We start from the raw sequence: 57,671 nt of genomic DNA, 5'->3' as shown, positions 1-57,671 counted from the left end.
ATCAAAGGGGGCCATACAAACTTCATGCAAAACCACACGAAGATGATAAAGGCGACCGTCTGACCGATTAGGGTAGCGTTGAAATTCACAACAGCCTCCTATTTAGAGTTAAGACAGAAGCGTTTTTTACAGCATTGCACCCAGTGGGTTGGTAAATAGCATAAATAATGCGATACCAACACCGATCATAGTTACGGCGTCAAGAAGACCCGCTACGATGAACATTTTAACTTGTAGCATAGGAGCCATTTCTGGTTGACGCGCAGCGCCTTCCAAGAACTTACCGCCTAATAAGCCGAAACCGATTGCAGTACCAAGAGCACCCATACCAATCAGCAGAGCAACAGCGATAGCTGTCATGCCTAAAATCGTTTCCATCTGTATCTCCAGTATCTAAATCTATATTAGTTGATGATTTAGTTTAAAATTTCTTCAGCAATCCTTAATGATCTTCATGCGCCATGCTTAAATAAACAATGGTCAACATCATGAAGATAAACGCCTGCAGCGTGATAACCAAAATGTGGAATATTAACCAGCCCAGTTGCAGAGTCACACCTAGGGTAGATAATAACAAGTTGGTACCATACATCAGCGCAATAAGGATGAAGATCAACTCACCTGCGTACAAGTTACCAAAGAGTCGCAATGCCAATGAAATTGGCTTAGCAATCAAAGTAACAGTCTCTAATAGGAGGTTGACGGGTATCATTGCCTTATGGTTAAAGGGCTGTAGTGTCAATTCTTTAACAAACCCAGACACACCTTTGACCTTAATGCTGTAAAAAATAATCAGCACGAACACACCAATAGCTAAGCTAAAAGTAATGTTAACGTCAGTCGTCGGAACCGCTTTTAGATAGGGAATACCCATTAAACTTGCTGCGTGAGGCAGCCAATCTACAGGGATCATATCCATGAAGTTCATCATGAATACCCATACAAAAATGGTCAGAGCTAAAGGCGCGATCAGAGCATTGCGACCATGAAAACTTTCTTTCACGCTGTTATTTACGAACTCGACGATAATCTCAACAAAACATTGCAGTTTGCCAGGAACACCGGAAGTCGCTTTTTTACCAACGCTGCGGAAAATCCACAGGAACAGAACACCAAGACCAACCGAAAAGAACAACGAATCAATGTGCCATGTCCAAAAGCCTTCACCAACACTTAAGTTGGTAAGGTGATGTTGGATATAGCCCTGCGGTGTTAACGCTTCACCAGTTGCAGCCATGATTCATCCCACTTAACTTTGCTTGAAGTATAAAGGAGCTGTCCAATGCACGATTAGCGTCAGCACATAACAAACAAAAAGCGGCATAAAAGCGACCTTAAGATTGATAAACACAAACGAAAACATTGCGATGGTTAACAGCAACTTTACCGCTTCCCCCCAGTAAAAAGTCTTTATGACTTTTGCAGCTGAACTTGCTCCCGTGTGGGAGAAAGCGAGGGTTGCGAATACAAAATTAGGGAGCACAGCGATTGAACCACCTGCTAATGCAGAATAGCCAAACTGAACTCCCCACACGGCGAAAAAGAGAATTGAAGCACCCCCAGCGACCGCCGCCTGCATCATCACCAATTTATAGGCTGACCACCGGCCACGACGCGCTAAAACCTTACTCAATTCATCCTCTCCGCATTCATACTTTTTGTTTCGATGACCGGATGACAAATACCCGTATTTATGTCGATGCACAAAAAGCTTGCGAAAGTATACCTTTTCACGCCTTCATTGCAACTTTGAGATAAGGAAAAACAACACTTTTAACGTGATCTCGCGCCAAACGAGTTAAAATGTAAGATTAGCATCTGTCACAAATTTACATTAAAAACTGTTAATCTACAGACATTAATGAATTTTACTAAGAATTCCGTCTAATTCAGCCAGATTCTGATAGTTAATTACAATTTTACCCGTGCCCTTACTGCTATGAGCGATCGAAACCTTGGCACCTAATCTTTCAATTAACTGCTGCTCTAAACGACAAACATCTTGATCTTTAGTCGTAGTTTCGGCTTGTTTAGGCGGATTTAAGGTTTGATTAATTAATCGTTCAGTTTCGCGAACGGTTAATTCCTTAGCGGCCACTAATCTCGCAAGATTTGTTTGTTCTTCTCCCTCAATTGCCAACAAAGCGCGAGCATGACCCATATCAATGTCGCCATACTCGAGTAGACGCTTAACCGGCTCATTTAAGCCGTTTAAACGTAACAAGTTAGATACACTCGCTCTGGATTTTCCCACAACATCGGCAACCTGTTGGTGAGTAAGTTCAAACTCTTGCATTAAACGTTGCAATGCAATGGCTTCTTCCATGGTATTTAAGTCTTCACGCTGGATGTTTTCAATCAAAGCAATAGCAACAGCGGCTTCATCAGGTACTTGCTTTACTATGCAGGGGATTTTATTCAAGCCAGCAAGTTGCGCAGCACGCCAACGACGTTCACCCGCAATGATCTCATACATATTATTCGTCACTTGTCTCACAACGATAGGCTGAATAATGCCTTGGTTGCGGATAGAGTGTGCCAGTTCTTCCAACGCTTCGGGGGACATGTCTTTACGAGGTTGATACTTACCTGGCTGTAATAAGTCTAAATCGAGATGGATAAGCTCTTCTTTTTTATCGACAACATCAGCTTCGTCAGTGTGCTTTTTACTGGCGGCATGACTGTTACTCAGTAGGGCATCTAACCCTTTGCCTAATCCTCTTTTTTTCAACGTCATGGTGATCCTTTACGCTTGCTTAGCCTGAGTTTGTTGTTCTGAACGACGGATCATTTCACCCGCAAGCGCTAGATACGCCTTAGCGCCAGCACTCGATTTATCGTAATACATAGCAGGCGCTCCAAAACTTGGTGCTTCTGCTAGCCTCACATTACGTGGGATAACGGTACGATAGACTTTGTCACCAAAATGTTGTTTTAGCTGATCGGACACATCATTAGACAAACGATTACGCGGATCATACATAGTACGTAAAATGCCTTCGATGCCAAGTCCAGGATTAACCATAGCTGCAAGCTTAGTGATGGTATCAATCAGCGCAGTTAAGCCTTCAAGGGCGTAATATTCACACTGCATAGGCACGAGTACAGAGTCGGCCGCTGACATAGCGTTTACGGTCAACATGTTCAATGAAGGAGGGCAGTCGATAAAGATATAATCGTATTGATCTTTGATCGGTGCGAGCGCGTTACGCAAACGGATCTCTCGGGCAAAAAACTCCATCAATTTGATTTCTGCCGCAGTGACATCGCCATTACTGGCGATCAGATCATACTTACCCGCAGTGTTTTTAATGACGATCTCGTCGAAGGATTTTTCTTCAACCAATAATTCATAGGCTGTATTAGCTACGTCATACTTATCGACACCGCTCCCCATGGTGGCATTACCTTGAGGATCGAGATCGATCAATAATACTTTACGTTTTGTTGCTGCTAACGAAGCGGCGAGGTTAACGCAAGTAGTTGTTTTTCCTACGCCACCTTTCTGGTTAGCCACGGCAATCACTTTACCCACAATATCACCCTGTATGTAAATGCTGGTTTATTGCCCTTGCTTATAAATGATTTATTTATCACTTTTAAGCCTGTTATTCTTTGATTATCTTCAATAAATGTCTTTTTTCATCGAGTTTAGGCACCTTAAGCTCGATAACTTCTTTCACCACAAATCCACTTGGAATATGTTGCATCTCTTCATCATTCAACTGGCCTTTAAGTGCATAAAACTGTCCATGTTCGGCGGGGAGATGATGGCACCAAGTCAGCATATCTTGGATTGAGGCAAATGCACGACTTAATACGCCGTCGAATTTATCCTCCGGTTGATAAGCTTCTACGCGGCTTTCAACTGAGCTGATGTTATGTATGCCTAATTCAAAGGACACTTGTTTTTGAAAACGAATACGTTTACCTAAGCTGTCCAATAACACAAATTGTTTATCGGGGTTCATAATGGCTAACGGGATCCCAGGTAAACCCGGTCCAGTGCCTACATCGATAAAACGTTTACCTTGCAGGTGTTTTGAAACCACTAAACTGTCCATGATATGACGGATCAGCATAGCTTCGGGATCTCTCACCGATGTCAGGTTATAGGCTTTATTCCATTTGTTGAGCATACCAACAAAATCAATTAGTTGTTTTTTCTGCTCGACGGTTGCGGGCAAATTAATTTCGGCTAAATAAGCCTCTAACTGGGCAGATAACACTGAGCAACCTCAACAAAGATACGATTATGAACGCGAAGGCTATTATGAAGCCCGAAAACGATGAAGGGAAGCCTGAATGCTTCCCTTCTATGACCTAAGCAGCGATTAAGCTAGCTTTTACGCACTCTTACGTAATAAGCCACGCTTTTTGAGGTGAACTAACAAAATTGAAATAGCCGCAGGGGTAATGCCAGAGATCCGTGACGCTTGACCTATGGTTTCTGGTTTGTGGTTATTTAACTTAGCAATCACTTCATTCGATAAGCCTGGTACTTCTTTGTAATCGAGCGTCAAAGGTAAACCTGTGTTCTCATTACGCACAGCTTTGTTGATCTCTTCCTGCTGACGTTGAATATAACCAGAATACTTAACTTGGATCTGAACTTGCTCAGCCGCCTGTGGATCTTCAAGCCCTGGACCAAAACCTTCGATCTGCATCAACTTGCTGTAATCCATTTCTGGACGACGCAGTAATTCTTCAAATGATGCTTCGCGAGAGATCGGCGTATTCAAGTGTGGGTTTAACGCATGGATCAAAGGTGAATTTGGATGCACCCATTGAGCGCGCAAACGTTGTAACTCAAGTTCGATCGATTCTAACTTCTCACTAAATGCCGCCCAGCGAGTGTCGTCAACTAAACCTAATTCGCGGCCTTTTGCCGTTAAGCGAATATCAGCGTTATCTTCACGGAGTAACAAACGGTATTCGGCACGGCTAGTAAACATGCGGTACGGTTCTTTGGTACCCAGAGTTGATAAATCGTCAACTAGTACTCCAAGATATGCTTCGTCACGGCGTGGACACCAGGCTTCTTTGCCTTGTACTTGCAGTGAGGCATTCATGCCTGCTAATAAACCTTGAGCACCAGCTTCTTCATAACCTGTAGTGCCGTTTATTTGGCCTGCGAAGAATAAACCGTTGATCGCTTTGGTTTCTAATGAGTTTTTCAGATCTCTTGGATCGAAGTAATCGTATTCGATCGCATAACCTGGACGCATGATTTCTGCGTTTTCCATGCCTTTGATCGAACGTACTAAATTCAACTGTACATCGAAAGGTAAACTAGTAGAGATCCCGTTAGGATAGATCTCATTGGTATTTAAACCTTCTGGTTCGATGAAGATCTGATGCGAAGATTTATCCGCAAAGCGGTGGATCTTGTCTTCAATCGATGGGCAATAACGTGGACCAATACCTTCGATGACGCCTGAATACATAGGGCTTCTGTCTAAACCACCACGAATAATTTCATGGGTTTTTTCATTGGTGTGAGTGATCCAGCAAGAAATCTGTTTTGGATGATGACTGATATCCCCCATAAATGACATGACAGGTAACGGAGAATCGCCTTTCTGTTCAGCCATTTGAGAAAAATCGATCGTGTTTGCATCGATACGTGGCGGTGTACCTGTTTTTAAACGGCCGACTCGGATCGGTAATTCACGTAATCGATTTGCTAAAGCAATCGCTGGTGGATCGCCTGCACGGCCACCGCTGTAGTTTTCTAAGCCTATATGAATTTTGCCGCTTAAGAATGTACCTGTTGTTAATACAACAGCTGGAGATTCAAAAGCTAAACCCATTTGGGTAACTACACCAACTACTTGATGATTTTCAACAATTAAGTCATCTACTGCTTGTTGGAAAATATGTAAGTTAGGTTGGTTTTGTAATATATTTTGGATTTTTTGACGATACAGTGCACGGTCAGCCTGTGCTCGTGTTGCTCGTACTGCTGGGCCTTTACTTGAATTTAAGGTTCTAAATTGGATCCCTGCATAATCGGTTGCGATTGCCATTGCACCACCTAAGGCGTCAATTTCTTTCACTAAATGGCCTTTGCCTATGCCACCGATCGCTGGATTACATGACATTTGTCCTAACGTATCGATATTGTGCGTTAGTAATAATGTTTTTGATCCCATTCTTGCTGCTGCCAACGCGGCTTCAGTTCCGGCATGACCACCACCAACAACAATAACATCAAACCGTTCATGAAAATGCATGCCACTACCTTCAATTGCTAAGAGACTCAGTACGAGCCGAGCATTTTAGCATTTGCTTCGTCTTAGGTGAATGATCATTTTACGCTGTTCGATCGAGATGATCCGGACTAATAGATCTTAAGATCTTTATATAGATCTTTTTATTATGTTTACTATTAGGATCGCGTTTTTCTGTGCATAACCCAAATTCATTATATAAATCATTAATTAGCGCGATCTTGATCCTGTGATCTGATCGCGATCTAATGTCATTAAACATGGGGATAGATCGCCTACTTATCCACAAGGCGGATCATTAAGCAGATCGGACTGTGAATAGTACAGAGGTTGATCAGATCTAAATAATAGCTTATCCACATGTTTATACTTTAAATAAGTAAATTGTGGATAAATAGGATCTAAACTGTACATAGATCGGGACCTTATCCAATAAGCGATCTTAAATGTCCTGTTGCCATTGTGCTAACCATGCAAGGGCTGGGTCTTCCGGCACAGGATCAAGCTGTACATCGATCTGGATCTTATCCACAAAGGCTTTTGCATCGCAGTCTTGAATGGCCGAAATTAATTTTTCTGGGCCTTGGCAAAAGGTATCGTAACTTGAGTCACCAATTGCACATAAGGCAAAGTTTACTTGGCTGAGATCCGGTTTTTGCTCGGTAATTTCGTTGAAAAAAGGCTGAATATTATCTGGAAGATCACCAGCTCCATGAGTTGATGACACGATAATCCACAGTGCATGGGTGTCTATTTCGCACAATGTTGGGGTTAAATGAACTTGAACTTGGTGTCCTTGCTCCGTTAATTGGGCCATCATTTCGTCGGCAACATACTCTGCACTGCCCAATGTTGTACCAACGATTACTTCAATCTTTGCCATTATGATTTCTCAGTGTGTTGTTGTTTTTAAAACTAATTTCAATTAAATAGATAGCTGAATGGCTATTATTATGTTCATCATAAAGGAAATGTGGATAGGACCACAGAAGCAATACGTGATTTTTGCAGTTTTTGCATCCTTTATATAAGGTTGGTTTCGCTTACATGTTACCTTTAGCTTCTTGATACATAATTAATATATTTAAAAAGTTAATTTCATTTAAAATCAAATAATTATAATAGGATGATCCATGACAACACCCGTAAATGCGCCCCAGTGGCCACGGCAAATTCCTTACATCATAGCCAGTGAAGCTTGTGAACGTTTTAGCTTTTACGGTATGCGGAATATTCTTACCCCATTCTTGATGACAGCACTTTTGTTGTCTATTCCAGAAGAACTGCGCGGAACTATGGCTAAGGATGTGTTCCATTCCTTTGTCATTGGAGTGTACTTTTTTCCGTTACTCGGGGGTTGGATTGCCGATCGTTTTTTCGGTAAATACAATACTATCTTATGGTTAAGTTTAATTTACTGTGTTGGCCATGCGTTTCTCGCTATTTTTGAACACAGTATTCAAGGGTTTTATACGGGATTATTTTTAATTGCGCTCGGATCGGGTGGGATTAAGCCCTTGGTTTCTTCCTTTATGGGGGATCAATTTGATCAAACCAATAAAACATTGGCGCAGAAAGCGTTTGATCTGTTTTATTTTACGATTAACTTTGGCTCCTTCTTCGCCTCGTTATCTATGCCATTACTATTGAAATATTATGGTGCTGCGGTCGCATTTGGGATTCCTGGTGTCTTAATGTTTATTGCAACTGTGTTCTTCTGGTTAGGCCGCAAACGTTATGTGCATATGCCACCCGAACCGAAAAATCCCCATGGTTTTTTACCCGTTATTCGTACCGCATTGCTCACTAAAATCGCTGGTCAAGCCAACATAGGTTTAGTGTTAGCTTTAGTTGGGATAATTTCTGCAGCGTATGCTTTAGTGAATATTCCAACCTTAGGTATCGTTGCTGGTTTGTGTTGTGCGTTAGTGCTAGTAATGGGATTTGTTGGCGCAGGGGCTTCATTGCAACTCGAACGCGCTAGGGGGATCCATCCGGATATCGCCGTTGATGGGGTGCGTTCAGTACTACGGATCTTAATCTTATTTGCGTTAGTGACTCCCTTTTGGTCTTTGTTCGATCAGAAAGCGTCCACTTGGATATTGCAAGCCAATGACATGTCTAAACCGGAATGGTTTGAACCCGCCATGATGCAAGCTTTAAACCCATTATTAGTTATGTTACTGATCCCACTTAATAACTTTGTGTTATATCCGGCGATTGAGCGCATGGGTATAAAGTTAACTGCTTTGCGTAAAATGGGGGCTGGGATTGCCGTCACGGGCGTGAGTTGGATAGTCGTTGGTAGCATTCAATTGGTGATGGATGGCGGCTCGGTATTATCAATATTTTGGCAGATTGTGCCCTATGCTTTGCTCACCTTTGGTGAAGTATTAGTCTCTGCCACTGGGCTAGAGTTTGCCTACAGCCAAGCGCCTAAAGCCATGAAAGGCACTATTATGAGTTTTTGGACCTTATCGGTGACCGTCGGTAACTTATGGGTGCTACTAGCGAACGTCAGTGTTAAAAGTCCGGCAGTGACGGAACAAATTGCCCAGACGGGGATCAGTATTACCGCATTTCAGATGTTTTTCTTTGCTGGTTTTGCCATCTTGGCGGCATTGATGTTTGCGCTTTATGCAAGATCCTATCAAATGCAAGATCATTACCGCCACGTCGAATCATGAGTTAGTCGATGAGTGGAAATATTCAGTTGTAGATAAAAAATCAGCCCATATTGTATGGGCTGATTTATATGGAAATAATATTAAGGTTAGTTATTTTCCGATACAGAAAGAGCTAAAAATTTTGCCTAGTAAATCGTCAGAAGTGAAGCGGCCAGTGATTTCTGATAATGCTAATTGGCACATGCGTAACTCTTCTGCCAGCAGTTCTCCTGCTAGATACACTTCTAATTGTTCTTTACCTAATTGCAGATGGCTTGCGGCGAGTTCAAGGGCTTCTAAGTGACGACGCCGAGCGATAAAGCCACCTTCGAGGTTACTCTGGTAGCCCATGAGTGATTTTAAATGCAGCTTTAACTGTTCAACACCTAAGCCTGTTTTCGCCGAGATCCGGTAAACACTATAACCTTGTTCCTCTGTCATCATTAAGTCTTCGCCAGTGAGATCGGCTTTATTGCGGATCACTGTCACACCTAAATTTGAGGGCAGGCGATCGACAAAGTCAGGCCAAATATCATGGGGATTAACGGCGGCTGTGGTGGTGCCATCAACCATAAATAACACCCGATCGGCACTGTTTATTTCATTCCAAGCGCGTTCTATACCAATTTGTTCAACGGTATCTGTCGTATCACGTAGGCCTGCGGTATCGATAATGTGCAGTGGCATGCCATCTAAGTGGATGTGCTCGCGTAATACATCTCGTGTTGTACCAGCAATTTCGGTAACAATAGCCGATTCTTTACCGGCTAAGGCGTTTAATAAGCTGGATTTTCCGGCGTTAGGACGACCCGCAATCACGACTTTCATGCCTTCGCGGATGATAGAACCTTGTTTAGCACTGGCTTGCACTAGGTCGAGTTTGTCGATGATTTTATAGAGTGCATTGGCAATTTTGCCATCACTTAAAAAGTCGACTTCTTCATCGGGGAAATCAATCGCAGCTTCTACATATAAACGTAGGTTAGTGACTTGATCCACCAGCTCATGGACTTCCTTAGAAAATTCACCCTGGAGTGATTGCAGCGCACTTTTAGCCGCTTGCTCACTGGTGGCATCGATAAGATCGGCAATCGCTTCGGCTTGGGTTAAGTCTAGCTTGTCGTTCATAAAGGCTTGTTCGCTGAACTCACCGGGTTTGGCGATACGAATGCCACCGACTTCCATTACACGTTTGATCAGCATGTCTAGAACGATTTGGCCGCCGTGGCCTTGAAGTTCCAATACATCTTCGCCAGTAAAGGAATTGGGGCCTTTAAAAAACAGCGCTATGCCTTGGTCGATTACTTGGCCTGTTGCACTTTTAAAGTCGCAATAATCGGCATATCTTGTTTTAGGAAGATGACCTAATACGGCCATAGCGACATCACTGGCCTTGTTGCCTGAAATTCGGATGATGCCAACGCCGCCACGTCCAGGCGCGGTGGCTTGAGCCACGATAGTGTCAGTTGTCACGGAAATACCCACCAAACTAATATCTACCAAATCATGTAAAGGAAAAGGCGGCTAATTAAGCCGCCTTTAGTATTATTTTCACTTTATGCTTTGCTAAAGGTAGGGCTTATTTTAAGCCTTTTTTCTCAAGACCTGCATAAATAATCTTCTGCTGCGTGATGGCAACTATGTTACCTACTAACCAGTACAGTACTAGACCTGATGGGAACCACAGGAAGAATACGGTAAAGATTACTGGCATCCATTGCATCATTTTCACTTGCATTGGATCCATTGTCGGCGCAATTGGTTGCATCTTCTGCATTACAAACATAGAGACGCCCATCAGCAAGGGCAGTATGTAGTAAGGATCTTGTACCGATAAATCGTGGATCCACAGCATAAATGGTGCATGACGTAATTCGAAGCTTTCTAGCAATACCCAGTATAAGGCAATGAAGATTGGCATCTGTAAAATAATAGGTAAACAGCCACCCATAGGGTTAACTTTTTCTTTCTTATACAGTTCCATCATGGCTTGACCCATCTTTTGACGGTCATCACCAAAGCGTTCTTTCAAATCTGTTAGCTTAGGTTGCAGATTACGCATCTTCGCCATTGAGGTGTACTGCGCTTTTGTCAGCGGGAACAGTAAACCACGAACGGTTAATGTGATCAGAATAATTGCCACACCCCAGTTACCGACGAATGATTGATAGAACATCAATAACCAGTGAATAGGAACCGCTAACCACCATAAGAAACCGTAATCGACCACGAGATTTAAGGTTTCAGAAATCGCTGACAGTGCCGCTTGATCCTTAGGACCAACATAGAACTGTGAGCTAATTTCTTGGCTGGCACCAGGTGCAATATCGTATACCGCGCCGCGGAAACCAATATTAGCTAGACCGCCAGCACTGACACTAGAAAAAATTGTGTTACTGTCAGTTGCAGGAGGCACCCAAGCTGAAACGAAATAGTGTTGTAACATGGCTGCCCAACCGCCTAAAGTGGCTTGGTTCAGGTTACTTTTGGCCATGTCGTCAAAGTTGTATTTTTCATAGCGCACATCATTCGTTGAGAACGCACCACCACGATAGGTAGGCATCATCATGCTGCTTTCAGATGGCTTGATCGTTTGTTTAATCTGACCGTACATCTGAACTTGCAGCGGTGCTGCTGAAGTGTTGTTGATTTTATAGTCAACATCTATGTTGAACTTACCGCGATGGAATACGAACACTTTAGTGTAAGTCACACCATTGTCAGCGATATAAGTTAACGGTACTTCTAAGGTATCTTGGCCTTCGGCTAAGGTATATTCAGTTGCCGTTGTGCTAAATGCGGCACGGCCTTTTGCGCTGCTATCGATACCATCGCGACCAATTAGGCCGCTTTGAGCGATATAAGTGAAATCATTCGTTTGCTCAAGCAATACGAACGGTTGATCTTTCTCTAGTTCTTTTTTGTGCGAAACTAACGCAGCAAAAACGATGTCACCACCCACTGGATTGATCTGAATGTCTAACTGATCTGTTTTTACCGTAATCAGTTTGCTGTTTGCAGTAACTGCTGCAGCAGGAACACCTGTATCAGCTTCTGGAACATCGGCACTGTGCGAGCTTGCCGCGTTCGCCACTAAGGACGATTCGGTTGCAACGGGTTTAGGAGCTTTGTCTGCTTGCCACTGTTGCCACAGCAAAAAGCTGACAAACAGTAGTCCTATGAGCAATATATTGCGTTGAGATTCCATAGCCTATTTATTACACCTATCATTTTTAGGGGGGACGGGATCACTACCGCCGGGATGTAAAGGGTGACATTTTAATATGCGTTTCAATGCAAACCAACAACCTTTCGCGGTTCCATGCACTTTTATTGCTTCAATAGCGTAGTGAGAGCAGGTGGGATTGAAACGGCATCGAGGGCCCAGTATAGGGCTTATGAATACTTGATAGCCACGAATTAACGTGGTCGCTAGCCATTGTAGCGGCGACTGAGTTTGCGCCATAGCTTTTCTATCAATTTGTTGATTTCAGCGTTTTCCATTTCCATCACGCCATTTCTGACAAGCACAACAATATCAAGATGAGGAATGTCGTGTTGATTTAAGCGAAAACTATCTCTGATCACGCGCTTAATACGGTTACGTTGATTGGCGCGTTTTACATAGCGTTTAGCAACAGTAAGGCCCATACGCGGATGTTGTTCCGTGTTAGGAATAGCGAGCAAGGTAATTTCAGCAGAAGATGCTTTGATGGGATTGGAAAATACAGATTTAAATTGCGCGGGAGTTAACAAACGTAACTCCCGCGAAAAGGTATAGCTAGTCAACTAGTTACCCACTTATTAAGCAGATAAACGAGCGCGACCTTTCGCACGACGACGTGCAAGCACCTTACGGCCGCCTACAGTAGCCATACGAGCGCGGAAGCCGTGAGAACGCTTGCGCTTCAGGTTGCTAGGTTGAAAAGTACGTTTACTCATGATGGCAATCCGTCTTTGTTATTAGTGAACATATCCTTATCTCTAGGATAGAGGTAAGGGCAAAAAAGAGGCCGAATTGTAATCACAATACTTAGTCACGTCAACAACGAAAGTAAGTAAGTGCTTTATTTCTGCCAGCGTATCCTTAGATCAATCCCCAGAATACACCATAAGATGTGGATAACTCTGTGTACGGACACTACATGTAGTAGTGTAGGGGATCTTCGAGCCGATCGAAGGGGCGCCATTATAGATCAATGTGGATCGCTTAATAAAGCAGGATTTGCGGTTAGTGCTGAATAAAAGGATCGTTTTGGATCTTTGATGATCGAGGATATTCACATAGAATGATCTCGCTGGGGATAAATATTTTTTAAGGATAGCGATCCTTGAGATCTCGCTATAGAATACACCTCTTTTTTGATGATCTTTTGGGGATAACTAAGTGGCTGTTTCACTTTGGCAACAATGTATCGGACGACTGCAAGATGAGCTTTCTGCTCAGCAGTTCAGTATGTGGATCAGACCGTTACAAGCCGAAATGGATGGAGATACTCTGGTGCTTTATGCGCCCAACCGCTTCGTGCTTGATTGGGTCAGAGATAAGTACATCAATATCATTAATCAGTTCTTTACTGAGCAAATGGGTAGTGACGCGCCTAAATTGCGTTTCGATATAGGTAGTCGTCCTTCGGCGAAAAAGCCAAGTGTACCGGCACCGATTGCGCCAACGCGAGCACCTAATACTCAAACGAAAGCGACTGTGGGCACGACGTTTAATGTCCAAGCCGAGCCTATGGCGAACGCGAATCACCGCAGTAACATCAATCCTAGCTACCAGTTTGATAACTTCGTAGAAGGTAAGTCGAACCAATTAGGTAAGGCTGCGGCGTTACAAGTGGCTGAAAATCCGGGTGGTGCTTATAACCCACTATTTTTATATGGCGGAACAGGTCTAGGTAAGACTCACTTGTTGCACGCTGTCGGTAACGGGATCATTAAAAATAATCCGAATGCCAAAGTGGTTTACATGCATTCCGAGCGTTTTGTCCAGGACATGGTTAAAGCGCTGCAAAACAATGCGATCGAAGAATTTAAACGTTACTACCGTAGCGTCGATGCCTTGTTTATTGATGATATTCAATTTTTTGCCAATAAAGACAGATCCCAAGAAGAATTCTTCCATACCTTCAATGCGTTGCTTGAAGGGAATCACCAAATTATTTTGACTTCAGATCGTTATCCAAAAGAGATCGACGGTGTTGAAGACAGATTGAAATCGCGTTTCGGTTGGGGTTTAACTGTGGCCATTGAGCCACCAGAGTTAGAAACCCGCGTAGCGATCTTGATGCGTAAAGCTCAAGAGAGCGGCATTAACTTGCCCGATGAAGTGGCTTTCTTTATTGCTAAGCGTTTACGTTCAAACGTGCGCGAGCTAGAAGGGGCGTTAAACCGCGTTATCGCCAACGCTAACTTCACGGGTCGGCCAATTACTATTGATTTTGTTCGTGAAGCCTTACGTGACCTCTTGGCACTTCAAGAAAAATTAGTCACTATAGACAATATTCAGAAAACCGTAGCTGAATACTACAAGATCAAGATGGCTGATATGTTGTCTAAGCGTCGTTCACGCAGTGTCGCGCGCCCAAGGCAAGTGGCAATGGCGTTATCCAAAGAATTAACTAACCAAAGCTTGCCGGAAATTGGTGATGCTTTTGGTGGTAGAGATCACACCACAGTGTTGCATGCCTGTCGTAAGATTGCTCAGCTACGGGAAGAGAGCCACGACATTAAAGAAGATTATGCTAATTTGATTAGAACCTTATCTTCTTAAAACAAGGAATTTGGACACGATGAAATTCTCAATTGATAGGGATGCCCTATTAAAGCCGTTGCAATTGGTGTGTGGTGCGGTAGAAAGACGCCATAACTTGCCCATTTTGTCTAACCTCCTTGTAGAAGTAAGTGGTCACTCACTTAAGTTGACTGGTACAGATTTAGAAGTCGAACTCGTGGGCCAAGCTGTGGTTCACGGTGATATCGAAGAAGGTCGTACTACGGTTCCGGCGAAGAAACTGCTCGATATTGTTAAGTCTTTGCCAGAACAAAGCGAACTGAAAGTCGAACAACAAGATAATAAATGGTTGCTGCGTTCAGGCCGTAGCCGTTTTTCCTTAGCGACTTTGCCCGCAGAAGAATACCCTAACGTTGAAGCCTTCCAAGCTGAGATTGAATTTAGCTTGAAGCAGGGCGTGTTGAAGTCGATTATCGACTCGACGCAGTTTTCGATGGCTAACCAAGATGTACGCTATTACCTCAACGGATTATTGTTTGAAACTGAAGGTAATGTGTTGCGTGCGATAGCGACCGACGGTCATCGTTTAGCCTTAAGTCATCGTACGATTGAAGCACAATTACCGGAAAAACAAGTCATTGTGCCCCGTAAAGGCGTAATTGAAATGGCGCGCTTATTGGAGTCTGACGATCTCGATATCACTATTGCTATTGGTGATAATGCTATTCGTGCCACCACGGCTAACACAGTATTTACCAGTAAATTAGTCGATGGTCGCTTCCCTGATTATCGCCGTGTATTGCCAAAGGGCGGTGATAAAATTGTGATTGCGAGTCGTAATCACTTGAAGCAAGCGCTGACGCGGGCTTCTATTTTATCCAATGAAAAATTCCGTGGTGTGCGTATTCAACTCGAAAATGGTCTGCTCAAGATCACCGCTAATAATCCTGAACAGGAAGAAGCGGAAGAAATCATTGATGTGGAATACAACAATCAGGCCTTAGAAATTGGTTTTAACGTCAGTTACTTACTGGACGTGCTCAACAACCTTAAGTCCGATGATGTGCGTATCACGCTCATTGATGGTAACTCCAGCGCCCTAATCGAAAACCATTTGGAAGAAGATTCCATGTATGTGGTTATGCCGATGCGCTTATAAACCATCGATTTTTACGTTACCCGTGTCTGTACCTCTGTCTTCGATGTCTATGCCGCTTAACGGCGGCATAGTGTTTAATACGCAGCATTGGCCATTCCTTCACTCATTTACCGATAGTCTTAGCCTGTGGCAGCGATTGAGTTGCTCGTTAAGTGCTATGAATCCTTGCCTACGCCGTTTACGCGGCTTAATGAGTAATGCATGAGCCTGACCCGTCTCAATATCGAAGCATTTCGCAACATTCAGTCCGCACAGTTAATCCCCGCACCTGGGATTAACGTGATTTATGGTCAAAATGGCAGCGGAAAAACCAGTATTTTAGAAGCCATTTATTTCCTCGGTATGGGGCGCTCGTTTCGCAGTCATTTATCCCAACGAGTGATTAATCACGATGACGATAAGTTAACGCTATTTGCGACTTTAAATTTAGCGCGCGGTGACAGTAAAATTGGTTTACGCCGATTTCGCAATGGTGAGACGGAAGTGAAAATCGACGGCGAAAAAGTCAAACGTCTGTCGACCTTAGCCGAAGCTTTACCTATTCAAGTGATCACACCTGAAAGCTTTTCTTTACTGTTTGAAGGCCCAAAATCCCGTCGACAATTTATTGATTGGGGCGCATTTCATGCTGACCCACAGTTTTATGGCGCTTGGACGAATGTTCGTCGCGTTCTTAAGCAAAGAAATCAATTGCTTAGGAACGGTTCAGCTTACAGTCATATTCAATTTTGGGACCAAGAGTTTGTGCGCTATGCCGAGCAGGTCACCGAAATACGAAACCATTATGTAGACTCGTTAAATGAGCTACTTAAGGGTATAATCGGGGAGTTTTTACCGAGTGTAGATGTGAAGGTTTCATTTACGCGCGGCTGGGATAGTAAAACGGATTTTGCAGAACTACTCGAAAACCAATATTCCAGAGATTTGGCCACAGGTCATACCGTCAGCGGTCCCCATAAAGCTGACCTTAGACTTCGTGTAGGCACTTTGCCGGCGCAGGATGCCCTGTCCCGTGGTCAATTGAAATTATTAGTCTGTGCACTGCGTATTGCACAGGGAAAGTTGCTCAAACAACAAATAGATAAAAACAGTATTTATCTTGTGGACGATCTTCCGTCCGAGTTGGATGCACAGCATAGGCAGCTATTGCTTAAGCAGTTAACGGATACCGGAGCACAAGTTTTTGTGACCGCCATTGATCCTGCTGCAATAGTCGATTCGTTACACACGCCTCCCAGTAGGATGTTTCATGTGGAACAGGGACGTGTAACGGTAATTGAATAACCATTGAGAGAATAATATGTCAGAGAATAGTTACGATTCTTCGAGTATTAAGGTCCTTAAGGGCCTTGATGCAGTACGTAAGAGACCTGGGATGTATATTGGTGACACCGACGACGGTACGGGTCTACATCATATGGTGTTCGAAGTAGTCGATAACTCTATCGATGAAGCCTTAGCCGGCCACTGTAGCGATATTACGATTACTATCCATGTAGATGGTTCGGTTTCTGTTAAGGATGACGGCCGTGGTATCCCGGTCTCTATCCATGAGGAAGAAGGCGTATCGGCGGCAGAAGTTATTATGACGGTATTGCATGCCGGCGGTAAGTTCGACGATAACTCCTATAAAGTGTCTGGCGGTCTCCATGGCGTGGGTGTATCGGTTGTAAACGCTTTATCTAAAAAGCTGCAAATGACCATTCGTCGTGCTGGCAAAGTATACGAGCAGTTTTATACTCACGGTGTGCCTGATGCGCCGATCAAAGAGATTGGTGATGCAACCAAAACCGGTACTGAAATCCGTTTTTGGCCAAGTGAAGATACCTTCAGCGATGTTGAGTTTCACTTTGAAATTCTGGCAAAGCGTGTGCGTGAACTGTCTTTCCTTAACTCAGGCGTGGGTATCCGTCTGGTTGATGAACGTGACAATAAAAATGAATTCTTTAAATACGAAGGTGGTATTAGCGCATTCGTCGATTACCTGAACCGTAATAAAACGCCAGTCAACAAAGATGTATTCCACTTTATGCAAGAGCGTGAAGATGGCATTACCGTTGAAGTGGCTATGCAGTGGAATGACGGTTATCAGGAAAATATTTTCTGTTTTACCAACAACATCCCACAGCGTGATGGTGGTACTCACTTAGTCGGTTTCCGTAGTGCGTTGACACGTAACCTCAACAGCTACATGGAAAACGAAGGCTATAACAAGAAAGGCAAAACTAGCGCGACTGGCGACGATGCCCGTGAAGGTTTGACTGCCGTTATCTCTGTTAAAGTGCCTGATCCTAAGTTCAGCTCGCAAACCAAAGATAAACTGGTTTCTAGTGAAGTGAAAACCGCGGTTGAACAAACCATGGGTGAGAAGCTGAACGATTATCTGCTGGAAAACCCAGCCGATGCTAAGTTGATTGTTGGTAAGATTGTCGATGCGGCCCGTGCCCGTGAAGCGGCGCGTAAAGCCCGTGAAATGACCCGTCGTAAAGGCGCACTCGATTTAGGTGGTTTGCCAGGTAAGCTGGCCGATTGCCAAGAAAAAGATCCCGGTCTTTCAGAAATTTACATAGTGGAAGGTGACTCTGCTGGCGGTAGCGCTAAGCAGGGACGTAACCGTAAGAACCAAGCTATTCTGCCACTGAAAGGTAAAATTCTAAACGTTGAGAAAGCACGCTTCGATAAGATGTTGTCTTCTCAAGAAGTGGCCACACTGATCACGGCGCTCGGCTGTGGTATTGGTCGCGACGAATATAACCCAGATAAAACTCGTTATCACAACATCATCATCATGACGGATGCTGACGTCGACGGCTCGCACATTCGTACCTTGCTGTTGACCTTCTTCTTCCGTCAAATGCCTGAATTGATTGAACGTGGTTATGTGTATATTGCTCAGCCACCACTATTTAAAGTGAAAAAGGGCAAGCAAGAACAGTATTTGAAAGACGAGCCAGCATTGACTCAATATCTCACGACTCAAGCATTGGATGGCACTGTTGTGTATCCAACGCAAGGTGCGATTGGTATGTCAGGTGAGCCGTTAGAGCGTTTAGTGACTCAGTATCGTGAAGTGGAAGCCATTGTGGCTCGTTTAGAGCAGCGCTATCCAACGCACATTACTAACCGTATGCTTTACCACCCAATGATCACCAACGAGATGTTGGCCGATGAAGGCAAGATGAAAGAGTGGATCGATGCCTTTATCCATGAGCTGGTGGAAATGGAAAACAGCGGTGTACTGTATTCTGCTGAGCCTATTCTCGATCCTGAGCGTAAAGTGTATCTGCCTAAGATCACCATTCGTAAACACGGTATCGATACTAACTATCTGTTTACTTATGACTTCTTCCAATCAAGCGATTATCAACGTATCGGTAAGTTAGGTGCGGCGTTAGATGGCATGATTGAAGAAGGCGGCTATGTACAACGCGGCGATCGTGTTAAAGAAGTCGGCAGCTTCCTCGAAGCGCTAGATTGGACGATTTCTGAAGCCAAACGCGGCTTATACATTCAACGTTATAAAGGATTGGGTGAGATGAACCCTGAGCAATTGTGGGAAACTACAATGGATCCTGAATCACGCCGTATGTTGCAAGTCACGATTGATGATGCCGTGGGTGCCGATCAGTTGTTCACTTGTTTGATGGGTGATCAAGTTGAACCTCGTCGTGAGTTCATCGAAGCGAACGCATTGAACGTGGCTAACTTAGACGTTTAATGCTAGATGTATAATATTAGACGTGTAATGCGCGTTAAGACTCGCGTTAGTACGTGAATGATTAAGGGAAAGCCAAGGCTTTCCCTTTTTTATCTCTATGATTTATCTCTTTATCGATCAATACCCGCTTCATCCGCTGCAACAATTTCAGTCTCTGCTTTAGCCGCATTAATCCACGCCTGCATTTCCGGACAGCTGATCACATGCTGCATATAGGCACGGCTTGCCTGCGAGACTTCAATATCGTAGGTAAGAAAACGCATAACCACAGGGGCAAACATCATGTCGGCAATCGACCATTGGCCAAATAACCAAGTACCTTCGGAATTTGATGGAGCAAACTCGGCCATCTGTGCTGACCAAATCGCATCGATGCGCTCAATGTCTTTGCGGACCGCATCAGTGAGCTCAACATAGCGCCTCGCGCGTATGTTCATTGGTAGAGCGTTACGCATGGCATTAAAGCCTGAATGCATTTCACTGGCAATCGATCTAGCCTTGGCTTTTTGTTTAGGATCTTGCGGCCATGCGCTACCTGCAAGATAGGTGTCGTTGAGGTATTCACAAATTGATAGTGAATCCCATACCCTAATGTCACCATCGACTAATGTCGGTACTTTTAAAGTCGGCGAAATGGCTTTGAGTTGCTGATAGAAGCTGTCGGTATCGAGTTGCAGTAATACTTCGTTGAACTGCACGCCAGATTTTGCGGCCATTAACCAAGCTCGCAGTGACCAGCTAGAGTAGTTCTTATTGCCAATATAAAGATCCATTGTTTGTCCTTGAGTGAAATGCCGAGTGTTTCTGCAAAGCTACTATATGGACTCATTTCACCTATGACTAATGAATATTTTACCCTTTCTACATCCGCTAATACGCGTCATTTCTCTTGAGCTTACGAGTCACTTTTATTGAATTTAAACGACCCATAGCATTGAGATAATTTAACCATATCTTAATTACTTTGTTCGATGGATTCTGTCGAGATAAAGGCTAATTGGCGAGATAAATGGATGTGGCAGCGAGTGATTTACCCCGTAAGTGCACTGATTTTTATGCTATCGGCGGTGGCAAACGCCGATGAGGCAAATAAGTTATTGAATATGTGTAAGGCCTGTCATGGCGAGTCCGGTGTGAGTCGTTTTGAGCATATTCCTAATATCGGATGGCAAAACTCAGAATACCTATTGAAGCAACTGCGAGCCTTTAAGGCGGGGAATCGCCAAGATCCCACTATGACTAAAGTCGCCCAACTCTTGACTGAGGCTGATATGCAGCTGATGGCGGATTACTTTTACCTCGGAAAGGATAAATAACATGGATCTTAATCGTCGGGTTTTTATTAAAGGTGCGGTAGCGACGTCTGTGTTATCAGCTTTACCCGTTAAGTGGGTATTTGCCGAACAGCTTCCCGCAGCCGTCACTCCTCTGGATATATCAGCATTAACTTGGACTAAGGCAGATGACTTACCGAGTTATTTCAAAGTGTTAAACACTCATCCACTGAATGCGTTTCCGCCGGAGCATAAGCTCGCTCCTGCCGTGACGCCTGCAGATGCCTCGTTTATCCGTTGGAATGGCATAGTGCTTGACTTTAAGGCGTTAGATGCTAAAACTTGGACTTTTCAAGTGGATGGTGAGTCTGTAATCACCCCAAAAACCTACACAATTGATGAACTTAAGCGTCGCTTTAAGCATTACACATTGCAGTTGCTGATTGAATGTGGCGGTAATAGTCGCTCTGGCTTTTTTCCTAGTACTAAGGGTAATCAGTGGAATAATGCCGGCGTATTTTGCTCCGAGTGGACAGGTGTCTTAGTGAGTGATGTGCTTAAGGATTGCGGTATTAAAGCTGATGCCGTTTACACAGGCCATCACGGTGTTGATCGGCATTTGAGCGGCAAAGGTGAGGCGATTTCACGCGGCGTACCAATAAAGGCGGCGCTCGAAGAGCTTGGGCTTATTGCATGGTCGATGAATGGTGAGGACATTCCTTATCTACATGGATATCCCTTACGTATTGTGTTTGGTGGACGGCCAGGATCCGTTTCGCAAAAAGCGGCGACGGGGATCAGTGTGCGTAATAAAGTTCATGATGGACATAAAATGGAAGCACCAGCGTATCAACTCCCTAAATATCCGATAGCGCCAGGTGAGTCTGTTGATGATAAAGACTATAAAATCATTGAAGAAATGATAGTGAAGTCATTGATCACTCAACCTCAATCTGGAACCGAATTAGCTGTGGGTCAAAAGATGACTATCGCAGGCCATGCTTGGTCGGGATTGCGGGAAGTGGTTAAGGTGGAAGTCAGTTACGATTATGGCACCCGTTGGTTTGCCGCTGAATTAGAAAAACCTAAAAACATAACAGCATGGCAGCAATGGAAGATTGAATTGCAATTACCGTCGCAGGGCTATTATGAAATCTGGGCCAAAGCGACCGATAGTGAAGGTGATAGTCAGCCTGTCGTACAACCGCAATGGAATCCTAAGGGATATATGTTTAACGGCTGCCACCGTATTGCCGTTAGGGTGGTGTGATGAAGTCGCATATCAATAAACTGATATTGCTTGGGCTAGTGGCATCCAGTATTTCGCTAGCCGCTGAGTATCCAGTGGACCCTAAATCGGGTTTGATCATGGCTCCTGGCTGGGAGTTAGTGAACTATCAATGTAATGCCTGCCATACCAGTATGATAGTCGTGCAAAACCACGGCGATAAAGCCTTTTGGAAAGAGACTTTGCAGTGGATGATAGACACTCAGGGTTTATGGGACTTGTCGGATACTTGGGAGCCGACCTTGAGTTATCTAAGCACTCATTATGGGCAGGCTGAAATGGATATGACGATCTTCAGACGTCTACCTTTAGAACCGAACCTGCAGCCTGTGCTAGTTAACCCTTTCCCTAAGGAACCAAAATGAAAGCGATTATCATAGGTTTGATTGCGCTATGTGGCTTATCCACAGAGGTTAATGGAGAGGTTTATCAAGCAGATATAGAGCGAGGTCAGGTATTGGCTACAGCACAGTGTGAGTCATGCCATGGCAATGCAGTGATCGCTATGGCCAAGCAATTCCCAAACTTAAAGGGACAAAAATTAGCTTATCTTAATAAACAGCTCGTCGATTTTAAAACCGGTTTACGACTCGATCCTTTGATGCAATCACAAGTCAGCGCGTTAAGTTCTGAGCAATTACAAGATGTGGCGCTGTTTTATAGCCAGCAAGTTACACCGAACCTAAGTGCGAATTAGCATTATTGTGGGGACTATTTGAATGAAGTCGAATGTGGCTTGCTAGGAATGCGGGATGATGTTTCTTGGCCGCGATGATTAAGCGGCCTGTTAACCTAGACTGCGTTGTAGTCGGTAGAAGTAGTCATGCCATTCCGCTTGCGCCGTTGCCGCTTGTTCATCGTCAACCAATTCGAATTTAACTGTCTGCCCTGGGCGAGTTTGCGCGAGTTTCCACAAATCGGCTTCAATAATCACGGCTATTTGAGGGTGATTGCTGGTGGTCTTAGCATCGGCAAGTAACACTAAAGGTTGCCCTGAAGCTGACACTTGAATGACTCCTGGCTTGACTGTATGGGATTGAACAGGGAATGGTTTTGCTAAGGTCAATATTTCCCCGTTGAGTATTGCACTTGCACGATTGCTTTCTGCCGAAAGTTGCCACTGTGTTTGCCAGAATATTTGCTGAGATTTCAACGAGAAGGCTTGGGTGTGCTTTGTTGCGAGTGCGCGAATATGCCCATTCCAACTTTTTTGAATTGCGCCAACTTGCCTTCTTAGTGGATGAGCGGAACCTAAGGTCAGGTTATCGCCAGCTTCTAATGCGCGGCCATGAAATCCACCGATACCTGAGGTTAAATCAGTTGCAGCAGAATCCATCACTAACGGCACTTTAACGCCGCCGTCAACCGCAACATAGGCACGCATGCCTTTATTTCCCCCTCTAAGACTGAGTTTTTGTCCTGCCTTAATGGAGTAGCGCCAGCCGCAAACTATGGGTTTATTGTCTATGCGGGCATCGAAATCGGCACCCGTTAAGGCAATCCAAGCATCGCGTTTAAACAAAAAAATCGATTGTCCGAAGGTCAATTCCAGTACGGGTGTATTGTCTGGATTTGAGAGTAGGCGGTTTGCTAAACACAGTGCAGGTCTATCTAAGGCACCAGCTTGGGTTACGCCTAAATGTCGATATCCCATGCGTCCGATATCTTGAACTGTGGTTAGTGCACCCGCTTTTATTACCTCGATCATCAAATTTTCCGTTGTTAGCTCGCGAGTAGATTGTTAATCAATTAAAGGGAGACAAAATATGTATCCCTTTAGGAATGGTAGGCGTATTGTCAGTTAAATGATGCTGAAATGTAAGTTTTTTGAGGTTTCAACTTGTAACCAAGATTGTCTTTGTAAAAGCAGTAATGGTGGGATAGAAGAAGTCCGAAATGAATTGAATATGTTACACTTAAGCTAAGTATTAGCCTGTCTACAATGTCTTAATACACGGCTTGAGCTGATCAAAATGGATTTATGATGGGCAATATTTAACTGACTTTTTAACAATTATTTATAATGACAGGTTGATGCTTCTTGATTAAATCACTTTTTAATAAACTCTTTAATATTCGCGATACGGCGACCGTTGAGAGACCCAAAAGTTTTTCAACGACGGACTTAGGTAAGTCGCTTGAACCTGCGCGAAAGCCTGCTAAACCTCTCGAAGACATTAGCGTGGTATCTGTCGATTTATCTGCACTCTTTTATAGTTTGTTATTTCCGACACGGGTTAAGGACACTGGCGGTGTAGCGAATAATCTTGAACGTAGAGTCATGGCGGAGATAGAGCAGGCCTTGGCATCGCCACAAGTGATCGCCGAGAAAGTGTTAAAGCTGCCGTCAAAGGTATTGGAATTAGATCGTAAGCTGGCCGATCCTCAGTTTGATATTAAGGATCTATTAGCGCTTATTGAGCGAGATCCTTTATTGAGTGTGGAGGTGCTTAAGCTGTGTAATTCCCCTGCGTTTAAACGTAGCGATAGGGATATCACCAGTTTACAGCAGGCTTTGGTACAGCTTGGCCGCGAACAGTTGAGAAAATTTGTCACTACTTGTTTAGTGCGTGAAATGTTGGATATTAAACCAATCTATTTCCGTCGTTTTGGGGCTGAAATTTGGCGCCATTCGATGCAGGTTGCTTTTCTTGCCAGTGAGTTAAGCGATGAAGATCAAGATACGGCTTTTTTATTGGGCTTATTACACGATGTCGGCAAGTTGGCCATTTTTAAAATGCTTCTCGATGCATTTGTACAGGCAGAGCCGGGAGAACAGCCTAATTCTGGATTATTTAGACAAGTGATGACGACGAAATCGTTAACCTTGAGTTCATTGCTTGCTAAGTATTGGCAGTTACCCAATACCTTTGAAACAGAATTAGACAAGCTCGCCAGTGTAAACTCGCGCCCGCAAGCGGGGCTCGCCGCTGTGGTGTGGCGGGCGAATGTGATTAGCGAGATTTCTATGCTGCATCAAGCAGGGCAATTGTCCCCTGAGATACTGGCGAATTTACTGCAGCAAGTTAACTTAGATCAAACTCAATTTGATGGCTTACATCAAAAACTGACGCAGTTTTGATTGGGCAATTTAATACGTTTGGTATAAGAAATCAGGACAATAAAAAACGCGCTATGAAGCGCGTTTTTTATAAAGCGATAATTTTATAAACCTTAGTATCGTTATTGCAGTAGTGATATATCTGCTACGTGCAGGAACTGCTCGCGTAGATTATTCAACAATGCTAAACGATTGTTTTTCAAAGCTTCATCATCCGCCATAACCATTACATCTTCGAAGAACTGATCCACGCTTTCACGTAGGGCAGCTAACAAAGTTAAGGCCTGTTGGTAATCTGCATTGGCAAACAAAGGTGCCAACTGTGGTTGCAGCTCGTTCAACTTGGCCGCCAATGCTTGCTCTGCGGCTTCGGTCAACAAACTTGCATTGATGGTTGTTGGTAAAGCGCCTTCAATCTTAGCCAGAATGTTGGATACCCGTTTGTTCGCTGCTGCAAGTGCGCCAGAAGCTTCTAGGCTTCTAAAGTGTGATACCGCATTGATACGACTATCAAAATCAGCTGGGCGTGTTGGGCGACGTGCTAGCACGGCTAAGATCACATCAACACCAATGCCTTTATCTTGATACCAAGCGCGGAAGCGAGCCATTAAGAACTCTAACACTTCGTCGCTTGCATTGGCGTTGCTTAAGTTAGTACCGTGGAGCTCCTGAGCTTTAGCAATCAGCGTTACTAAGTCCAGTGGCAGTTTGTTCTCTACGATAATACGCAGCACACCAATGGCGGCACGGCGTAGGGCAAAGGGATCGGCTGCGCCTTTTGGTGCTTGGCCAATACCAAAGATACCGACTAAAGTATCGAGCTTATCTGCTAATGCGACTGCGCAAGATACGCCAGCACTAGGCACTGTATCGCCAGAGAACTTAGGCTTGTATTGCTCTTCCATTGCAACCGCAACGGCTTCGGTTTCACCATCGAGGCGGGCGTAGTGCATGCCCATAGTGCCTTGAGTGTCGGTAAACTCCATCACCATATTGGTCATCAAATCGGTTTTAGATAACAAACCTGCACGGGCTGCATCAACCGCATTCGCGCCAGTTTGTCCGGCAATAAAGGCGGCTAGGGCAGAAATACGATTCACTTTGTCTTTTAAGGTGCCGAGCTGTTGTTGGAACAGGACGGTTTCTAGGCTAGGTAAACGTGATTCCAGCGTGTGTTTTTTATCGGTATTAAAAAAGAACTCGGCGTCGGCAAGACGTGGACGAACGACTTTCTCGTTACCTGAGATAATTTGCGCGGGATCTTTAGATTCGATATTGGCCACAAAGATAAAGTTTGGCAGTAACTTGCCTGCATTATCAAAGACTGGGAAGTATTTTTGGTCGCCTTTCATGGTATAGACCAAAGCTTCAGACGGTACACTTAAGAATTTTTCTTCGAAGCTAGCGGTCAATACCACAGGCCATTCAACCAAAGAGGTGACCTCTTCAAGCAGGCTATCTTCGATATCCGCTGTGCCACCAATCTTAGCGGCGGCTTTTTCGGCATCGGCTTTGATTAATGCTTTACGGCTTTCGTAATCGGCGATGACTTTGCCTTTTTCTTTTAGGTCGGCAAGGTAGTGATCAGCGTGTGCTAATTCAAACTGCTTGAGTCCCATAAAGCGGTGACCGCGAACAGTGCGTGCCGATTTGATACCCAGCAATTCACCTTCAATTAACTCACTGCCTAGCAACATAGTCGCGGTGTGAACAGGGCGAATAAATTGGGTTTTATTATTGCCCCAACGCATTGGCTTAGGAATGGGCAATTTATCGAGTGCACGTTGAGCCATGGCAGCGATCAAACTTTTGGTTTCGACGCCTTCAACTTTGGCGTTATGGACTAACCATTCGCCTTTATCTGTAACTAAACGTTCGGCTTGTTCAACAGTAATACCATTACCACGTGCCCAACCTTCGGCGGCTTTAGTCGGTTTGCCTTCAGTATCGAATGCTGAACTCACTGCTGGGCCGCGTTTTTCAACGACTTTGTCAGCTTGTGCAAGGGCAAGTTCAGTGACGTTAATTGCCAGACGACGTGGCGCTGCGTACCAAACGGCTGAGCTGAACGCTAAATCGGCTTTGGTGAGTTCTTCAGTAAAGTTAGCTAAAAAGGATTCAGCCAGTTTACGCAGTGACTTAGGTGGTAATTCTTCCGTGCCTAACTCTATGAGTAAGTTTTCAAAATTCATGTTTTTACCTCTACTTACACATTGGGAAGCCAAGCGCTTCGCGTGCCTGATAATAAGATTCAGCGACCGCTTTCGCCATAGTACGAACACGTAAGATGTAGCGTTGGCGCTCTGTAACTGAAATGGCATGGCGGGCATCGAGCAGGTTGAAGGCGTGTGAGGCTTTCATCACTTGCTCGTAGGCGGGCAGAGGTAAGGGTTTTTCTAGCGACAATAAATGCTGACACATTTTTTCGCACTGATCGAACAGGGTGAACATAAAGTCCACATCGGCGTGCTCGAAGTTATAGGTCGATTGCTCGACTTCGTTTTGATGGAACACATCGCCATAGGTGATTAGGCCTAGTGGACCATCGGTCCATACGAGATCATAAACGCTATCAACGCCTTGGATATACATGGCCAGACGCTCTAGGCCATAGGTGATTTCACCTGTGACAGGGCTGCATTCGATGCCGCCGACCTGTTGGAAGTAAGTAAACTGAGTCACTTCCATACCATTAAGCCAAACTTCCCAGCCTAAGCCCCAAGCACCTAGTGTTGGTGATTCCCAGTTATCTTCCACAAAGCGGATATCGTGGATTTGAGTATCAATACCCAGTGCTTGCAGTGAGCCTAAATACAGCTCCTGAATATTGTCAGGCGAAGGTTTTAACACGACTTGGAACTGGTAGTAGTGCTGCAGGCGGTTAGGGTTTTCACCGTAACGACCATCCGTAGGGCGGCGCGATGGCTGCACATAGGCACTGCTCATAGGTTCAGGCCCTAAAGAACGTAGGAAAGTTTGTGGGTGGAATGTACCCGCGCCGACTTCCATATCTAGAGGTTGAACAATTGCACAGCCTTGCTGTGCCCAATATTCCTGCAGGGTGAGAATGAAACCCTGAAATGTTTTTACGTCGTGTTTTGTCGTCATGTCTACTTGTCTACTGCCGTTAGCCTGAATAGAAAATGGGTTCGATTATACCTTGTAGATATCTGCTTATGTAGGTTATTTTTTACCTTCTTAATTAAAACAATAAGGTTATATACCATGGAAGAGATCCGCTGTGGCTGGGTAAGTGATGATCCCTTGTATCGTGAGTATCACGACAAAGTGTGGGGGCGACCTGTTTATGATCCAAAGGAGCTGTTTGCTAAGTTGTGTTTAGATGGTCAACAGGCCGGATTATCTTGGATAACTATCCTGAAGAAGCAACAAAACTATGAACAGGCCTTTGCTAATTTTGAACCTGAGATTATTGCGACTTTCGATGAGGCGAAAGTAGAGGAGCTCATGTTGAATCCCGGTATAGTGCGCAATCGCTTGAAGGTGAACTCTATCATCAAGAATGCCAAAGGTTATTTAGCCTATATTGCCGATGGGAAGGATTTCTCTGCATTTTTATGGAGCTTTGTGGGCGGTAAACCCATAGCTAATCAGATTACGGCAATGTCGCAGGTTCCTGCACAAACACCAGAATCTGAAGCCATGTCAAAAGCGTTGAAGAAACTCGGATTCAATTTTGTCGGCCCAACCATTTGTTATGCCTTTATGCAGGCGGTGGGTATGGTGAACGATCACCTTGTCGAGTGTATTTCCTATCAGGCCTGTGTCGATTCTTGTGCTGAGCATAGCCACTAGAATCATTAATCGTTGGGCTGACTGATATTAAAGAAAACTCTTGTAGAGTATCCAAATACAAAAAAGCATGTTCCACGTGGAACATGCTTTTTGAGCTTCGCTGGAACTCATCTTGTTAAACTTAAACGGTCTCAACAGGAAAGCTATTCTCCTTAGACTTGAAAGTTGCCCTTAGAGTTTCTCAAAGAAAAACGGCTTACGCTGTTCTTTATCCCCATTAAGTTCCTTCATAGTCTCTGCATCAAATAACTTACCATTGACCATAGTATGAGTGACTTTGTCGGTGACGCGAATGTCGGCTAATGGATCACCATCAATAACGATCAAGTCTGCGAGCTTACCTTTTTTGATAGAACCGAGTTGCTGCTCCATGCTAAAGGTCGTCGCTGGATTAATTGTGGCCGTTTTCAACACTTCCATATTGCTCATGCCGCCTTGGGCAAACATCCACATTTCCCAATGTGCCGCTAAACCTTCACGTTGACCGTGGGCGCCAATATTTGGGTGAACCCCTAACTTATTGAGCTCGTTAGCAACCTTAGCAACATTGAAATGATTGTAGTGGCTCTGTGGTGCATGGGGGCGTCGCATTGATCTTGCTTGTAAAATATCGGCTGGCACATACATGGATAGGCGTGGATGTGCCCACACATCGGTTTTATCATACCAGTAGTTTTCACCAGAAATACCACCATAGGCAACCACTAAGGTTGGCGTGTAACCAACTTGAGTTTGGCTCCAAAACTGTTTGATATCGTTATAGATTGAACCAACGGGGAGTGAGTGCTCAATCGTAGTATGTCCATCGGCGACCATGCTTAAATTATGTTGCAGCAAGCTACCACCTTCAGGGACAACCATCATTTCAAGTTCACGTGCTGCGGCTATGACTTGCTGTCTCTGATTGCGGCGCGGTTGGTTATAGCTTTTTACGCTAAAGGCTCCGACTTTTTTCAGGCGTTCAAGATGGAATTTGGCATCATCCAGTGAGTCTATGTGCGATGTGTAGCCAGGCGCATTTGCGCCATAGAGTATGGTGCCGGTGGAGAATATTCGTGGGCCAACAATATTGCCTGCTTTTTGTTGCTCAGATGCGGCAAAGATTTCTGTGGTGTCATTCGAGGGATCGTGAATCGTGGTGACACCCAAGGATAAACCGGAATACAGCGCCCAGTTCTGTTGTGGCACAATTTCATCATCTGCTTGCGGTCCATGGGCGTGGGCATCGAATAGTCCTGGCATAATGGATTTGCCTTTGATGTCGATGATCTGCGCATCCTTAGGAATCGCAACATTGGCATCACCTACGGCGACAATATGATTGTCTTTGACTATGACCACACCATTATCAATCACCTGGTCATTTTCCATCGTAATCACTTTACCGCCGACGAAGGCGATTGTTCCACGTGGAACATCGGCCTTTTCGGTAAAGCCTAAATCGATAATGCTGGGTTGTGCCTTTTCATCTTTGTCGCGATATTGAGTGTCAACCTTGGCTTGGTACAACTCGGGGCCAAGAGTCCAATATAGTTGGTCGCTTTTACTGTTCCAACTGATACTTTCGCCCGCACGGGTACTCAATTGGCTTACAGGTAGATTGTTGGCATTGGGGCCAATCTCAACTGTCTCGCCGTGTTTAGCAAAAGGTGTTACCCAAACTTTAAAGCGTTCAGCAAAGGCGAGTTGCTCACCATCGGGTGAAACCCTAAATTCAGTTGCATGTTTGCTGCTGTAATGAACCCGTTTATCGAAGCCGTCTAAATTGATCGATGATAATTGCGGCGTTTCATCTTCGCTGCTATTCATAAAAAAGACGCGATCGGCATTGGCACCGAATTGAGCTTGATAGCCATCGGCACTGATCTTGCTATTTTGTTTACCTTTTATATCGACTTTATATAGCCCAGGTTCCTGCGACCAAGTTCTTGGTGTGAGGTTACCGCCTTGAGTTTTACGATACACTACGAGTTCACCATTGGGTGAAAAGGTGGGTTCGACATACTTTCCTGGCTCAGATGTTAGCTGCTTAGGTTTGCCACCTTTAGCGCTAATTACTTGCACTGTGCCTTGGTCTTGGTCATTCCAAGTGGTGAAAACAATATTTTTACCATCGCGCGACCATTGGGGATAAAGTTCTGCAATATTTTTGTCTAGCTCAGTCAAGCGTGACATTCTGCCATCGGGTAAGGATTTTAACCAAATTTTCCCCAGTGCTTCGAAGGCGACTTTGCTACCATCCGGTGAGACCTGCGCCATACGTAGCATTTTTACATCGAAAACGTCTTTATCGATATCTTGCTTAAAGCGCACCGAGGGCTGTACGGCTAACTCAGTTTTTACACTAAAGGGGATATCTGTGAGTGTTTTATTGGCAACATTCAGACGATTAATTTTTCCCTTAGCCCAGAAGAAAATATCCTTATTATCTTGTGTCCATGCCATTGTTGGATAGACGCCATGAATGGCCCAAGTTTCCTGCATATCACGGTCAAGTTCGCCAAACAGTTTAGTTGTTTCTCCCGACTTAAGGTCGAGTAGGTAGAGTGATGACTGGAAATCATCGCGCTTAATATAGGCGAGCTTAGTGCCGTCTGGGCTCGGCGTTGGCCGAATTGCACCACCCGTGCCTTCGATTAATACTTCAATCTCACCAGTCTGAGTATCGTAGCGTTTTATTTTGTAGATACCATTGACCGAATCCTTTGAGTAATGGAATGTTTTACCCGGCGTGTCATCCTGACTAAAGTAGATATAGCGACCATCGGGAGAATACGCGGGTTCACCTAAATCTTTCTCATCATTCGGGCGTTCGGTCAATTTGACGCCTTCACCACCCGCTACGTGATATAGCCACACTTCACCCGCGCCTAAGCTGCGGCTGGCAGTAAAGTGCTTACGGGCAACCAGATACTGGGAGTCTGGGCTCCAAGCTGGACTGTTTAGTAGCCTGAAGGTTTCTTGGGTGACTGTTCTTGGGTTTTTACCATCGGCATCCATAATCCAAATGTTATCACCACCATCGCCATCGGACGTAAAAGCAATGTGCTTGCCATCGGGGCTATAGACGGGCTGCATCTGCCAAGCTATGCCTTGGGCTAATGGCTTAGCTTCACCGCCTGTTACTGGAATTTGGTAGATGTCACCGAGTAAGTCGAAGACGATATATTTACCATCTGGGCTGACACTCAAGTTCATCCAAGTGCCTTCATTAACATCAACTTTGACTTGCACTAAGGGAGCATTCGCTGGAGCGTTAACATTCCAAGTCGATTCTTTCGTTTCTGTGGCGTTAACTGCGAGGGTATTCATCCCAAGAGTGAGGGCAATATAAAGCGGGGTAAGTTTAGAGTTAAACATGTCACTTCCTGTTATCGTTCTTATGGGCTACATGATCGGTATTAATCACAAGATAAAGTTTTGTTAATACTTGGTGTAGTTATCGCATAAATAGATAGGAAGGAAAACGTAAATACTGTTTCAATTGATGTTCGAGCTAGAAAGCTGATATTTATATTAGGGTTGGGAAAACAGAAATAGAACCAAGTTATTTGGTTCTATTTATAGAGGAGTATGGAGAACTAGCTGAGATAGGCTGATTGGATTAGCGAGGAAAGAAAATTGCTATCTCATCACCTAGGTGGATCATGGCATCATTTAATACCCTGCATGTAACACCTCCTCGCCAATCTGGGGTGAGTGCGGCTTCTAAACCGACATGTGCAATTTCCATTTTTTTACAGGGATCGGTCTCACCTGTAATTTCAAGTAGTAACTCACCAATTTGTAAATGTTTACCAACATCTGCACTGCTAAATACCAGACCATCAACGAGCAGATTTGCTCTGCGAGTCGTCCAAGGCAATTCTGCCTCGATAGCACGACAGGCTTGTTGCCATTGTAGTTTGGAAAGCACAGTGACTTGGCGTTTGCCAGGACGACCAAATACATCTTTCTCTACACCATTTAACTGGGTGACATTGGCACAGAGAACCTCATTCATTGGGCCGCGCTTTACAGTTTTATAGGCAATTGCCAGCAGTTTTGGCATAGTTCCTCACATCCTTTTTTAATGATTAAGTCGCTAAAACGATACGACTTAAAGTCCTTTTTTGATCAAATATTGGTATGGCGTCTGAGCCGTTTCGCTGGCGATAAGGGTGTGATCCATAAACTCACAGAAGCTTGGAATATCGCGTGTCGTTGCAGGGTCATCGGCAATGATCAGCAGTGTCTCGCCTGCAGCCATTTGTCTTACCGTTTTACGCACCATCATTACAGGTTCTGGGCAACGTAAGCCTAGTGCATCGAGCCTATGCTGTGCGGTTGAGAAAGCATCGTTCATATTACCTCTACTGAACAGTTAAGCAGAATTAGCTAATGTTACTCCAGCCCCCATGATAAACCAAGTTGGTGGTCTCAATTTGTGATGTGGTTTGATTGGTGTGCTTTTTGTCGTTACCAAAGCTAGAGATAAAATGTTCCACGTGGAACAAACTTATGGCTGATAGTAATTAACATTACTCAACGGCTTTATCAGCAGCGCTTTGAGATTGAGAGATTGGATGGATGACAGCTGTACTATTCTCTGGTGCTAAATCATTTGCTGCCGCCATAGTTTGTTGCTGCAATTTGGACGCCCGTTTGTAGCTATACATTTTTTGATCGGCTTTATGAATTAAGCTATTGGCTTCTTCATATTCATAGGGGCCAGTATCTGTAATGCCAAAGCTTAAGGAAATATTGTTTAGACTGAGTTTTATTTTTTGATTAAACCGAGTGATGAAATTCTCGCGAGCTTGTTCCTCACGACAGTTAGGCATGATGATACAGAACTCATCTCCACCATATCGAAAACATTGATCTTCAGCACGAGTGGTTTCTTTAATCGCTTTTGCGACAGCACAAAGTACTTCATCACCTGATCTATGGCCTTGAGTGTCATTAAATAATTTAAAATCATCTACATCTAAGTAGATGACACACACTGGCTCGGCGCGTCTTTGGGCAGCTCTGAGTATGCGAGTTGCGGTTTCTTGTAAGTGCCTTACGTTGAGCAAACCTGTTAAGGGATCGGTTTGCGAGAGTTCTTCTAACTGCTGGGTCCGCTCTTTGACTTTGCTTTCCATGCTTTGGGCATATTTCTCAGCCTTATCTTTAGCGTTCTCAATCTCGGAGACTAAGCTGCGAATATAAGTATCGAATACTAGTGTGACATCAAACAGCACGAGTTTATCAATTGCGGCTCGAATACGTTCGGCTTGACGTACATCTTGTACTGAGCCGTTGATCACTGCATAGATCAACTCCTTGAGTGTGTGTACCGCAGACAGATAAAGTTTGGGCTCAACACCTATACGCTTATGGACTAAACCAATCCGCAGGCGATTGTTTACGTACTCAAGATCATAAACACCATTAAATAAATCAAGCACATATCTTCTCTGTGCGGTACGTAGGCGGGCAAGGGTGTCTGAGTCTCCAATCAAGAGCGCAATTTCTGACACACTGGTTTGTAAGCCGTAAAAGTCATCGACGATTTTATCTATGTTTTCTTCAATGATGGGCTTAAAGGATTGCAGTGCCTTTACGTCTGCCCCAGTAAAAGAGAAGAGCGCCTTACGAGACTCGATCTCCAGCTCAGTGATCCGCATTTGTTCGAAAAGGGTTTGTTCCGTTTGTAGCATCTGGCATTCCTCTGGTAAAACAACTAATTGCATCCTTGCACTACAATGCCTAGATTTGGCTGATGATTGCTGCCACTTGTCGTCCACAATAGCCAGTAATGCCCTTGTAGTTAAGTCGATAACGGACTGATTTTCAAATGAACAGCAGAAGAAATGAGAAATATTAATATTTACGATGGCAGAATATTTGGCATAAAAAAGCCGGAACAAGTTCCGGCTTTGATTATTTGAGTAACGAATTAAACGCGTTCGAACACGGTTGCGATACCTTGGCCTAAACCAATACACATGGTCGCTAAACCTAAGGTCGCGTCTTTGTCTTCCATCAAGTTGATCAGCGTCGTAGAGATACGCGCACCTGAACAACCCAGTGGGTGACCTAGTGCAATCGCGCCGCCGTTGAGGTTGATTTTGTCGTCAACCACATCCGCTAAACCTAAATCTTTCACACAAGGTAAAGACTGAGCTGCAAACGCTTCGTTCAGTTCAATCACATCTAAATCGGCAACTGTGATACCGGCACGAGCCAGCGCTTTTTGCGTGGCAGGAACAGGGCCGTAACCCATGATAGCCGCGTCACAACCCGCAACCGCCATAGAGCGAATACGTGCACGAATTGGTAAGCCAAGTGCGCGCGCTTTAGATTCTTCCATGATCAGCATGGCTGAAGCGCCATCAGACAGTGCAGAAGAAGTACCCGCAGTGACTGTACCGTTGACTGGATCAAATACCGGACGCAGTGCTGCTAGAGATTCCATTGTGGTTTCTGGGCGGATCACTTCGTCTTGCAGGACTTTAATTAAGGCACCGTTAGCATCGTGACCTTCAATGCCATAGATTTCCTTGGCAAAACGGCCTTCAACTGTGGCTGCATAAGCGCGTTGATGAGAACGTACCGCAAAAGCATCTTGTTGCTCACGGGTAATACCGTGCAGTTTACCTAGCATTTCAGCAGTTAACCCCATCATGCCAGAGGCTTTTGCCACGTTATTAGCAAGACCTGGGTGGAAGTCGACACCATGGCTCATAGGTACATGGCCCATGTGCTCTACGCCACCAATAATAAAGGTGTCGCCCATGCCAGTCATAATCGCACGCGCTGCTTGATGGATAGCATCCATTGACGAACCACATAGGCGGTTAACCGTCACAGCGCCAGCGGTCTTTGGAATGCCGGCTAATAGTGAAGCATTACGGGCAATGTTGAAGCCTTGCTCTAGGGTTTGTTGCACACAACCCCAAATCACGTCTTCAATCAGGTTTGGGTCGAGTTGCGGATTACGCAGCAACAGACCTTTCATCAATTCGGCAGACAGAGTTTCTGCACGTACATTACGAAATACGCCAGCCTTTGAGCGGCCCATCGGAGTACGGATGCAGTCTACGATAACAGCTTGTTTCATGATTAAATTCCTTTCCCACTAATTAGGCTTGGTAGTAGCTACCGTTATTGGCTGCTAATGTACGCATCGCATCAGTGACTTGATACAGACCGCCCAAGTGAGCATATTTGTCTGCTAAGGCCACAAAGTTTGCGACACCCATGGTATCCAAGTAACGGAACACGCCGCCTCTGAATGGCGGGAAACCTAAGCCATAAACCAGGCCCATATCCGCTTCGGCAGGTGATGCGACAATACCTTCTTCTAAACAGCGCACGGTTTCGATGATCATAGGGATCATTGTACGGGCAATAATATCATCGGCTTCAAAGGTTTTTAACTCGCCAAAGGCATCTTTCAATAGGCCGTAGCTCGTTGGATCGACATCTTTCTTCGGTTTACCACGGCTATCGACTGAATAGACATAGAAACCTTTGCCATTTTTCTGGCCAAGACGTTTGTTCTCAAACATCACATCAATCGCATCAGTGCCTGATTTACCCATGCGATCAGGGAAACCTTCAGCCATAACGGCTTGGGCGTGATGACCTGTGTCTAAACCCACTACGTCGAGCAGGTAAGCAGGGCCCATTGGCCAACCGAATTGTTTTTCCATTACCTTGTCGATTGCAGCAAAGTCGCCACCTTCGGCAAGTAAGCCGTTAAAGCCTGCAAAGTAAGGGAAGAGTACGCGGTTAACGAAGAAGCCTGGGCAATCGTTTACCACGATTGGGGTTTTGCCCATTTTGCTGGCGTAAGCCACAACAGAGGCGATGGTTTCTTCAGAGCTGTGCTCGCCACGGATAACTTCGACCAACGGCATTTTGTGCACTGGGTTGAAGAAGTGCATACCGCAGAAACGCTCAGGTTTCTTCATGCTCTTAGCGAGCAAGTTGATTGAAATCGTTGAGGTGTTTGACGCGATAATTGCATCTTCACTCACATAGCCTTCAACTTCGGCTAAAACCTGTGCTTTAATTTTTGGATGTTCAACAACGGCTTCAACGACGACATCACTGTGTTTGAGCGCAGCATAATCTAATGAAGGCGTGATGTTGTTCAGCACTTTGGCCATTTTTTCTGGCGTTGAACGACCACGAGCAACTTGGGCAGACAGCAGTTTGGCGGCTTCATTGAGGCCTAAATCTAATGCTGGCTGGGCAATGTCTTTCATGACAATCGGTGTGCCTTTACTGGCGCTTTGGTAGGCGATACCGCCGCCCATAATGCCAGCACCTAATACGGCAGCGTTTTTCACTTCTTTGGCTAACTTACCCGCCTTTTTCGCTTTGCCTTTAACGAATTGATCATTAAGGAAGATACCGATAAGCGCTTTAGCAACATCAGTTTTAGCCAGTTTGATAAAGGCTTGATGTTCGATTTGGAGTGCTTCGGTGCGGCCTTTAGTCGATGCTTGCTCAATCACGCTTACTGCGGCCATTGGTGCAGGGTAGTGTTTACCCGCAACAGCAAACACCATGCCTTTAGCTGTGGTGAATGACATCATAGCTTCAAGTTTTGGCAGCGTTAGGGCAGACAGTTTGCGGTTACGACGCGCTTGCCAATCGAGCTTTTCAGCAACAGCATCTTTGAGCATTTGAATCGCAGCCGCTTCTAATGCTTCTGGCGCAACCACGGCATCCACAGCACCGACTTTCAGTGCATCTTCAGCGCGTTGGTCGTTACCTGTGGTGATCCACTCGAGTGCGTTATCTGCACCAATTACACGTGGCAGACGAACTGTGCCGCCAAAGCCTGGGATGATGCCGAGTTTAGTTTCAGGTAAACCGATTTTGGCTGTGGTATCTGCGATACGAAAATCCGTTGCCAGAATGGTTTCACAGCCGCCACCTAAGGCAAAGCCTTTGATTGCAGATGCGGTTGGGAAAGGTAAGTCTTCGAGTTTGTTGAAGACAGCGTTGGCTTGTTCAACCCAAGAGAGCAGTACGGCGTCATCTTGTGCAAATAGGCCTAAAAATTCGGTAATGTCGGCACCCACAATAAAGGTATCTTTACTTGAGGTCAGCACTAACGCTTTGATATTGGAATTTTGCTTGATGCTGTCTAATGCGGCATCGAGCGAAGCGAGGGTTTCTCTGTCGAATTTGTTCACCGAACCGGGTGCGTTAAAGCACAGCTTGGCAATATTATCCTCGAGTAACTCAACTTGAATTGTAGGACTTTGGTAGATCATTGCTTGCTTCCTTTTGGCTTAAAAGTGATACCCACCATTATGTGTTGGTGCTAGTACGACTCTCTATCTCACAGCAGCTTCGGCCATCATTTGACCAGTTGTGTGCCAGTGTGCTTCGAAATTCGATAAATTACAACACCCAATTTAAACGACTGTTTAATTTCTTGTCGGCTAGAGTGATTTTTCACCTTTGTGATACACTGCACAGAGTGTAGAACACCTAGAGTGCGTTAAATCACTTTGCGGATAAATAGGTCTTTGCGGCTGTTTTCCTTAGACGTTTAAACGCTGTAGCCATGCTAGGGTTGAATAGAATTATTAAAAATAATCATGATGTTATCGCTTTAATGTTCTTTATTCAGCAGCCATGTATTTTAGATTGAGTGACAGTTTAACGTTTTGATTGAATCTGTTGTTCATGATCAGATTAAGATTATGTGGGCAAATTTGGCTCATAATATTAACTTTTATTCATTGCAGGAGATGACAAATGGATCAGTTGGCTCATCACTATCGTGCCCATATTGCCGAGTTAAACCGCCGAGTCGCAGAGATTTTGTCTCGAGAAGCCTTGTCTGGTTTAGTGATCCATTCGGGTCAGCCGCATCGGATGTTTTTGGATGATATCAATTATCCCTTTAAAGCAAACCCGCACTTCAAGGCATGGTTGCCAGTGTTGGATAATCCGAATTGCTGGTTAGTCGTCAATGGTCGCGATAAGCCGCAGCTGATTTTTTATCGTCCTGTGGATTTTTGGCACAAAGTATCCGATGTGCCGGATATGTTCTGGACCGAGCATTTTGATATTAAGCTGTTAACTAAGGCCGATAAGGTCGCTGAGCTGTTACCTAAAGACACAGTTAATTGGGCTTATTTGGGTGAGCATTTAGATGTAGCCGAAGTGCTGGGTTTTACCAGTCGCAATCCCGATGCTGTGATGAGCTATTTGCATTACCACAGAACCACTAAAACTGAATATGAGCTGGAATGTATGCGCCGCGCCAACCAAATTGCGGTGCAGGGACATTTGGCGGCTAAAAATGCGTTTTATAACGGTGCGAGTGAGTTTGAGATCCAACAGCATTATTTATCTGCCGTGGGTCAGAGCGAAAATGAAGTGCCCTACGGCAATATTATCGCTCTTAATCAAAATGCGGCGATTTTGCATTACACCGCGCTCGAGCATCAAAGCCCTGCGAAACGTTTGTCTTTTCTTATCGATGCGGGCGCGAGCTACTTTGGTTATGCGTCTGATATCACTAGAACCTATGCATTCGAGAAGAATCGTTTCGATGAGTTGATCGCTGCGATGAATAAGGCACAGCTTGAGCTTATCGACATGATGCGCCCCGGCGTGCGTTATCCTGATTTACACTTAGCGACTCACGCTAAAGTCGCGCAAATGCTATTGGATTTTGATTTAGCCATGGGGGATGCCCAAGGTTTGGTTGATCAAGGCATAACCAGTGCTTTCTTCCCCCATGGTTTAGGCCACATGTTAGGTTTACAAGTGCATGATGTGGGTGGCTTCTCCCACGATGAGCGCGGTACACATATCGCGGCCCCCGAGGCCCATCCATTCCTACGTTGCACCCGCATTTTAGCGCCAAACCAAGTGCTGACTATGGAACCTGGGTTATACATCATAGATACTTTGCTCAATGAGCTTAAACAAGATAGTCGTGGCCTGCAGATCAACTGGCAAACGGTTGATGAATTAAGGCCTTTTGGCGGTATTCGTATCGAAGATAACGTCATAGTGCATCAAGACAGAAACGAGAATATGACCCGTGAGCTCGGCTTAGCCGATTGATGTTTGAAAATAGATTAGGGCGAATTCGTGCTTGAAAGTTATAACGTTCCCTGTGATGAAATCGTCATTGAAGAAGAGATAAAGCATAGTCGCTTTATCTCTTTTCTCTTTCATTGCGATAGTGTCGATAAATTAAAGTTAGTACTTACTGACATAAAGCGTGACTATCCCGGCGCAAGCCACTATTGCTCAGCTTTTGTTGCTGGCGCACCGGATGATAGCGTCTTGATTGGTTCGAGTGATGACGGTGAGCCCGCTGGCAGTGCAGGCCGCCCTATGTTAGCTGTGTTGCAAGGGGCACATATTGGCGAAGTTGGCGCTGTTGTCGTGCGTTACTATGGCGGTACTAAGCTAGGCGTAGGGGGGCTCGTTCGGGCTTATACGTCGGGCTTAAGGCAAGGCTTGATTCAATTACCGACGCAACTCAAACAGTTACGGTATCCCGCCAAGTTGCATTGTGATTATGCGCAGCTGCGCGATGTCGAGCATCTATTACAGCAAGTGGATGCCGTGATCATTGATAAGCAATTTGCCACAGCGGTCGATATTGTGTTTGAGATAGGGCGAGAGCAACAGGCATGGCTTTGTGAGTCGCTGGCGACACTGAGTCAAGGAAGTTTGAGGCCCGAGTTTGAGCTGTGATGCCTGCGTAAATTATGCCAAAATAGCCCAAATGCTGAAAATACCTTTACAGCCAATGGAATAATTGAACTCGCGTAATGCAATATAGAACCATAATTAGAATCATAGGCCTGCTGATTGGTTTATTTTCAATCACTATGCTGCCACCAGCACTGATCGCTGTTTGGTATAACGATGGCGGCGGCACGGCGTTTATGCAGGCATTTTTTGTTAGCCTATTTATTGGTTTTTGGCTCTGGTATCCGAACCGCCACTGCAAAGAGGAATTGCGTACGCGAGAGGGCTTCCTGATTGTCGTGCTGTTCTGGACTGTACTGGGTTCTATTGGTGCCTTGCCGTTTATCTTTTCGAGTCAGCCAGACTTAAGCTGGACAGACAGCTTCTTTGAATCTTTTTCTGCGTTAACTACCACCGGAGCCACTGTCATTGTCGGGCTCGATTTCCTACCTAAGGCTATTTTGTTTTACCGCCATATGCTGCAATGGCTTGGCGGCATGGGGATTATTGTGCTCGCAGTGGCTATTTTACCTGTGCTCGGTGTGGGAGGAATGCAGCTTTATCGCGCAGAAATCCCGGGGCCAGTGAAAGACAGTAAGATGACCCCGCGGATAGCCGAAACTGCTAAAGCACTGTGGTATATCTATTTACTGCTAACGATTTCCTGCGCGACGGCTTATTGGTGGGCGGGCATGAGTATTTTTGACGCCATTTGTCATTCATTTTCGACCATTGCCATCGGAGGTTTTTCGACCCACGATGCCAGCATGGGCTATTTCGATAGTCCTACTATTAACCTTATTTGTGTGTTCTTTTTAATTGTTTCTGCGGTTAACTTTAGCGTGCATTTTGCGGCATTTTCACGACGTGGGATTAACGTTAGAGTCTATTTTAAAGATGCTGAATTTAAGATGCTGGTGGCGATTCAACTTATTCTCACAGCGATTTGTTTCTTCACGCTTTATCGTTCTGGTATTTATAATTCGCCAGAAGAAACCTTAGATCATGCTTTATTTCAGGCAGTTTCAGTTGCCACTACGGCTGGATTTGGCACTGATAGCTTCCATCTGTGGCCATTATTTTTACCCATACTATTAATGTTTTCGAGTTTTATCGGTGGCTGTGGTGGCTCAACTGCGGGTGGGATTAAGGTCATTCGAGTAATTTTACTGCTGTTACAGGGTTCCCGTGAATTGAAACGACTCGTTCACCCTAAGGCAATGTTTTCGATTAGGATTGGCTCTAAAGCCTTGCCCGACCGCGTGGTTGATGCTGTTTGGGGATTCTTTTCTGCCTATGCGCTGGTGTTTGTGATTTGTATGCTTGCACTCATGGCGATGGGATTAGATGATATTACGGCTTTTAGTGCCACGGCGGCATGCTTAAACAACTTAGGCCCAGGTTTAGGTGAGGTAGCGAGCAATTATGCCAGTATTGGTGATGGAGCCAAGTGGGTATTGGTCGTGGCTATGCTGTTTGGTCGCCTCGAAGTATTTACCTTACTGATTTTGTTTACGCCAACTTTTTGGAAGAATTAATCATGCAGACGTTAATAATCTATTCGACGATAGATGGCCAAACATTGGCAATTTGCCAAAAAATGAAGACGATTGCTGAACAGGCGGGAGAGCAGGTTTCGCTCGTCACATTAGAGCAGGCGGAAGCGTTGAGCTTAGTGGATTTTGATAAAGTGCTGATTGGTGCCAGTATTCGTTATGGTAAACATAGACCAGAGCTTTATCAGTATGTGAATCGCCACCATGCAGTGCTAGATACTAAAATTAATGGTTTTTTTACCGTTAACGTAGTGGCGCGCAAACCCTTAAAAAATACGCCTGAAACCAATCCTTATATGCAAAAGTTTCTTAAGCTTTCACTGTGGCAACCCCAGCTGTTAGAAGTGTTTGCGGGCAAGATTGATTACCCTAAATACGGTTTCTTCGACCGGACCATGATACGTTTTATCATGTGGTTGACTAAAGGGCCAACGGATATCACTGGCACTTTTGAGTTTACCGATTGGGCAAAAGTCGATGCCTTCGGTAACCGTTTTAGCCAACATTAAAAACCATTAAGCCCTAATCACTTGCAAGAGGTTAGGGCTTAAATTTAAGCTCATTTTGCAGTGTTAGGCTGCGCAGTAGCGGCTATGCAGAATCGAAATCACTTGGGTGACTTGCTCGTTCTTGAGTTTATAGTAAACAATCTGCGAGCTCTTACGGGTATCCACGAGATCTTCTGCGCGTAATACGGCTAAATGCTGGGATAGGGCCGACTGGCTTAATGGCACTGTGGCGTTGAGCTCGGTTACGCTCAATTCTTTGTCTAGTAATAGACATAAAATCATTAGGCGATAAGGGTTCGCTATGGCCTTGAGCCATTTAGCCGCACTTTCCGCATTAGTTACCATTGCATCTACATCTATGTCATTTTGCATAAGGTCACTCACTTTATCGCTTTTGATTAGATAATTCTAATTGAACACATGTGTTTACGCAATCATACTGCTCGGCAATGCAGATCTCAATTTTTGCATCTCAGAATATGAGATACGACTGATTTGTGATCCTATCAGAGGTTTATTTAACGTAACCTTGCCACAATGGTGGTATTACTCAGTGGATCGGAAATTGCCTATGACACGCGTCCTCGTACTTTATTTTACCCGTGGTGGCCATACGGCCAAGATTGCCAGTGCAATTGCCGAGCAATTAAGATTTCGTGATGCTAAGGTTGACCTCATCGATATCAACAGTGCTGCCGCGACTTGTATTAATTGGCCAGATTATGATGTCGTTGCCTTAGGTGCCTGCGTGCTCTATGGCACCTATGATAAGAGCGTTTTTCAATTTATTGAGCAGCATGCACAGGCTCTGAGCGCATTGCCAAACAGTTTTTTCTGCGTCAATGTTGTGGCGAGAAATCCTGAAAAACGTATCCCTGCAAATAATAAATATCTGCAAAAGTTCATTGCGTTATCGCCATGGACGCCTGCTGATCTTAAAATTATTGCGGGCAAAGTGGATTATCCTTCATGGCCTTGGTACGACAGATTGGCGATCCAGTTGATTATGAAGATGACTAAAGGTCCAACGGATCCTAAGTCAGTTATCGATTATACCGACTGGGCAGATGTGAAAGTTTATGCCGATCATCTGCTTGAATTAGTCGACGTTACCGCTATTTAGGACGGGTCAGGCTTAATAAAAAAGGCGCTTAACAAGTTAAGCGCCTTTTTAGTATTCAATCTCTACTGAATTAGTACTTCCAGAAACTCGGGTGGAACAACACCGCCACGGTTAAGATTTCTAAACGACCGAGGAGCATGCCGAGTGACAACGCCCATTTAGCGACATCGGGTAGCGTTGAGAAGTTACCTACAGGTCCAATAATCGGGCCTAAACCAGGGCCAACGTTAGTGACTGCCGTAATCGCGCCCGTGAAACTGGTCATAGGATCGAGACCCGTGAGCACTAAAATCACTGACAAGCCCACAATCACCATCACAAACAGCAGTACGAAAGTGATCAGAGAGCGCACGATATCATCACTGATGATGCGGTTGTTGTAACGTTCCCTAAAGATACCGTTTGGATGACATTGCTGTTTTAATTGCTCGCGCATAATGGCCCCAGCAATTTGAAAACGGAAGATCTTAATCCCGCCCGAAGTGGAGCCAGAGCAACTACCGACAAACATTAAAAACAGGAAGGCGATATTGGCAAAGGCGCCCCAAGCACCGTAGTCTGTTAAGCCATAACCTGTAGTGGTGACTACCGATACCACGTTAAAGCTGGATAAACGCAGTGCATCTAGAAGTTCAATGTCGCGGGTTTGCCACAGCCAGAAGCCAATAGAACAAGATACAAACGTGAGGAAAAATAAGAATCCTTTGACCTGAGCATCGTTCCAAATCCGTAGATCCCTTTGCTGTATGGTTTGTACAAACATGAGCAGTGGCAAGCCACCTGCTGCCATAAAGAAAATCCCAACCCAGTGTGCGGAGTTGGAGAACGCCGCCATTGAGCTATCTGAGGTCGAGTAGCCACCAGTCGAGAGGGTGGTCATTGCATGATTGATGGCCTGAAACCAAGTCATTCCTGCCAGATGATAGGCAACACAGCAGATACTCGTTAGTAAAATATATATAAAGAATAAATACTTAGCCATGCTTTGGGTGCGAGGCACTGCTTTATCGCTCCAATCGGATGATTCAGTGCGGAATAGCCGCATGCCGCCAACGTTTAAAAAGGGCAGAATCGCCACCGCCATTACGATAAAACCAATCCCACCTAGCCATTGCAATAAAGAGCGCCAGATTAAGATACTGTGATCCATAGTATCCAACCCTGAGAGTACAGTAGAACCTGTGGTCGTGATGCCGGACATGGTTTCAAAGAAGGCGTCGGTATAACCAATACCGTGATAAAGGGTAAATGGCATGGCCGCGAATAGGCTTACGATCAACCACGTTAGGCTGGTTAGCAGGAACATATCGCGGATATTGAGGTTAATGCTTTTGCTCTGGCCATTGTGTAAACACAGGCTTGAGCTAATGCCTGTGACTAATGCCGATACCATAAAAGAGCCCACCGTTTCCTCACCTTTGTATGCGGCGAGGAGCAGTGGGATCAGCATGAAAGCTGTCAGCATGGACAAAAACAGCCCTAAAATAAACAATAGCGGTCTAAAGTTCAGCATAAGTTGGCTTACTAAGGTTCTTAGAAGAAGAAAGCACTTGGTTGGAAAAGCTTCTCGACTTCGCCGACAAACTTTTTATTCACTAAGAACAAGATCACGTGATCCCCTTGCTCTATCACGGTTTTGTCGTGGGCCATCAGCACTTCATCATTGCGGACAATGGCACCAATCGTTGTCCCCGGTGGCAACTTAATATCACCAATGGCTTTGCCAACGACTTTAGAAGTGCTGGCATCTCCGTGGGCGATGGCTTCAATTGCCTCGGCCGCCCCACGACGTAGAGAGTAAACGTTACAGATATCACCCTGACGAATATGAGTTAATAGTGCCGAAATCGTCGCTTGTTGTGGTGAGATAGCAATATCGATGTTGGCTTCTTGCACTATATCCACATAGGCTTCGCGTTGAATAAGCACCATGACCTTTTTCGCGCCCATACGTTTTGCTAGCAGGGCGGACATAATATTGGCTTCGTCGTCATTGGTGACCGCAATAAATACGTCGGTTTGGTCTATGTGTTCTTCGAGCAGTAATTCTTGATCTGAGGCATCACCGCAGAACACTGTGGTATTTTCCAGCTGCTCCGATAAGGCTTCTGCACGTTCTAATTTATGCTCAATCAGTTTGACCGAGTGGGTGCGCTCAAGGCGTTTTGCTAAACCTAGGCCTATGTTACCGCCACCGGCGATCATAATGTTGCGGTAGGAGTTATCGAGCTTTTGCATTTCGCTCATGACAGCGCGAATATGGCGACTGTCTGCAACGAAGAAGACTTCATCATCGGCTTCGATAATGGTTGTTCCGCGAGGCATAATAGCGCGGCCTTGGCGGAAGATCGCCGCGACCCGGGTATCAATATTGGGCATGTGTTCGCGAAGTGCCGCTAATGCATTCCCCACCAGTGGACCGCCGTAATAGGCTCGTACAGCCACTAGGCTCAAGCGGCCTTCCGCAAATTCAAGCACTTGCAATGCGCCTGGATATTCTACGAGTCGCTGGATGTAAGCGGTCACTAACTGTTCAGGGGCGATTAATTCATCGATCACGAAGCCGCCACGGGGACGACCATCGCTATTTTTGGTTTCACTGTCGATAAAGAGTTTATCGCGCATCGCCAAATAGGGTTCTGAGCGGATACGGGCAATTTTAGTCGGCGTACCAAAAAGGGTATAGGCAATCTGGCAGGCAGCCATATTACATTCATCACTATTGGTTACAGCGATAAGCATGTCGGCATCTTCTGCGCCTGCTTCTCTGAGAACATCAGGGTGAGCGGCATGGCCCGCTACGACGCGAAGGTCATATTTATCTTGCAGGGCGCGTAATCTGGATTTGTCATAATCGACAATGGTGATGTCATTGTTCTCACCCACCAAATTTTCGGCCAAGGTTCCCCCAACTTGACCCGCACCTAATATGATAATTTTCATGGCCTTGCTTACTTCCTAATCAGTCGCTTTCAATAAACGGGCATAATAAAACCCATCCATATTGTCTTGTCCTGGCGTGATTTGCCAACCTATATCCTGTGGCGAATTTTGCTGGGCAAGTGTGTCTAGCTTAGCATCTACCGTTCTATCTAAAAACGCACTGATCTGGTCGCGGTTTTCCTGCGGTAAAATCGAACAAGTGGCATAAAGAAGCGTGCCACCGGGTTTTAGCCACTTCCAGCAATGATCGAGAATTTGTTGTTGTAGTTCAGCCAACTCTTCGATGTCATGGTTTTTTCGCAACCATTTAATATCGGGATGGCGGCGGATCACTCCTGTGGCTGAGCAAGGCGCGTCCAGTAAGATACGATCAAATTGTCCGCCTTGCCACCATGAGTCTATGTTGGCCGCATCACCATGGATAAGCTCCGCTTTTAATGATAAGCGGTCAAGGTTCTGTTGCACACGTTCAAGGCGTTTGGCATCAAAATCAACAGCGACTAATTTGATACTCGGCTCAAGTTCGAGTAAGTGACAACTTTTGCCACCGGGTGCCGCGCAGGCATCGAGTATTAATTCATTCGCTTGCGGGGCTAGTAAGGTAGCCGCCCATTGTGCCGCGCCATCTTGCACTGATGCAGCACCTTCATGAAAGTGTGGCAGTGTGGTGACATCCTTTGGATGCGCTAGGAGAATGGCATCGGCACTGCTGCCTTCGCTCGCTTCAATGTCGATTTCGGCTAAAGCAGCGAGGTATTCGGCACGGCTCTGGGATAAGCGATTGTTACGCAGCCACATGGGCGGGCGTTCATGGCTTTGTTGAATGATGTCTTGCCACTGCTCGGGATAGGCTTCTTTTAAGCGCTTAATTAACCAAGCGGGTGTGTTATAGCTTAAGGTATCTGATCCAGTACTTAGCGGCGATAGCTGGCGCTGAATATTGCGCAGTACACCATTAACCACTTTGACCATGCCTTCAAATTTTAATTGGCGACAGGCTTCGGCGGTTTCTGAAATTGCGGCGTGGCTTGGAATACGAGTGAAGTACAGTTGATAGCAACCTATGATCAGCAGCTGGTGGATAATCCTTTGCTTACCTTTGAGTGGTTTCGCTAGGCATTCACTGATGCGTTTCTCTATTTGCGGCAGAGTGCGCATCACGCCGTAACAGAGCTCGGCGAGTAGGGCTTTATCTTTGCCGCTGGCAAGGTGCTTTTGTTGATCGGGCAGTGCCACTGAGAGTGACACGCCTTTTTCTAATACTTCGAAGATGGCTTTCGCAGCCAGCGCGCGCAAGTTCATGATTATTGTGCCTCGTTTGCGAGGCGAGTATTCGGGCTAAACCATTCACCTCGAGCATTGAGAATATCGGCAACATTGAGTGGCTTTTTCCCCGGAAGCTGCATACTCAGCAGGGTTAACACACCATCAGCGGTGGCGACGTCTATGCCTTTTTTGCTGGCGCTGATAATAGTGCCCGGAGCAGCTGTGCTGGTGGTTTCGCTGACTTGGGTTTGCCACACTTTAATAGTGTTACCTTGGTGCTCAAAGTAACTCACAGGCCAAGGATTAAAGGCGCGGACTTCTTGCCAGAGTTGTTTGGCAGATTTATTCCAATCGAGTCTGGCTTCTTCTTTACTGAGTTTTTCTGCGTAGTTCGCTAAGGCTTCATCTTGTTTTTCAGCGGCTAAGGTACCGTTTGCTAAACCCTCGAGGGCTTGCAATAGGGCAACGGGACCTTGTTCTGCCAGTTTCTCGTAAAGGCTGGCTGACGTGTCGTTATCTTCGATCGGCAGATAGGTTTTAAGCAGCATGTCACCAGTATCTAAACCCACATCCATCTGCATAACGGTTACGCCGGTTTCTTTGTCGCCGGCCCAAAGTGCGCGTTGGATCGGTGCGGCACCACGCCAGCGTGGCAAAATAGAACCATGAACGTTAATACAACCTAAACGCGGTGTATCTAACACGACTTTTGGCAAGATCAGACCGTAGGCGACGACCACCATGATATCGGCGTTGAGTGCGGCAAGTTCTTGTTGCGCGGGTTCTTTACGTAATGAGCCGGGTTGAAACACTGGAATACTATTGGCGATAGCGAGTTCTTTTACTGGGCTGGCGGTCAGTTTCTTGCCGCGGCCAGCGGGTCTATCGGGCTGAGTGTAAACGCCAATCACATTGTGGTGTGAGTTTAAAAGTGCTTGTAAGTGGCGAGCGGCAAAATCCGGTGTTCCGGCAAAGATGATGTTGAGTGGTTTCAAATCTGATCCTATGCTTCTTTGGCGTCCAATCGGGCCGCTTTTTCAAGTTTTTGTTTGATCCGCTGACGTTTTAGCGGCGACAAATAATCGACAAACAATTTGCCTTTGAGGTGATCCATTTCGTGTTGAATACAAATGGCAAATAACTCATCGGCTTCAACTATAAATTCGTTACCGTGCCTGTCTAAGGCTTTTACCGTGACAAATTCGGCGCGATCGACTTTGGCGTAAATCCCCGGAACCGACAGGCAACCTTCTTCATTGCAGAAGTCACCGCTGCTGGCGATAATTTCAGGGTTGATAAACACTTTTGGTCGTTCGACTTCATCCTGTAAGTCCATGACAATAAGTTGTTTATGGTAATCCACTTGGGTCGCGGCCAGACCGATACCTTTTTCTTGGTACATGGTTTCGAACATATCATCAATTTGAGTCTGCAGCTCGGCATTAAACTCTGTGATGGGTGTGGCTTGTGTTCGTAATCTTTCGTCAGGGAATTGTAATACTTTTAATAGTGTCATATATAAACTCTTAACAAGTCTGTCAAATCTCTGCCAGTTAGTTATACTGACTGATGCTAATGAGTTAATTTTAATCTTTAGTGCCTACCAATAACAGTAAAAGCTCAAACTAAGAGTTAAACAACATGGAAATACCCATGAAACGGTTAATTTTACTCGCGTTAATGACATTCAATTGCACGTTTGTTGCCGCAGATACCCTGACGCTTAAGGCGGGGCATCCTGAGTCATATGTAGTGAAAAAGGGCGATACTCTTTGGGATATCTCCGCCGCGTTTCTGAATGACCCATGGAAATGGCCGAGTCTTTGGGATGTAAACCCACAGATTGCTAACCCCCACCTTATTTACCCTGGCGATCAACTCACTCTAGTATTTATTGATGGTCAGCCCCGCCTTGTGCGTAATGGTGCTACTGTCGATAGTGCTAAACCCCATGTAAGAAAGAGTCCCGAGGGACGTGTCATTGCTAAGAGTAATGCTATTCCAGCCGTTGATTTAGCATTGATTGAACAATATTTAGTGCAGAATCGGGTCGTCGAGACTCACTGGCTTACTGAGCAACCTATGGTGCTGGCAGGTGAAAGTCCATCGCGTCACCATATTGTTGGTGATGTGATTTATATTGATGCTGAACTGCCAATAAACCAAAAATATGGTATTTACGAACGCGGTCGCGAGTTTTTCAATAAAGTGTCAGGCGAAGCGTTAGGACAAGAAGCCATTTTGTCGTCTACTGGGCAAGTGATTGAGTCTGGTAAGGTTTCAAAAATTAAGTTGCTAACGAGCTTTCGCGAAACCAAAGCGGGCTTCAGAGTATTGCCGATGGAAAGTGATTCCTTGATGTCAGCTTACTTTACTCCTAAACCTGCGGAATTAAAGATACCGGCTTTAGTGTTAGCGACAGAATCAAATTTGCGTGAAGCGGGTAAGTTGAATGTCGTGTACTTAGATAAAGGTACTCAGGATGGCGTCGAGCCTGGGGTGGTATTTTCTATTTACCGTGATGGTGAGGTTATTGTTATCAACAATGATGGTATGCCGGTTCCTGCAATTGAACGTACTGCCTATGATAACCTAATGGCGTCAGTCTCTTCGGATCGTGCAGTTAAGATGCCGGATGTTTACCATGGTAAGTTGTTAGTGTTTAAAGTGTTTGATAAGGCGAGCTTAGGTTTGATTGTCTCCACCGAGCGGCCTGTTCGTGTCGACGATAAGTTAATCGCCCCAGAATCTTTAGCCTTAAGAGGTCTATAATCTCTGAAAATTTGGTCGATTGGTTAGTTGTTTGTGCTGTATCTGGGCTAGGACCCGCTCGGATCCAACAATTATTAACGCACATGGAAGTGGACGACCTCAGACAAAGGTTAGAGCATGAGAGACAAGCGCTACCTTTATCTGATCATCTGCTCCATAGCCTTGTTATTGATTATCAAAAAGTGGATGTCGCCCTCGAATGGCAACAGCAAGCCGCCGATCATCATCTGCTTTGTTTCTCTGATCCGCTTTATCCACCATTATTAAAACAACTCTCAGATCCGCCCGCCGTCCTGTTCGTTAAAGGTTGCTTAGAGGCGTTAGCCCTTCCTTATCTTGCGATTGTTGGCAGTCGTAATGCTTCTCCTGGCGGATTGCAGGTCGCTTACCAACTGGCTGCTGAGATGTCCTCAATGGGATTTGGTATCTGTAGTGGCATGGCGATGGGGATTGATGGGGCGGCCCATAAAGCCTGTGTTGACCATCAAGGGCACACTATTGCCGTACTAGGAACGGGCATAGAGATCATTTATCCACGAAAACATCGACAGCTTTATCATGATATTCAGCGGCAAGGCTGTATACTTAGCGAGTTTTGGCCTGATACTGGTCCCTTTGCGGGTAATTTTCCGAAACGAAATCGCATTATTAGCGGTCTATCTTTAGGTACTCTTGTGGTTGAAGCCTGTCGCAAAAGCGGCTCTTTAATCACTGCTAGGTTGGCGATGGAACAAGGGCGTGAGGTGTTTGCCGTTCCGGGCTCAATCTTAGGTGGTTACCATCAAGGCTGTCATGATTTATTACGTGATGGAGCAAAGCTTGTGGAAACCGCTGCCGATATAGTGGAAGAGTTGGCAAGTTTAACCGCTTTCCACCTTGAAGAATTGAAGTTATGCCACCATATACAGCAAGGCGAGATTTGTAATTTGCCATTTTCGTTTCTGTTAGCTAGTGTAGGTTATGAAACTACATCAATTGATGCAGTCGTTGAACATAGTGGAAAAACGATAGATCTGGTGTTAGAACAAATGCTTGAACTTGAGTTGCAAGGTTGGGTAATAGCAGTACCCGGTGGTTACGTCAGAGTAAAGAGGAGCTAGCCATGTTTGATATCCTCATGTATCTATTTGAAAACTATGTTCACAGTGAAGTTGAACTACTAGTTGATGAAGACGAGTTAACCAAGGAACTCACTCGTGCCGGATTTCATCAATCCGAGATTTTAAAAGCGTTAACTTGGTTAGAGCGCTTAGCTGAATTACAAGAAGGGGATAAACCTTATCTTTGTAATCACGATCAGCATTCGTTTCGTATCTATACAAAGGACGAAATGGACAAGCTGGATGTAGAATCCCGCGGTTTCTTGTTGTTTTTAGAGCAAGTTAAAGTGCTGAATGTCGAAACCCGTGAAATGGTGATCGATAGAGTGATGGAGTTGGATGAACCAACCCTGATTTTAGAAGATCTCAAATGGGTTATCTTAATGGTGCTGTTTAATGCTCCTGGCCATGAGTCCGCTTATGAGCAAATGGAAGATTTAATCTTCGAACAGCCCGAAGGCCGACTGCATTCTTAATTGTTGTGAAAGATGAATTATGAGAGAAAGGAGGCTAAGACCTCCTTTTTTGATGCCATAAATTCCTTGATGGCACTGCGCTTGATATCCTAATGCGCTACGACAGGTGGTGAATGATTATGTCTAAGATTGATGAACAATTATTTAGTGCCCACGAACACGCACTGGAAAAAGAATACGAACTTTGTCCCGAATGTGGCAGCGAGTTATCGGTCAAACACAGTAAGCACGGCGGTTTTATTGGCTGTAATAATTACCCTAGCTGTAATTACACTCGACCCTTAGTGCAGCACGAATCTATTGAAACTCAAGTGATTGAAGGTTCTGTATGTCCTGAATGCGGTCACGAACTGGCAGTAAAGTCAGGGCGCTTTGGGATCTTTATTGGGTGTACTCAATATCCTAGCTGCACGCATATTGAAAAACAGGATCAAGCGAGTGATAAGCCTGAAATTCCTTGCCCTGAATGCAAAGCGGGTAAGCTTGAGCACAGAACGAGTCGCTTCGGGAAAAGTTTTTATGCCTGTAGTGCTTACCCTAAGTGTAAGTTTATTGTGAATTATCCTCCGGTTGCTGAAGCTTGCCCGAGTTGTGGTTTTGGGATCTTAGTTGAGCGTAAAGGTGCGGCTGGGATGCGTTTAGAATGCCCGCAAAAAAGCTGTAAATACAAAAGACCACTTTAGTTTATTGTGTGACCTGCATCTTAATATTTGGCCGATGAAAGTGGCTTGCGTATAATCCTCGGCTGACCGCTGATGGGGTGGTCAGTATTCGAATTTATCCAATAATTTGATTGTTGAAATCGACAATACTCAAAAGGTGATCCTAAGATGTTGCAGCTGCACCCATCTGACATAAAAGATATTGTGCTTAACGGTGGTGTTATCGCTTATCCAACCGAGGCCGTTTATGGCCTAGGTTGCGACCCAGATAATGACACCGCTATCCAAAAGTTATTGGCGGTAAAACAGCGCCCATGGCAAAAGGGACTGATCTTAGTCGCCAGTGATTTTCAGCAGCTTTTAGCTTATGTTGATGAATCGCAATTAACGGCTGAGCAGCTCGAGTTTGCATTTTCCAAGTGGCCGGGGCCTTTTACCTTTGTAATGCCAATCAAAGCGCAGGTTTCAAAATACCTCTGTGGTGAATTTGACTCTATCGCAGTGCGAGTATCAGCCCATACTGGGGTGCAAGCCCTGTGCCGCGCGCTCAATAAACCTTTAGTGTCGACTAGCGCTAACCTTGCGGGTGAAGATCCAGCATTAACTGCCGATGAAATTCTTGCAGATTTTACAGGTAAAATTGATGCACTCGTATTAGGTGAACTCGGCGAACAACGTCAGCCCTCGACCATTATCGATGCGCGAAGCGGTAAGATTTTACGAAATGGACAATGAGCAAACCAATAATAAGGATAACAAGATGAGTGTGCCTGATGTTGCAGTGGTAAAAGCGTTTTTAATCGATCTACAAAACCGAATTTGTGCTGGTTTACAGGTGCTGGATGGCCAAGCCACGTTCGCCGCCGATTCATGGACTCGCGCCGAAGGCGGTGGTGGTACGAGCCGAGTATTAACCCAAGGTGCAGTGTTCGAGCAAGCTGGGGTTAACTTTTCCCATGTGACTGGCGCTGCTATGCCTGCGTCAGCTACGGCGCATCGCCCTGAGTTAGCGGGCCGTAGTTTTGAAGCTATGGGGGTTTCTTTAGTTATTCATCCTAATAATCCTTATATCCCAACGACTCATGCCAATGTGCGCTTCTTCATCGCTCAAAAAGAGGGTGCCGATCCCGTGTGGTGGTTTGGCGGTGGCTTTGATTTAACGCCTTATTATCCGTTCGAGGAAGATGTGCGCGAGTGGCACCAGACTTCTAAGGATATTTGCGCGCCTTTCGGGGATGAGGTTTATCCCAAGTATAAGAAATGGTGCGATGAGTATTTCTTCCTACCGCATCGTAATGAAACCCGCGGCGTGGGTGGATTGTTTTTCGATGACTTGAATCAAGCAGGATTCGAGCAAAGCTTTAGCTTTATGCAAGCTGTAGGTAATGGCTTCTTAACGGCCTATGCGCCGATTGTCGAGCGTCGTAAAGAGACTGAATTCGGTGAGCGTGAGCGTCAGTTCCAACTCTATCGTCGTGGTCGTTATGTTGAGTTCAACTTAGTCTACGACAGAGGCACTTTGTTTGGCCTACAGACGGGCGGCCGCACCGAGTCTATCTTAATGTCGATGCCGCCATTAGTGCGTTGGCAATATGCTTATACACCAGAGGCGGGAAGCCCAGAGGCAGATTTGTACGATAACTACCTCAAACCCCGCGACTGGGTTTAGCCAGTAATCTTAAAAAGTGGATGCGATGTCCACTTTATTGATTACGCATATGATCAGCCAGAGTTGAAATCGCCTCAAAGATGGCGGCTCGATGCTCTGGCTTATTAATGTTTTCTTCAATCGCAAATTTCATACAAAACAGCCATTGATCCCGCATCGCCTCATCGACGGCGAAATGCATGTGCCGTGCTCGCAATGCGGGATGACCATATTTCTGCTGATAGAGCTGCGGCCCGCCGAGCCAACCACTTAAAAATTCGAACAACTTCTGCTCTGATTCCGCAATTGGCGCTCTATGAATGGCAAGCAGTGTTGTCGTTTCTGCAGAGCTTGCCATCTTCTGATAAAAACATTTGGTGATAGCGCGGATCACTTTTTCGCCGCCGATTAAGTCGTAAGCGTTAGATTGGCTCGGATCGCGATCATCCTGCGGTGGAGTGTGTTTGCTAAAAATCTTTTTAAGCCAGTTCATTGGAATAGTCGTTCACTAAAATAGAGAGTATTGAGCCGATGGCGCATTATAGCGTGAAACCCAACGTGAAATTTAGTTGAACATAATTCGTCTTGCCTAGGCTCAAAAGCGCGGTAGACTGCAAAGCCATTGAACCTAAAATTTAATATCGCTATGACAGACAGATACGCAGTGTTTGGCAATCCAATTAGCCACAGTAAATCGCCGTTCATCCATGGACAATTTGCCGCGCCCACCCAAGAGTTATTAACCTATGAAGCCATTCTTGCTCCGGTCGATGGTTTTGAAGCCTCTCTGACGGCGTTTTTCAATGCGGGCGGCAAGGGCGCGAATGTGACAGTGCCTTTTAAGGAGCAAGCTTTTGCGCTGTGTGACAGTCTCAGCCCAGAGGCCAAGCTTGCTGGCGCGGTAAACACCTTAAGTTTATTGGCCGATGGCACTATTCGCGGTGATAACACCGATGGTTTAGGGCTGGTGGCCGATCTCATCGCTAACTTAGGCAGCCTGCAAGATAAGCGCCTGTTACTTATTGGTGCTGGTGGTGCGGCGCGCGGTTGTATTCTGCCGTTATTAAATGCGGGAATTGCGCAGATGATCATCAGTAATCGCACTCACACTAAGGCACAGCTTCTGGTCGATATCTTTACTTCGGTGGATAACGGTGCTTTCGCAAATAGAGTCACCGCCGTAGAAATGAATGAGCTTGTGGGCGAGTTCGATGTCATCATCAATTCAACCTCGGCCAGTCTTGCGGGCGAGTTGCCAACTTTGCCAGCGCATATCATCACCACCCAAACTGTTTGTTATGACATGATGTATGGCGCCTCGATCACCGCTTTTAACCAATGGGCGCTATCTCAAGGTGCAGCTAAGGTTATTGATGGGCTCGGCATGTTAGTCGGCCAAGCGGCTAAGAGTTTTACCCTATGGCGAGGTATCGAGCCCGATACTCAAGTGGTATTAAATCTTTTGAGGGATAAACTAATGGCCGAGCCTAAGTAGGAAGCATGAATCAAAGTATTCTTTTTCCCGAACTGCAATATTGGGACGACGCCCACAAGCGAGTCTGCTTTATCGCGCAGTCACAGGGGATGAACATTAAGTGCTATATCAGTGTGAATAAGTTAGCCGAGCTGAATGATTTCTCTGAACAGCCGAGTGCCAATGAAGCCGCCGCTATGCTGGCATTGTTTGATGCGGTGAGATTTGATGCCGAAGAAATGGCGGAAGACTTAATTGAAGCCGAAGAGTTTGATGAGTTTGGGGCAGTACACTTAGGCTAAACTTATCGAACTCAGATAGTTTTCTGAATCAGCGAATAGCAAAAGGCGGTAGAGACTCAATGAGTCTCTACCGCCTTTCTTATATAGCTATAGTGACACTAAGCGACTAACTATAAGAGATTAGCTATAAGTGATTAGATGTTTTGTAACTCAACTAAGTATTCGTTTTTCAGTCTGACATAGTTGTCGGCAGATTCTGGCAAAAAGGCAATTTCGGCAGGCGTTAATGGGCGAGCCTGCTTAACTGGGCTGCCTACATATAAATAGCCACTTTGTAATACCTTGCCCGGTGGCACTAAAGAACCAGCACCTAAGATCACATCATCTTCTAAAATCGCACCGTCGAGAATAATCGCACCCATGCCTACTAATACTCGGTTACCGACTTTGCAACCGTGAAGCATAGCCTTGTGACCAATAGTCACATCATCACCAATAATCAGTGGATGACCATCGGGACGAGCAGCTGACTTACGCGTTACATGCAATATGCTACCGTCTTGTACGTTCGAGCGTTTACCAATACGAATATAGTTAACATCACCACGCGCCACCACCATAGGCCAAATACTGGTATCAGTATCTAACGCAATATCGCCAACAAGCACCGAAGCTTCATCTACATATACGTTATTGCCTAATTGAGGATGAATACCTTGGTAAGTTCTGAGTGGCCCTGACATAGAAAAGTCCCTAATTGAGTGGTTTTTAGCATTATAAAGGTTAAAAACTAGCGGGTCAGGTCAAATATCCAACGAACAGTGAGAAAATGACAATTATCTTAAAAATAGGGGTTGCGGACTTTCTTAATCTCCCTATAATGCGCATCCACTGACACGGCAGACGGCGTTAAGCAGCCTGACGAGTTAGGTTGAATTGATTGGCTTTTAAGCACTTAATTCAATCGCAGCAAGAAGTTGAAAATACTCCTTGACGCGAAACGGGAAATGCGTAAAATGCACGACCCTGAGCTGATGAAGCATCAGCACGACCCGCCGGCAACGGTATGTGGTCAACGCTCTTTAACAAGATAAAACAAGAAATCTGTGTGGACACTCACAGGTGTTGAGTTAATCGAAACTGCTTAGCCTTCGGGTTGGCAGTCAAAAATTTAAATCAATGTAACAATGAGTGTTCATAGTAATATGTACAGTTTGTTTCTTTAGTTAGTTA

57 protein-coding genes (1 of these 57 running past the window's edge) are annotated in these 57,671 nt (G+C 45.1%); 25 read left to right on the top strand and 32 right to left on the bottom strand.

All coding sequences use genetic code 11. From position 1 onward, the window contains the following. From atpF to mioC, 9 genes are all read right to left on the bottom strand, one after another. Positions 1–89, bottom strand: the 5' portion of a protein-coding gene (atpF, locus tag L5M17_RS17430) for a F0F1 ATP synthase subunit B (RefSeq protein ID WP_006083841.1). 382 nt of this gene lie to the left of the window's left edge; only the first 89 of its 471 coding nucleotides appear in the window; its start codon is at positions 87–89; the stop codon falls past the left edge of the window. 37 nt (positions 90–126) lie between these two features. Next, positions 127–378: a F0F1 ATP synthase subunit C gene (gene atpE / locus L5M17_RS17425; RefSeq protein WP_006083840.1), complete on the bottom strand. Its 252-nt coding sequence runs from the start codon at positions 376–378 to the stop codon at positions 127–129. A 64-nt stretch (positions 379–442) separates the two neighbouring features. Further along, the gene (atpB, locus tag L5M17_RS17420) at positions 443–1,237 is read right to left on the bottom strand and encodes a F0F1 ATP synthase subunit A (protein WP_105250793.1); all 795 of its coding nucleotides are present in this window, start codon (positions 1,235–1,237) and stop codon (positions 443–445) included. A 12-nt stretch (positions 1,238–1,249) separates the two neighbouring features. Further along, positions 1,250–1,633 (bottom strand): ATP synthase subunit I, encoded by a 384-nt coding sequence (locus L5M17_RS17415; RefSeq protein WP_105250794.1) that lies wholly within the window; start codon positions 1,631–1,633, stop codon positions 1,250–1,252. Between the two features lie 225 nt (positions 1,634–1,858). After that, positions 1,859–2,737, bottom strand: a complete 879-nt coding sequence (locus L5M17_RS17410) for a ParB/RepB/Spo0J family partition protein (protein WP_263148676.1) — start codon at positions 2,735–2,737, stop codon at positions 1,859–1,861. Positions 2,738–2,746: 9 nt separating this feature from the next. Next, entirely contained in the window at positions 2,747–3,535 is a 789-nt protein-coding gene (locus tag L5M17_RS17405; protein WP_105250796.1) for a ParA family protein, read from the bottom strand. A gap of 73 nt (positions 3,536–3,608) precedes the next feature. Continuing rightward, on the bottom strand, positions 3,609–4,229 hold the full coding sequence (gene rsmG, locus L5M17_RS17400) for a 16S rRNA (guanine(527)-N(7))-methyltransferase RsmG (protein ID WP_113941418.1): 621 nt from the start codon (positions 4,227–4,229) through the stop codon (positions 3,609–3,611). 117 nt (positions 4,230–4,346) lie between these two features. Continuing rightward, a complete protein-coding gene (mnmG, locus tag L5M17_RS17395; protein ID WP_263148675.1) occupies positions 4,347–6,236 on the bottom strand; it encodes a tRNA uridine-5-carboxymethylaminomethyl(34) synthesis enzyme MnmG in 1,890 nt (629 codons plus the stop codon). A 439-nt stretch (positions 6,237–6,675) separates the two neighbouring features. Beyond that, positions 6,676–7,116 carry an FMN-binding protein MioC gene (mioC, locus tag L5M17_RS17390; RefSeq protein WP_105250799.1) on the bottom strand — a complete coding sequence of 147 codons (441 nt, stop codon included), beginning with the start codon at positions 7,114–7,116 and terminating at the stop codon, positions 6,676–6,678. Positions 7,117–7,366: 250 nt separating this feature from the next. On the opposite strand from mioC, the gene L5M17_RS17385 reads away from it, so the two are divergent. Continuing rightward, complete coding sequence (locus L5M17_RS17385) at positions 7,367–8,920, top strand: oligopeptide:H+ symporter (protein ID WP_263148674.1); 1,554 nt, start codon at positions 7,367–7,369, stop codon at positions 8,918–8,920. A 90-nt stretch (positions 8,921–9,010) separates the two neighbouring features. Here L5M17_RS17385 and mnmE read toward each other — a convergent pair whose 3' ends face one another. From mnmE to rpmH, 5 genes are all read right to left on the bottom strand, one after another. Next, positions 9,011–10,372 carry a tRNA uridine-5-carboxymethylaminomethyl(34) synthesis GTPase MnmE gene (mnmE, locus tag L5M17_RS17380; RefSeq protein WP_113941427.1) on the bottom strand — a complete coding sequence of 454 codons (1,362 nt, stop codon included), beginning with the start codon at positions 10,370–10,372 and terminating at the stop codon, positions 9,011–9,013. A gap of 106 nt (positions 10,373–10,478) precedes the next feature. Then, entirely contained in the window at positions 10,479–12,107 is a 1,629-nt protein-coding gene (gene yidC / locus L5M17_RS17375) for a membrane protein insertase YidC (RefSeq protein ID WP_105250801.1), read from the bottom strand. Positions 12,108–12,110: 3 nt separating this feature from the next. After that, entirely contained in the window at positions 12,111–12,365 is a 255-nt protein-coding gene (yidD, locus tag L5M17_RS17370) for a membrane protein insertion efficiency factor YidD (protein WP_006083829.1), read from the bottom strand. Next, positions 12,332–12,688 (bottom strand): ribonuclease P protein component, encoded by a 357-nt coding sequence (rnpA, locus tag L5M17_RS17365; RefSeq protein ID WP_105250802.1) that lies wholly within the window; start codon positions 12,686–12,688, stop codon positions 12,332–12,334. Before rnpA ends, yidD begins: the two co-directional genes overlap by 34 nt. Positions 12,689–12,703: 15 nt before the next feature. Further along, positions 12,704–12,841, bottom strand: a complete 138-nt coding sequence (rpmH, locus tag L5M17_RS17360; RefSeq protein ID WP_006083827.1) for a 50S ribosomal protein L34 — start codon at positions 12,839–12,841, stop codon at positions 12,704–12,706. A 445-nt stretch (positions 12,842–13,286) separates the two neighbouring features. Between rpmH and dnaA the strand changes: the two genes are divergently transcribed. From dnaA to gyrB, 5 genes are read left to right on the top strand one after another with little or no spacing between them, the layout of a single operon-like run. Further along, a complete protein-coding gene (gene dnaA, locus L5M17_RS17355) occupies positions 13,287–14,675 on the top strand; it encodes a chromosomal replication initiator protein DnaA (RefSeq protein ID WP_113941415.1) in 1,389 nt (462 codons plus the stop codon). 19 nt (positions 14,676–14,694) lie between these two features. Continuing rightward, positions 14,695–15,795, top strand: a complete 1,101-nt coding sequence (dnaN, locus tag L5M17_RS17350) for a DNA polymerase III subunit beta (RefSeq protein ID WP_105250803.1) — start codon at positions 14,695–14,697, stop codon at positions 15,793–15,795. Continuing rightward, positions 15,770–16,000, top strand: coding sequence for a hypothetical protein (locus L5M17_RS17345; RefSeq protein ID WP_158683016.1), 231 nt, complete (start codon positions 15,770–15,772; stop codon positions 15,998–16,000). The genes dnaN and L5M17_RS17345 overlap by 26 nt, the downstream gene beginning before the upstream one ends. Continuing rightward, complete coding sequence (gene recF, locus L5M17_RS17340) at positions 15,997–17,079, top strand: DNA replication/repair protein RecF (protein ID WP_105250804.1); 1,083 nt, start codon at positions 15,997–15,999, stop codon at positions 17,077–17,079. The genes L5M17_RS17345 and recF overlap by 4 nt, the downstream gene beginning before the upstream one ends. A 16-nt stretch (positions 17,080–17,095) precedes the next feature. Then, positions 17,096–19,513, top strand: coding sequence for a DNA topoisomerase (ATP-hydrolyzing) subunit B (gyrB, locus tag L5M17_RS17335; protein ID WP_113941413.1), 2,418 nt, complete (start codon positions 17,096–17,098; stop codon positions 19,511–19,513). 110 nt (positions 19,514–19,623) lie between these two features. Here gyrB and L5M17_RS17330 read toward each other — a convergent pair whose 3' ends face one another. Further along, entirely contained in the window at positions 19,624–20,286 is a 663-nt protein-coding gene (locus L5M17_RS17330) for a glutathione S-transferase family protein (RefSeq protein ID WP_173248487.1), read from the bottom strand. Between the two features lie 240 nt (positions 20,287–20,526). Between L5M17_RS17330 and L5M17_RS17325 the strand changes: the two genes are divergently transcribed. The 4 genes from L5M17_RS17325 to L5M17_RS17310 are packed head-to-tail and all read left to right on the top strand — an operon-like array spanning position 20,527 to position 22,772. Beyond that, complete coding sequence (locus tag L5M17_RS17325; RefSeq protein ID WP_006083821.1) at positions 20,527–20,829, top strand: c-type cytochrome; 303 nt, start codon at positions 20,527–20,529, stop codon at positions 20,827–20,829. A 1-nt stretch (position 20,830) separates the two neighbouring features. Beyond that, on the top strand, positions 20,831–22,057 hold the full coding sequence (locus L5M17_RS17320; RefSeq protein WP_263148672.1) for a sulfite oxidase: 1,227 nt from the start codon (positions 20,831–20,833) through the stop codon (positions 22,055–22,057). Then, positions 22,057–22,440: a cytochrome C gene (locus L5M17_RS17315; protein WP_263148671.1), complete on the top strand. Its 384-nt coding sequence runs from the start codon at positions 22,057–22,059 to the stop codon at positions 22,438–22,440. Before L5M17_RS17320 ends, L5M17_RS17315 begins: the two co-directional genes overlap by 1 nt. Beyond that, positions 22,437–22,772: a c-type cytochrome gene (locus L5M17_RS17310; protein WP_263148670.1), complete on the top strand. Its 336-nt coding sequence runs from the start codon at positions 22,437–22,439 to the stop codon at positions 22,770–22,772. Before L5M17_RS17315 ends, L5M17_RS17310 begins: the two co-directional genes overlap by 4 nt. Positions 22,773–22,862: 90 nt before the next feature. Here L5M17_RS17310 and L5M17_RS17305 read toward each other — a convergent pair whose 3' ends face one another. After that, positions 22,863–23,783 carry a biotin-dependent carboxyltransferase family protein gene (locus tag L5M17_RS17305; protein WP_263148669.1) on the bottom strand — a complete coding sequence of 307 codons (921 nt, stop codon included), beginning with the start codon at positions 23,781–23,783 and terminating at the stop codon, positions 22,863–22,865. A 333-nt stretch (positions 23,784–24,116) separates the two neighbouring features. Here L5M17_RS17305 and L5M17_RS17300 point away from each other — a divergent pair, with 333 nt between their 5' ends. Then, complete coding sequence (locus L5M17_RS17300) at positions 24,117–25,157, top strand: HDOD domain-containing protein (RefSeq protein ID WP_263148668.1); 1,041 nt, start codon at positions 24,117–24,119, stop codon at positions 25,155–25,157. A 101-nt stretch (positions 25,158–25,258) separates the two neighbouring features. On the opposite strand, the gene glyS is transcribed toward L5M17_RS17300, so the two are convergent. Continuing rightward, a complete protein-coding gene (gene glyS, locus L5M17_RS17295) occupies positions 25,259–27,328 on the bottom strand; it encodes a glycine--tRNA ligase subunit beta (RefSeq protein ID WP_263148667.1) in 2,070 nt (689 codons plus the stop codon). Between the two features lie 10 nt (positions 27,329–27,338). Next, a complete protein-coding gene (glyQ, locus tag L5M17_RS17290) occupies positions 27,339–28,244 on the bottom strand; it encodes a glycine--tRNA ligase subunit alpha (protein WP_006084781.1) in 906 nt (301 codons plus the stop codon). A 117-nt stretch (positions 28,245–28,361) separates the two neighbouring features. On the opposite strand from glyQ, the gene L5M17_RS17285 reads away from it, so the two are divergent. Then, complete coding sequence (locus L5M17_RS17285; RefSeq protein WP_263148666.1) at positions 28,362–28,952, top strand: DNA-3-methyladenine glycosylase I; 591 nt, start codon at positions 28,362–28,364, stop codon at positions 28,950–28,952. A gap of 171 nt (positions 28,953–29,123) precedes the next feature. On the opposite strand, the gene L5M17_RS17280 is transcribed toward L5M17_RS17285, so the two are convergent. The 6 genes from L5M17_RS17280 to fadB form a co-directional block, all read right to left on the bottom strand. Beyond that, the gene (locus tag L5M17_RS17280) at positions 29,124–32,312 is read right to left on the bottom strand and encodes an amidohydrolase family protein (RefSeq protein WP_263148665.1); all 3,189 of its coding nucleotides are present in this window, start codon (positions 32,310–32,312) and stop codon (positions 29,124–29,126) included. Between the two features lie 244 nt (positions 32,313–32,556). Beyond that, entirely contained in the window at positions 32,557–33,003 is a 447-nt protein-coding gene (locus L5M17_RS17275; RefSeq protein WP_113941403.1) for an MOSC domain-containing protein, read from the bottom strand. Between the two features lie 48 nt (positions 33,004–33,051). Then, complete coding sequence (gene tusA / locus L5M17_RS17270; protein WP_105250817.1) at positions 33,052–33,297, bottom strand: sulfurtransferase TusA; 246 nt, start codon at positions 33,295–33,297, stop codon at positions 33,052–33,054. 175 nt (positions 33,298–33,472) lie between these two features. After that, a complete protein-coding gene (locus L5M17_RS17265) occupies positions 33,473–34,639 on the bottom strand; it encodes a diguanylate cyclase domain-containing protein (protein ID WP_168827593.1) in 1,167 nt (388 codons plus the stop codon). Between the two features lie 239 nt (positions 34,640–34,878). Then, positions 34,879–36,042: an acetyl-CoA C-acyltransferase FadA gene (gene fadA / locus L5M17_RS17260; RefSeq protein WP_006083808.1), complete on the bottom strand. Its 1,164-nt coding sequence runs from the start codon at positions 36,040–36,042 to the stop codon at positions 34,879–34,881. 22 nt (positions 36,043–36,064) lie between these two features. After that, positions 36,065–38,215: a fatty acid oxidation complex subunit alpha FadB gene (gene fadB, locus L5M17_RS17255; protein ID WP_263148664.1), complete on the bottom strand. Its 2,151-nt coding sequence runs from the start codon at positions 38,213–38,215 to the stop codon at positions 36,065–36,067. Positions 38,216–38,705: 490 nt separating this feature from the next. On the opposite strand from fadB, the gene pepQ reads away from it, so the two are divergent. The 4 genes from pepQ (at position 38,706) to hemG (L5M17_RS17235) (ending at position 42,732) form a co-directional block, all read left to right on the top strand. Next, on the top strand, positions 38,706–40,028 hold the full coding sequence (pepQ, locus tag L5M17_RS17250; protein WP_263148663.1) for a Xaa-Pro dipeptidase: 1,323 nt from the start codon (positions 38,706–38,708) through the stop codon (positions 40,026–40,028). Positions 40,029–40,055: 27 nt separating this feature from the next. Beyond that, on the top strand, positions 40,056–40,670 hold the full coding sequence (locus L5M17_RS17245) for a YigZ family protein (RefSeq protein WP_113941398.1): 615 nt from the start codon (positions 40,056–40,058) through the stop codon (positions 40,668–40,670). A gap of 77 nt (positions 40,671–40,747) precedes the next feature. Then, on the top strand, positions 40,748–42,205 hold the full coding sequence (locus tag L5M17_RS17240) for a TrkH family potassium uptake protein (protein ID WP_263148662.1): 1,458 nt from the start codon (positions 40,748–40,750) through the stop codon (positions 42,203–42,205). Between the two features lie 2 nt (positions 42,206–42,207). Next, positions 42,208–42,732 (top strand): menaquinone-dependent protoporphyrinogen IX dehydrogenase, encoded by a 525-nt coding sequence (gene hemG, locus L5M17_RS17235; RefSeq protein ID WP_168827577.1) that lies wholly within the window; start codon positions 42,208–42,210, stop codon positions 42,730–42,732. Between the two features lie 63 nt (positions 42,733–42,795). Here hemG (L5M17_RS17235) and L5M17_RS17230 read toward each other — a convergent pair whose 3' ends face one another. Continuing rightward, positions 42,796–43,104 carry an ArsR/SmtB family transcription factor gene (locus L5M17_RS17230; protein WP_105250823.1) on the bottom strand — a complete coding sequence of 103 codons (309 nt, stop codon included), beginning with the start codon at positions 43,102–43,104 and terminating at the stop codon, positions 42,796–42,798. 199 nt (positions 43,105–43,303) lie between these two features. Here L5M17_RS17230 and hemG (L5M17_RS17225) point away from each other — a divergent pair, with 199 nt between their 5' ends. Continuing rightward, on the top strand, positions 43,304–43,855 hold the full coding sequence (gene hemG / locus L5M17_RS17225; protein WP_263148661.1) for a menaquinone-dependent protoporphyrinogen IX dehydrogenase: 552 nt from the start codon (positions 43,304–43,306) through the stop codon (positions 43,853–43,855). Positions 43,856–43,925: 70 nt separating this feature from the next. Here the strand turns inward: hemG (L5M17_RS17225) and L5M17_RS17220 are convergent, their stop codons facing one another. Genes L5M17_RS17220 through def form a run of 5 tightly spaced genes read right to left on the bottom strand, consistent with a single transcriptional unit; the run spans position 43,926 to position 49,580 of the window. Next, positions 43,926–45,368 carry a TrkH family potassium uptake protein gene (locus L5M17_RS17220; RefSeq protein WP_113941395.1) on the bottom strand — a complete coding sequence of 481 codons (1,443 nt, stop codon included), beginning with the start codon at positions 45,366–45,368 and terminating at the stop codon, positions 43,926–43,928. A gap of 20 nt (positions 45,369–45,388) precedes the next feature. Further along, complete coding sequence (gene trkA / locus L5M17_RS17215) at positions 45,389–46,798, bottom strand: Trk system potassium transporter TrkA (RefSeq protein WP_105250826.1); 1,410 nt, start codon at positions 46,796–46,798, stop codon at positions 45,389–45,391. Between the two features lie 15 nt (positions 46,799–46,813). Then, positions 46,814–48,100, bottom strand: a complete 1,287-nt coding sequence (rsmB, locus tag L5M17_RS17210; RefSeq protein ID WP_263148660.1) for a 16S rRNA (cytosine(967)-C(5))-methyltransferase RsmB — start codon at positions 48,098–48,100, stop codon at positions 46,814–46,816. Positions 48,101–48,102: 2 nt separating this feature from the next. Beyond that, the gene (fmt, locus tag L5M17_RS17205; RefSeq protein WP_131524501.1) at positions 48,103–49,059 is read right to left on the bottom strand and encodes a methionyl-tRNA formyltransferase; all 957 of its coding nucleotides are present in this window, start codon (positions 49,057–49,059) and stop codon (positions 48,103–48,105) included. Between the two features lie 8 nt (positions 49,060–49,067). Beyond that, positions 49,068–49,580, bottom strand: a complete 513-nt coding sequence (def, locus tag L5M17_RS17200) for a peptide deformylase (RefSeq protein ID WP_206766142.1) — start codon at positions 49,578–49,580, stop codon at positions 49,068–49,070. Between the two features lie 125 nt (positions 49,581–49,705). Here def and L5M17_RS17195 point away from each other — a divergent pair, with 125 nt between their 5' ends. The 6 genes from L5M17_RS17195 (at position 49,706) to hemF (ending at position 54,743) form a co-directional block, all read left to right on the top strand. Beyond that, positions 49,706–50,836 carry a LysM peptidoglycan-binding domain-containing protein gene (locus L5M17_RS17195; protein WP_263148659.1) on the top strand — a complete coding sequence of 377 codons (1,131 nt, stop codon included), beginning with the start codon at positions 49,706–49,708 and terminating at the stop codon, positions 50,834–50,836. Between the two features lie 83 nt (positions 50,837–50,919). Then, positions 50,920–51,936 carry a DNA-processing protein DprA gene (dprA, locus tag L5M17_RS17190; protein ID WP_263148657.1) on the top strand — a complete coding sequence of 339 codons (1,017 nt, stop codon included), beginning with the start codon at positions 50,920–50,922 and terminating at the stop codon, positions 51,934–51,936. A gap of 2 nt (positions 51,937–51,938) precedes the next feature. After that, on the top strand, positions 51,939–52,412 hold the full coding sequence (locus L5M17_RS17185) for a DUF494 family protein (protein WP_006083793.1): 474 nt from the start codon (positions 51,939–51,941) through the stop codon (positions 52,410–52,412). Between the two features lie 119 nt (positions 52,413–52,531). Next, entirely contained in the window at positions 52,532–53,095 is a 564-nt protein-coding gene (locus L5M17_RS17180; protein ID WP_173248520.1) for a type I DNA topoisomerase, read from the top strand. 147 nt (positions 53,096–53,242) lie between these two features. Next, positions 53,243–53,809, top strand: a complete 567-nt coding sequence (locus L5M17_RS17175; RefSeq protein WP_105250832.1) for an L-threonylcarbamoyladenylate synthase — start codon at positions 53,243–53,245, stop codon at positions 53,807–53,809. Positions 53,810–53,834: 25 nt separating this feature from the next. After that, positions 53,835–54,743, top strand: coding sequence for an oxygen-dependent coproporphyrinogen oxidase (gene hemF, locus L5M17_RS17170; protein ID WP_263148655.1), 909 nt, complete (start codon positions 53,835–53,837; stop codon positions 54,741–54,743). 34 nt (positions 54,744–54,777) lie between these two features. On the opposite strand, the gene L5M17_RS17165 is transcribed toward hemF, so the two are convergent. After that, positions 54,778–55,215, bottom strand: coding sequence for a group II truncated hemoglobin (locus tag L5M17_RS17165; RefSeq protein WP_173248522.1), 438 nt, complete (start codon positions 55,213–55,215; stop codon positions 54,778–54,780). Positions 55,216–55,368: 153 nt separating this feature from the next. On the opposite strand from L5M17_RS17165, the gene aroE reads away from it, so the two are divergent. Beyond that, entirely contained in the window at positions 55,369–56,217 is an 849-nt protein-coding gene (gene aroE, locus L5M17_RS17160; RefSeq protein WP_263148681.1) for a shikimate dehydrogenase, read from the top strand. 5 nt (positions 56,218–56,222) lie between these two features. Further along, a complete protein-coding gene (locus L5M17_RS17155) occupies positions 56,223–56,498 on the top strand; it encodes a DUF1488 domain-containing protein (protein ID WP_113941387.1) in 276 nt (91 codons plus the stop codon). A 134-nt stretch (positions 56,499–56,632) separates the two neighbouring features. Here the strand turns inward: L5M17_RS17155 and L5M17_RS17150 are convergent, their stop codons facing one another. Next, a complete protein-coding gene (locus tag L5M17_RS17150) occupies positions 56,633–57,181 on the bottom strand; it encodes a gamma carbonic anhydrase family protein (RefSeq protein ID WP_263148653.1) in 549 nt (182 codons plus the stop codon). Positions 57,182–57,671: the final 490 nt, after the last annotated feature.

This window comes from Shewanella sp. SW24, from assembly GCF_025653395.1.
GTDB classification, from domain to species: Bacteria; Pseudomonadota; Gammaproteobacteria; order Enterobacterales; family Shewanellaceae; genus Shewanella; species Shewanella oncorhynchi.
Note: the sequence above shows the minus strand (reverse complement) of the source record. Positions and strands in the feature narration are given on the sequence as shown.

What these genes read in the sequence shown, in the direction of transcription:
- atpE (WP_006083840.1), bottom strand. Translation starts at nt 378, where the DNA reads ATGGAAACGATTTTAGGCATGACAGCTATCGCTGTTGCTCTGCTGATT.
- atpB (WP_105250793.1), bottom strand. Translation starts at nt 1,237, where the DNA reads ATGGCTGCAACTGGTGAAGCGTTAACACCGCAGGGCTATATCCAACAT.
- L5M17_RS17410 (WP_263148676.1), bottom strand. Translation starts at nt 2,737, where the DNA reads ATGACGTTGAAAAAAAGAGGATTAGGCAAAGGGTTAGATGCCCTACTG.
- mnmG (WP_263148675.1), bottom strand. Translation starts at nt 6,236, where the DNA reads ATGCATTTTCATGAACGGTTTGATGTTATTGTTGTTGGTGGTGGTCAT.
- mioC (WP_105250799.1), bottom strand. Translation starts at nt 7,116, where the DNA reads ATGGCAAAGATTGAAGTAATCGTTGGTACAACATTGGGCAGTGCAGAG.
- L5M17_RS17385 (WP_263148674.1), top strand. Translation starts at nt 7,367, where the DNA reads ATGACAACACCCGTAAATGCGCCCCAGTGGCCACGGCAAATTCCTTAC.
- yidC (WP_105250801.1), bottom strand. Translation starts at nt 12,107, where the DNA reads ATGGAATCTCAACGCAATATATTGCTCATAGGACTACTGTTTGTCAGC.
- yidD (WP_006083829.1), bottom strand. Translation starts at nt 12,365, where the DNA reads ATGGCGCAAACTCAGTCGCCGCTACAATGGCTAGCGACCACGTTAATT.
- rpmH (WP_006083827.1), bottom strand. Translation starts at nt 12,841, where the DNA reads ATGAGTAAACGTACTTTTCAACCTAGCAACCTGAAGCGCAAGCGTTCT.
- dnaN (WP_105250803.1), top strand. Translation starts at nt 14,695, where the DNA reads ATGAAATTCTCAATTGATAGGGATGCCCTATTAAAGCCGTTGCAATTG.
- L5M17_RS17345 (WP_158683016.1), top strand. Translation starts at nt 15,770, where the DNA reads ATGTGGTTATGCCGATGCGCTTATAAACCATCGATTTTTACGTTACCC.
- recF (WP_105250804.1), top strand. Translation starts at nt 15,997, where the DNA reads ATGAGCCTGACCCGTCTCAATATCGAAGCATTTCGCAACATTCAGTCC.
- gyrB (WP_113941413.1), top strand. Translation starts at nt 17,096, where the DNA reads ATGTCAGAGAATAGTTACGATTCTTCGAGTATTAAGGTCCTTAAGGGC.
- L5M17_RS17330 (WP_173248487.1), bottom strand. Translation starts at nt 20,286, where the DNA reads ATGGATCTTTATATTGGCAATAAGAACTACTCTAGCTGGTCACTGCGA.
- L5M17_RS17325 (WP_006083821.1), top strand. Translation starts at nt 20,527, where the DNA reads ATGTGGCAGCGAGTGATTTACCCCGTAAGTGCACTGATTTTTATGCTA.
- L5M17_RS17320 (WP_263148672.1), top strand. Translation starts at nt 20,831, where the DNA reads ATGGATCTTAATCGTCGGGTTTTTATTAAAGGTGCGGTAGCGACGTCT.
- L5M17_RS17315 (WP_263148671.1), top strand. Translation starts at nt 22,057, where the DNA reads ATGAAGTCGCATATCAATAAACTGATATTGCTTGGGCTAGTGGCATCC.
- L5M17_RS17310 (WP_263148670.1), top strand. Translation starts at nt 22,437, where the DNA reads ATGAAAGCGATTATCATAGGTTTGATTGCGCTATGTGGCTTATCCACA.
- L5M17_RS17305 (WP_263148669.1), bottom strand. Translation starts at nt 23,783, where the DNA reads ATGATCGAGGTAATAAAAGCGGGTGCACTAACCACAGTTCAAGATATC.
- glyS (WP_263148667.1), bottom strand. Translation starts at nt 27,328, where the DNA reads ATGAATTTTGAAAACTTACTCATAGAGTTAGGCACGGAAGAATTACCA.
- glyQ (WP_006084781.1), bottom strand. Translation starts at nt 28,244, where the DNA reads ATGACGACAAAACACGACGTAAAAACATTTCAGGGTTTCATTCTCACC.
- L5M17_RS17285 (WP_263148666.1), top strand. Translation starts at nt 28,362, where the DNA reads ATGGAAGAGATCCGCTGTGGCTGGGTAAGTGATGATCCCTTGTATCGT.
- L5M17_RS17280 (WP_263148665.1), bottom strand. Translation starts at nt 32,312, where the DNA reads ATGTTTAACTCTAAACTTACCCCGCTTTATATTGCCCTCACTCTTGGG.
- L5M17_RS17275 (WP_113941403.1), bottom strand. Translation starts at nt 33,003, where the DNA reads ATGCCAAAACTGCTGGCAATTGCCTATAAAACTGTAAAGCGCGGCCCA.
- tusA (WP_105250817.1), bottom strand. Translation starts at nt 33,297, where the DNA reads ATGAACGATGCTTTCTCAACCGCACAGCATAGGCTCGATGCACTAGGC.
- L5M17_RS17265 (WP_168827593.1), bottom strand. Translation starts at nt 34,639, where the DNA reads ATGCTACAAACGGAACAAACCCTTTTCGAACAAATGCGGATCACTGAG.
- fadA (WP_006083808.1), bottom strand. Translation starts at nt 36,042, where the DNA reads ATGAAACAAGCTGTTATCGTAGACTGCATCCGTACTCCGATGGGCCGC.
- fadB (WP_263148664.1), bottom strand. Translation starts at nt 38,215, where the DNA reads ATGATCTACCAAAGTCCTACAATTCAAGTTGAGTTACTCGAGGATAAT.
- pepQ (WP_263148663.1), top strand. Translation starts at nt 38,706, where the DNA reads ATGGATCAGTTGGCTCATCACTATCGTGCCCATATTGCCGAGTTAAAC.
- L5M17_RS17240 (WP_263148662.1), top strand. Translation starts at nt 40,748, where the DNA reads ATGCAATATAGAACCATAATTAGAATCATAGGCCTGCTGATTGGTTTA.
- hemG (WP_168827577.1), top strand. Translation starts at nt 42,208, where the DNA reads ATGCAGACGTTAATAATCTATTCGACGATAGATGGCCAAACATTGGCA.
- L5M17_RS17230 (WP_105250823.1), bottom strand. Translation starts at nt 43,104, where the DNA reads ATGCAAAATGACATAGATGTAGATGCAATGGTAACTAATGCGGAAAGT.
- hemG (WP_263148661.1), top strand. Translation starts at nt 43,304, where the DNA reads ATGACACGCGTCCTCGTACTTTATTTTACCCGTGGTGGCCATACGGCC.
- L5M17_RS17220 (WP_113941395.1), bottom strand. Translation starts at nt 45,368, where the DNA reads ATGCTGAACTTTAGACCGCTATTGTTTATTTTAGGGCTGTTTTTGTCC.
- trkA (WP_105250826.1), bottom strand. Translation starts at nt 46,798, where the DNA reads ATGAAAATTATCATATTAGGTGCGGGTCAAGTTGGGGGAACCTTGGCC.
- rsmB (WP_263148660.1), bottom strand. Translation starts at nt 48,100, where the DNA reads ATGAACTTGCGCGCGCTGGCTGCGAAAGCCATCTTCGAAGTATTAGAA.
- def (WP_206766142.1), bottom strand. Translation starts at nt 49,580, where the DNA reads ATGACACTATTAAAAGTATTACAATTCCCTGACGAAAGATTACGAACA.
- L5M17_RS17195 (WP_263148659.1), top strand. Translation starts at nt 49,706, where the DNA reads ATGGAAATACCCATGAAACGGTTAATTTTACTCGCGTTAATGACATTC.
- dprA (WP_263148657.1), top strand. Translation starts at nt 50,920, where the DNA reads ATGGAAGTGGACGACCTCAGACAAAGGTTAGAGCATGAGAGACAAGCG.
- L5M17_RS17185 (WP_006083793.1), top strand. Translation starts at nt 51,939, where the DNA reads ATGTTTGATATCCTCATGTATCTATTTGAAAACTATGTTCACAGTGAA.
- L5M17_RS17180 (WP_173248520.1), top strand. Translation starts at nt 52,532, where the DNA reads ATGTCTAAGATTGATGAACAATTATTTAGTGCCCACGAACACGCACTG.
- L5M17_RS17175 (WP_105250832.1), top strand. Translation starts at nt 53,243, where the DNA reads ATGTTGCAGCTGCACCCATCTGACATAAAAGATATTGTGCTTAACGGT.
- hemF (WP_263148655.1), top strand. Translation starts at nt 53,835, where the DNA reads ATGAGTGTGCCTGATGTTGCAGTGGTAAAAGCGTTTTTAATCGATCTA.
- L5M17_RS17165 (WP_173248522.1), bottom strand. Translation starts at nt 55,215, where the DNA reads ATGAACTGGCTTAAAAAGATTTTTAGCAAACACACTCCACCGCAGGAT.
- aroE (WP_263148681.1), top strand. Translation starts at nt 55,369, where the DNA reads ATGACAGACAGATACGCAGTGTTTGGCAATCCAATTAGCCACAGTAAA.
- L5M17_RS17155 (WP_113941387.1), top strand. Translation starts at nt 56,223, where the DNA reads ATGAATCAAAGTATTCTTTTTCCCGAACTGCAATATTGGGACGACGCC.
- L5M17_RS17150 (WP_263148653.1), bottom strand. Translation starts at nt 57,181, where the DNA reads ATGTCAGGGCCACTCAGAACTTACCAAGGTATTCATCCTCAATTAGGC.